The organism is Flavobacterium sp. (assembly GCF_031537875.1).
GTDB lineage: Bacteria > Bacteroidota > Bacteroidia > Flavobacteriales > Flavobacteriaceae > Flavobacterium.
This window is the reverse complement of record NZ_JAVKNB010000015.1, coordinates 1-50,582: the sequence shown is the minus strand read 5'-3', so window position 1 is coordinate 50,582 and position 50,582 is coordinate 1. Positions and strand designations below refer to the sequence as shown.

Here is a 50,582-nt window from a genome sequence, read left to right as displayed (position 1 = left end):
TAATGAACCATATCCTAGTGATCCCGCATAAGCCGGGTTTATCACCGATGGATTGTACATGTACTGTGTGTACTGTGGCTCCTGTTGGGCTGAAGCACTCAGCCCTAACAAAAGCATTAAACTATAAACTATTTTTTTCATGTTTTAATTCTTATTCCTCTCGGAAACGGATTACTGTTTAATATATAAATATCCCGAAAGGTTTTTCTCGATCCCTTTTGTATTTTTATAGGTCAATGTATAAAAATACGTTCCTTCTGGTAATTCTACATCCCTACTCACTGTTGAACGACCATCTGATAATCCTTTAAAGAAGTTGTCATTCTGACCGTAACTATTAACATGATATACCTCTACCCCCCAGCGATTGTAAATACTTAATGTGTTTTCTGGATAAAAATCGATATTACGAATTCTGAAAATATCATTATCTCCATCACTATTTGGTGAGATAGAATTATACACTTCAATATCATCCTCAATAACTACGCGTACATCCAATTGTTGAATTGGGCTAACACATCCATAAGAAGAGATGGACGTAACTCCAATAGTAGTAGATTTATTTCCAACCACCACATTAATATCTTTGGTTGTAGAACTACCCGTCCAATCGCTTGGTAAAATCCAGTTATAGCTTAAAGCACTTGCTGCATTTACTACACTATAGGTTTGCGAAGTTCCTGCACCCACAAAATCATCTCCAGAAATAACAGTGGGTTGTTCTGGTAGTGCATGTACTTCAATATTGATTTCAGTTCTTTCACTCTCTGCACCATTAATGGTCTGACTCACATAACAGGTTTTAACTCCAACAACAGTCGTATTAGGTGTTGGAGCTATTGATGAAGCATCTCCACCAGTTGCATTAGTATACCAATTAACAACCGCTCCAGATATAGCATCAACACTTAAACTTGATGTCGTTGCATCTTTGCAAAAATGATACGTATTCCCTTGTAGATTAGGCGTTCTTTTAGGTGCTGGTTTTTCAGTAGCAGACTGCATACACATCGGAACAAAGTTAGCCGTGTTTGAAAGATATTCTACTATTTGCCCAAATTCAATTGTAAATGTTTGCGAATTTCCTTTCCAAGAACTTGGATAATTAGAAACTGAATCCGTCATATTTGCATTATCATCTACAATAATAGAATAAGTCCCGTCAAATAAATCCGTATTAAAAGAAAAATAATAATACGCATCTGCATTTGTAGAGGTAACCTGTACTACTTCTTTATTACTATTTAATAATTTTAAGTATATCGTATTTCTTGGTAATCCATCCTGTGTATCATTCTCATCATTACAATTTTTATCTACATCATTATAAATAATACCATCTATTTGAGTAGTAACTGGTGCGCAACCTGTAAAGACCATCCCAACGGTAATGTCTAAATTTGAAGCTGACACACCTGCTATTGTTCCACCAACAACAATTCCTGAAGCTGTTCCGGTATAGTTAAATCCAATAATCTGGTGAGGTATTCCTGTAAAAATAGAAGTAAACTCTCCTGTAGTGTTTACTTGAACAAAATTCCCAGAAGTTAAATCCAAAAGTGCATATTGTTTTGCATTGGAAATAGTTTGACTAAAACTAGGTGCTGAGCTACAATCTTGAGACAGCACAGTTAATGAAAATGTAGCTGTAGTGCCGCAAAAAGGTTGTATTTGTGCTAATTTATTCCCAATTTCAATTCCTGTTGGAGTAGCAGTTGGTCCAAAAACCAAAGCATGAACGGTATAATCTCCAGCTAACACAGCTGTAAATTCAGGTTTAAGAGAATTAATTTGTTTTATTTTTCCATCTACATTATTAACTAAAACATAATTTACTATACTTGGTTCGGTAAAATTAATATGTTCCAAGGTAGTTATATCTGCAGGTGCATAATGAAGTAAATAAAAAGGGTTGTTTTCTTGAATAACACCAACATTAGCAGCACAACAAGGTGTAATCACAACTGCTACTTCTGAACCTTCAGCATTATAACACGATTCATCGCTAGTTTTACTCCATAAGTAAACATTTCCTGTTGTATTATAATTGGTAATGTTAGTAATTTGGGTTTCCCTGGTGGTGGTAGTCCCTGTCCACCATTCATAAATAACTCCGTTCGCTCCATTGGGTTGAACACTCATTAAATCAACTGTTTCTGAAGGACAATTGTTATCTAAACGCACTGATGTTGCAATCGGATTAGCAGTGCTATTTACAGTTGCGGTTACCGAGTCTGATGCTGTACATCCTGTCGCAGTTTTAGTAGCTATTATTGTATAAGTGGTGGTTACCGTAGGGTTAGCTATTGGATTAGACAATGCGGCATTAGATAATCCTGCCGACGGACTCCAAGAATAGGTAACTCCCGCAACAGCTGTAACCCCTATTTGTTTTCCTGTCGAATTAGTAGCACAGGTTTTTGTAAAGTCTGAACCTGCATCTGCAACTGGTAGGGTTTTATCTACAACCACCTCAACAGAATCTGTAGCCGTACAACCTGTTATACGATTTGTAGTAGTCAAAGTGTAAATTGTAGTAATAATTGGATTGGCAATTGGATTGGCAACTGTAGTATCTGACAATCCCAAAGCAGGAGACCAAGAATAACTTACTCCCGTTACCCCTACAACTCCTATTTCCTTACCAGATGTATTGTTGACACACGTTTTTGTAAAATCAGTACCTGCTTGAGCAATAGGCGTTGCTTTATTTACAGTAACTGTACAACTAGCCTCTGACCAACAACCTGATGCACTATTAGTTTTTCGTACTGTATAAGTAGTAGTAATTGTAGGGTTAGCCACTGGGTTAGCACTATTTGTATTTGACAAACCTGTTGACGGACTCCATACATAACTATAACCCGATTCTGGATTTTCCCCTATGGTTCTTCCTGATGTATTGCTAACGCAGGTAATAGTAAAATCAGAACCAGCACTCACTATTGGTACATTAGTATCTACTGTTGCTATTACCGAATCTGTTGTTGTACATCCCGTCGTAGTTTTAGTCGCTGTCAAAGTATAAGTTGTTGTCACTGATGGATTCGCTAATGGATTCGCTATTGATGTATTATCTAATCCTGTGCTTGGTGTCCAAGAATAGGTAACTCCGGAAATTGGACTCACCCCAATTTGTTTTCCAGTTGTATAAGTAGAACAATTTTTGGTGAAATCAGCTCCCGCATTGGCTACTGGAACTGATCTATCTACGATCACCTCTACAGTGTCTGTGGCTGTACAACCGTTTTCAGATTTAGTAGTAGTCAAAGTATAAGTTGTAGTAGCTGACGGATTAGCAATAGGATTAGACAATGATGCATCAGACAATCCTAAAGAAGGATTCCAAGAATAGGTGACTCCGGAAACGGCAGGAACACCAATTTCGTTACCCGATGTATAATTGATACAGGTTTTTGTAAAATCAGTTCCTGCTTGTGCATTGGGAGCCATTTTATTTACAGTAACTACTATGTTTGCTTCTGACCAACAACCTGTTGCGGTATTCGTTTTTCTGAGAATATAAGTTGTAGTAGCTGATGGATTAGCAATAGGATTAGCGATCGCAGCATTTGACAATCCTGTTGAAGGACTCCATGAGTAACTAAACCCAGATGCTGGATTTTCTCCAATGGTTCGTCCTGTTGTATTAGCAGTACAAGTAATAGTGAAATCAGATCCTGCATTTACGATTGGTAAAGGATTAATAGTCACACTCACACCACAAGAAGTAGCTGTTACACTTGAGTTATTTCGTTCAGTAACTTGAAGCGTGTAATCACCATCTTGAGAGGCACTATAATTTGCATTGTTACCCCCTGACACAATAGCTACACCATTACGTTTCCATTGGTATACAGGATCTGTAAAACTAGTTACATTAGAATTTAAAATAATTGGATTACCAGCACAAGTCTCTAAACTAGTGGGTTGGATAGTTGGTGGAGGAACTAATAATGTAGGTTGAGATGTTGCTACACACCCACTATTTTCAGTAACTGTTACCGAGTAAGAACCTGGAGTAGTAGCAGTGAAAATTCTTGCTGTTCCTTGTGGTGCAGCAAGTAAAACACCATCCAATGCCCACTGGTAACTAGCGCCTACCGACGCTGTAAGTGTTAAAGTATTGGTGCAATTTAAAAATTCGATTGCTACTCCATTGTTTATGGTAGCTACAGGATTGTTATTTACTTCTACTTGAATTCCTGCGCTAGCGGGACTAGAACAGCTGTGACTATTTGTAACAACTAACGTATAGGTTTCTGGAAGTGTGGTTCTATAAATTCTTGTTGTTCCATCTGGTATTGCACCTGACGAAGTAAACCATTGATAGGTGTATGTGTCACCTGTTGGAGCAATAGGGCCTTCTAAATCTACATAACCCCCTTCACAAAAAGTGGTAGCTCCATTCACTACTATTGAAGGAGTAGATGGGATTGGAGGTTGAGGATTAACAACCGCTGCAATAGCATTACTAACACATCCATTAGTCCCACTTTTTACTGTAATGTTGTAAGTATTTGGAAGTATATCAGTAAATATAGGACTTAATTGATAATCAACCCCATTAATGCTATAGCTATCTGTCGAAACACCTGTAGTATTTATTCTAATTGTTCCTTTATCAGTAAGACAACTAGGCTGATCTATTCCTTCTAATGTTAAACTCGAAGGAACTGTGGTATCTACCGTAACGACCACTGAATCAGTTGACGTACAGCCTGTGGCTGTTTTAGTAGTAGTCACCGTATAAGTAGTGGAATTCATTGGGCTGGCTGTTGGATTAGCCGTAGTTGCATTGGTTAATCCGGTAGTAGGGCTCCAAGAATAACTAGCACCTGAGACTGCTGTAGTACCAATAAGTTTACCACCTGCATTCGTAGAACAAGTTTTAGTAAAATCAGTCCCCGCATCTGAAAGTATTGTTGATTTATCAACAGTTACCATTACTTTATCTGTAAGAGTACATCCAGAAGCGTTATTCGTGGTTGTAAGCGTATACTCCGTTGTGACTAACGGATTGGCATTCGGATTAGAAATTGTATCATCACTTAAACCTGTTGTTGGGCTCCATGAATAACTAATTCCTGTTATTGGCGCAACTCCTATAGTAGCCCCAGTAGCGTTTGAAATACAGGTTTTTGTAAAATCAGTACCTGCATTTGCCGTTGGCACAGTGGTATTCACTGTTACCACAACAGCATCGGTAGTGGTACAACCTGTCGCTGTTTTGGTCGCTGTTACTGTATATGTAGTGGTTGCGGTTGGATTGGCGTTTGGATTGGCAGCTAAAGGATTAGACAGCCCTAAAGTAGGACTCCAAGAATAGGTTTGGCCAGCAATTGCAGTTGCTCCTATTGTTGAACCAGAAGGATTAGTTACACATGTTTTAGTAAAATCAGTCCCCGCATCTGCAGTAGGTCGAGATTTATCCACTGTAGCTATCACAGAATCTGTCGCAGAGCAGCCCGTATTCGTATAGGTTGCAACCAATGTATAGGTTGTTGTTTCACTTGGATTAACGGGTAAAGTGGCAGTAGTGGCTAAATTAGCATTGGTTGGAATGCTCCATTTATAAGTAGCTCCTGTAATCGTACTGCCTAGAGTTTTTCCGGATGGATTTGTGGTACAAGTAATACTAAAATCAGCTCCCAAATTAACTGTTGGCGCTGCTAAATTAACTGTAACACTAACCTTATCAGAGGCTTTACATCCATTGGCTCCTGTAACGGTCAATGTATATTCAGTGGGTGCAATTGGATTGGCATTTGGATTGGCAACTGTAGAACTGGATAATAAAGACAAACTAGCTGCTGGTACCGCTGTCCATGCATAAGTATTGCCTGCTTCAGCTTGCATTCCAATGTTTGTGCCATTTGGATTTTGCGCACAGGTTTTAGTAAAATCGGCCCCTGCATCAGCTGTTGGTGCAGCATTTACAATAATTTCTGCTGTATTTTGTAATAGTACTGGGGTACAATTCGTACTAGTAGCTCGAATAGTAAACACAGTAGAAGCTCCAAGTAATTGGTTAGCAGGCACCGTGAAAACCAAATTACCTCCTGTTCCTGTTTTCTTGAGCACTGGTGCTAAAGATGCATTGGAACGCAAAACTTCGTATTCTACTCCCGATTCTGACCCTGATATTGTAATAGTTCCGTCTATATTAGGGCAAACAGAACTTCCTGTAACAGTTAGATCAGCTCGTTTAGAACCCGCCACTATAGCAACTACTTTGTCTAAAGTTGCGGTACACGAAGCATTTGGATTCGTACTTGTAGGTTTGATCTTTAAATTAGTTCCAGGTGTCAATGAATATCCTGTTAAGTTAAAAACCAAGTCCGACCCTGTTCCTGATTTTTTAAGTACTGGAGTAAAGGAATTACCATTAGTGTCTACCACTTCATAGTTGAATCCTGTTGTCGAGTTTTTAACCGTAATAGATGGAGAAGTATTCCCACACAAATCTAGCTGAGTAGGGGTTACATCAATATTCAAGTTTAGAGGCAAAACAGTCACGGTTACATCTGATTCGTATTGAGTAGAACCGCAATTATATTCTGATTTTAACTGATAATGCGCAGTGTAGGTAGTCGTAACATTAGGTGTCACAATTATGGAAGACCCTGTTCCAACTGTTGTACTATCATTTTTTTTAGTCCAAGTAACAGTATATAAATCTTTAGTTGTAAAGATCGATAAAGTAGCCGGTGACCCCTGGCAAATCGTACTATTCTCTGTTTGGGCCGTAGGAACATTCCCTGAGGTAGAAACCGTTACATTACTGTCTACAGCATAGCATGGGGTAGAGGTTCTTACAAAATAATTCCCTTGGGGTCTGTTTTCAAAAGAAAATGAACGGATATTAACACTTGCATATTCTTCTCCTATCTCTACTCCATCTAATGGATTTTCAGCATTGACATCTGCCGCATCGTATAAAATAAAAAACAATGGATAGGAAACCGTTCCAGACGTAATTTCCACATTGATAATCCCACTATTCGGATCGTTTGAATTACAGAATACGGTAGATGTTTGGGTTTTTAAAGGGGTAAATTCTGGAATTGTTACCGATACACTATAATCCCAAGGTCCAAAAGCGGGTTTGTTGACTGAAGCTTCTGCTGGTGAGTACCCACCATAAATATTCTTGACTCTAACCAAATAATTTCCAGGAAATAAATTACTAAATGTACCCGATAATGAGGTGGTTCCATTTCCTAAATCACCTGCACTTCCAATATAAGCAATGGGCGCTCCTTGAGGAGTTGCTGTCCATAACTCTGTACTTCCAGAGGAGTTCGCATAGGCATTTTTACCCATGTTAAAAATAATTTTACTAGAGCCTAAACAGCCCAACTCTACTTTAACTGGAGTATCCTGAGTACTGTTATTCCCATCTAACATTGCATATTCTGCCCCTCTTGTAAGATTTATGGTTCTTATAACGGGAGTTGGTAATGCGGGACATCCACCACTACCATTGCTCATCTCAATATTGTATTCGCCTAAAGGCAAGTCAGAGATTGTATACGAACGCGCCACATTATCAGTAAACGTATATACTGCATTAATAGGGAAAGTAACATACTTTGTCCCGCCTAAACCTAGAGGGCCTGTTGCATTAATTTCTTTAAGCTCTGCCCCATCTTTTCTAGTTATCTTGATATTAATGGGTGACTTATAGGTAATGGTACCAAAACTTATATTTATAGCCGAAGTCCCTTGTAAGGTCGAAGCTCCTTCAGACACTGTAGCACCATATAATAACGGATTGGCTTGGTTAACATCAACTATTCGTTCTACTTCGTGACAATCGTCTTTGGCTACTATTCTATACCTTCCTGGTTGGTTTAAAATGTATTCGGCCCTACCCCAAGCTATCGCATTCTGGTTAGTATAACCCAAACTAAGTGGATTCGAATTGGCATTGGGCATTGGGGAAATTTCAGCGGATGTAACGTCTACATAATAGTCTGGATTTTCACTCACTCTTCTTTGAATTTTTAACGTATTGGGTTTGCAAAAATTAATCGACCGGAAATTAATATCATCCCAAAAAGTTTCCACCCTAAGTGCATATTTAGTGGTACAGGTAGCTGGATCGTTGAATGGAAGAGGATAAACATGTAAATAATTGTCTGACATATAAACTCTAGAATTAGCGGTTAAATCACCACAAATATCAACGAATGTAGCCGTAACCGACATGTTGTGTACTAGTATAGGCCCACCTGTTGCCACACGGTCGTATTTGTATTGCGCCGTTGCGCTTGATGAACTGTAGGCAGCCAAAGTAAGCGGATAGAAAACCCCGTTTAATTTAATTTTAGCGTTCATTGGGTTTTCATCCAATTTTGCTTTACGAGCTGGGGTAACATTAGATAAGTTAACAACTAAGTCAATAGTCCCACAACTGGATGTATTCGAACAATTTCTATAATAATTAAAAGCACGAACCCCGTCATTAAAAGCCAATCCTGCAAAAGTTTGATTGGCAGTTGTATAAGAAGGTCTAAAAACAGTTACTTCACATCCTGCCGCGCCGTTAATTTGATCTGTAATCGCCAAACTTACATTTTCGTTTCCTTTCAAACCAGTAAATGTGTAAGTTCTCGATGCTTGTGGCGTAGAAGTAAGCACTGTTCCATCTGCTCTAGTCAATTTATACACAAAAGGCCCTGTACCCTTCCCTGCGCCGATAGTAGCTGTTACAGTAGCATCAGAGGAGTTAGGACAACTAGGAGGAGCTGTAGAAAAGCTGTAAGTCATATCCACATAATTGGAAGTAATCGCTATGGGATTCCCAGAGTAGTTAATAGAGGTGGTTCCATTAGTTAGCCTCAAATCGTAATTACCGGGTCCTAAAGAATTGAAATCTATAGCACCCCCAGTAACAGGAAAATTTACTGAAGAAGAACCCCCTCCACCTTGTTTAACGAGTTCTGCTATCCAACCCGTACAATCAGTTGAGGTGGGTATGGTTACCGTTATTTTTCCGTTAGAACTACATGATGCATTGGTTTTAGCAACTGTAAAATTAGTGGTAGTACACTGCGCACCAACTAATTGAGAAATAAAGAGAAAAAAGATAGCTAGGGCTACATTTTTTCTAAGCATTCTATTCCATTTAAAAATCGTATTCTTCATATTTTGTTTTATCCTATCTCTTTTGGGGAGCAAAAGAGCATTTGTGTATAGATTGGGGAAATAGGGCAGATTGGGGATTGTTTTTGGGGACTCGTATTGAATTGAATTAATTATCAATTTAATTTGGAACAAAAGCTATATTACTATTTATCTTTCAATTCCGTCTTTTGAAACAAGTACTAACTAGATTGTATCATATTGTTGTCTTTTTACTGATTTATTTTTATTGAATCGTATTTAATTTAGCGTTATATCCTTGATAATTAAACTATAATAAATACCGTGTTAAATTAAAAAATGTTCGCAAAAATAAACTAGTCTTTTTATAAAAAAGTTGCAAAATCACAAGTTTTTAAAAAAAGATTACTTTTTTTAGATTTTTTTAACAAAAATTAATGCTTTTTGGTAGCAATAAGTTCCTAAAATATTCGTTTTGTGGGAGTTAAACTGTTGTAAAACAATAAAAAAACTAGTTCATTTTAGGATGCATCTTAGTAATCCTAGGAACAAGCCGAATAGGAACAAAATGAATGAAGTCCAATAAACAAAAATGCTGTAGAGTACTATTCTTTTGAATAGTCCTACAGCATCGAATTGTATAATGTGATTGATGACAACCTAATAGTACTTAAACAACAATAGTACACTAGGATATATTGACGATCATAGGGAAATAAAATATACCATGGTACTTTCTTGAATTACCATCAAAAAAATAAAAATTAATACGAAATAATCATCTTACCATCTCCGGTATTAGAGGCGGTATAAAACTTAATACTTGTTGTATTAGTTGGAAAAACATACGAAGAGCCACCGCCACCAGCTCCATAATATGTGCCGCCGCCAGCTCCACCGCCACCACCGTAGTAACCAGCGCCGCCACCGCCACCTGAATTATATGAACTCAATGTAATTGATCCTCCTCTTCCACCAAAACCTAATCCTCCTGCAGCTGGCGGAGTAAATTGCCCATCTAATTCACTTCCTCTTGCGCCACCGGCAGTTTGCGTGCCTCCTTTACCTCCTCTGGTGTCGTCAAAGGCCGCAACGCTACCCACTAGCCCTCCAGCGTGACCTCCAATCCTGCCAGTTGCTGCTCCACCGCCGCCCCCTGCAACTAACAACACATTAGCCATGTCAATCGAATTGCGAAATAAGGCTGTCATTCCTCCTCCTCCTGCTGACTGATTGCTAGTATCGGTTGTATTCGTTCCTGCATTCCCACCATTCCCATATACGGCCGAAATTCCTGAAGGCTTTCCGCCTACCATGATGCGAAGGGTATCGCCAGGAGTAACTTTAATAATGGCTTGCATTCTACCGCCAAAACCGCCCGCTGTAGTATTCTTGTCACCACCTTGAGCACCATAAGCATCTACTAAAATCTTAGTGACATTAGCAGGTACTATCCAAGATTGAGCTGCTCCTGTAAAAATTAAGGTGTCTTTGTGGGTATAATTTACTAGTTTTGGTTTCATCTGAATAAATGGAGAGTTCAACTGACCGTAACTCCAATTAAAAAACAAAACAACTAAAAGAGAAAGTAGTCTATTTTGATTCATCTTGTGTGTATTAAAATTCACTATCTCCTGAAATGTACCCTTCTGTACCCGATTCCATCAAAATTCCAATGGAACTGTATCGCGCTCTTGTTTTAGTACCATTAGCTGAATTAATAGTTACTCCTGAAGCTCCCGCAACTGTGACTTGTCCAGTTCCTTTTTGAATAACTTGGCAGAAAAATCCTTCTGATAAAGTAGTAGGAACTGTTACTGTAACATCCGCAGCGCTATCCATGATAATCACTCCTTTTGAATCATTGGCTGTTAAAGTATAATTTGCTGTTTGCCTATTTACCGGTGTTGATTGCCAAGTAGCATTTCCTGAAGCATCAGAAGTTAATACTTTTCCTGCTCCTGGAGTACCTGCTCCTGCAAATCGAACTGAACCTGTGGTATGTAATTGTGCAGTAGGTGGTGAAATTGTACTTGTTCCAATACCGACATTACCATTATTAGCAATTCTAACTTTTACTGTACCAACTGAAGATGCATCAGCTGTATAAAAAGAAAAACCTCCAGTTGTTGGTTTTGAATTTTTTAATAAAAAATCATTCGCATCCGATGAAAACTGACCAACATATTGACCTTGATACAACCAATCAATTCTTGGAGCGGCTGAATTTGTATTAAATTCCATAGCATAACCTCCAGTTGTATAACCTGCCGAAGGGGTGTTTTTCAAAATAAAACCTCCCACTACATCTAAATTAGTTGTTGGACTAGTGGTTCCAATTCCAACATAACCGTTGTGATCAATACGCATTCTCTCTAAGGCAGAGTTAGTAGTAGGATTAACATTAAAAGGCATTGTTCTGAATAATATCCCCCCACCATTATTGCTAGTTGACTGAGTTCCTACTGTATACCCGACAATATCTGTTCCGTTTGTAGGATACGATGATCCGTTAGAAGCGCTAAATACAATTCGACCCACAAATTCTCCGCTAGGTACAGCTGCATGTGTATTGGGGTCAGCATTCCACGTTTTTTGTAAAATTAAATTCGCTGGTGTTAGACTCGCTGTGCCTCCTCTTCTAATAACAGCAGTCAAACCATTAGTAGAGGCCACCTCAAATTGTCCGGTTGGTGCATTGGTTCCTACTCCTACACTACCATTACCCAACACATCAAATAAAGGTTTTGAGATTCCAGTTTGAGTCGTATTTTGTCCTACTTCAAAAGCATAGGTTTGGTTCGAATTATTGGCTACTTTTACTTGTAACCCATTTGAACCTACTACGTCATTTGCATTATATAAAGAAGTGTTGTATCCTGCTGTATTGGTTAACCAAGAAATGCCGGTTGTACTTTGTGTTGCACTGTTAGAACCTACAAAATTAGTTCCAGATGGCGCATTAGAAAAAAGTGAAATTGGAGATGTAGTACCAATACCTACTTTACCATCTGGCTGAATTCTCATTCTTTCTTTCCAATCATCAGTAGCAAAAGTAATAGGTTGTAAACCAGGTGTATTTAGCGATAGCTGGGTAACACCATCAACACCTGCTAAGTACATGGTTCCTGGAATTTGACTATTATATGTTGTTGATCCTGAGTATATCCCCATTCTGAATTTTCTTGACGAACTATTAATATCAAGAGATGGATTATTGGCGTCTAGTACAATGGAATTACTATTCGCAGAATTTCTGGATTTAATTTCCCCAACTGTTTCTAATTTAGTTGATGGGGAAGTAGTTCCAATACCAATATTACCATTATCAAAAATAGAACTATCAGCCAATGTATTACTAGGGCTTGTTCCAGAAAATTTAGGTATAAAGTTAGAAGTACCACTGCCTCCAATTTTAGTATCAACATACATTTTATTAGCTGCATCAGTAGCATTTGAAGGTACATCTGTTAAAATTATTTTTTTACCTGTTGGAACAGTTAAATCGCCTTCCATAGTATCTCCTGTTGTGTTAACATAACGGGGGTCTGTAGACACTAGATTAATAGCAACTTCCAACCATGTTGTTCCATTAAAAATAAATGTACGACCATTATTGGCGCTATCACTATTACCAACAACGATATAAATATCAGATTCTTTAGTATTGTTCAACAGATTCGTATCAGTATTAACATTAATTATAGAGTTAGCTTGCGTTGGGTCTACATTATCTCCTTGAAATACTCTACCTAATAAAACGGATACATTACCATCTACAGGTGCAACCCCATTTACTTTTCTAACTGCACCGTCAACATGTGCAACTGGAATAGAAGATACCGTTGTAAAATTAGCGCCATTAGTGTCTTGTTTTACATACCCTGCTCCCGCATTGCTCATATTGGATCCTGTACCACCTTTGTTTACCGAAACTATATCCCCAAGTTTAGCATTAGTTACTGCGTTATCCGCAATTTTAGTAGTGGTAACACTTCCGTTTTTTATTTTGGATTCTTCAACAGCATCATTTCCTAATTTTGTTGCTGTAATTGCTCCTGATGTAATTACTGGAGCGGCGGCTGTTGATCCTGTTCCTGCTAAATCTCCTCCTAACTGGATTTTACCTAAGTCCGAAGTCGTTGCCACAGGTGTGGCTGCGTTTGTAATAGCGGTGCTAACAAATGCAGTCGTTGCAACAGATGTGTCATTATCTCCTGTAGTTGCTGTTACTGCTTTTGCATCTCCAGTAAATGTTGGTGAAGCTAAATTGGCTTTCAAATTTAATGCCGCTTGCGTATCGTTTGAAACGGGTTTGTCAGCATCAGCAGTGTTACTTACATTGCCTAATCCAACGGCTGCTTTATCTAAGGTCTGGAAGGTTTTGTCACCTCTATAATATTGAGCTGTAGTTCCTGAAGCAATAGTGTTTTCTTTAGCATTTAACGCAGTTTGAGTAGCTGTTGAAACGGGTTTGTCAGCATCAGCAGTGTTACTTACATTACCTAATCCAACAGTCGTTTTGTCTAACGTTTGCCAAGTTTTATCCCCTCTATAATATTGAGCAGTAGTTCCTGTAGCGATAGTGTTTTCTTTAGCGCTTAATGCCGTTTGGGTTACTGTTGAAATAGGTTTGTCAGCATCAGCAGTGTTATTTACATTACCTAATCCAACTGCCGCTTTATCTAAAGTTTGCCACGTTTTATCGCCTCTATAATATTGAGCAGTAGTTCCTACAGCAATAGTGTTTTCTTTATTGGTTAGTCCTGGAACAGTTGGCGCATCAGCTGTACCGCTTAAATCGCCTGCCAACAGGATTTTACCTTTTACAGTTGCAGTTGCGTCCACTACACCCGCACTAATTTGATTGTCCACATAGGTTTTTACAGCCTTCTGTGTTGGAAACAAAACATCGCTAGTTCCTAATGCAGTATCAGCTGATTTATTAGCCGCTGCTTCTTTAGCTGCTAATGCGGTTTGGGTTGCTGTTGAAATGGGTTTGTCAGCGTCAGTAGTGTTATTTACATCGCCTAATCCAACTGCCGCTTTATCTAAGGTTTGCCAAGATTTATCGCCTCTATAATATTGAGCTGTAGTTCCTGCAGCAATAGTATTTTCTTTAGTATTTAATGCCGTTTGGGTTGCTGTTGAAACGGGTTTGTCAGCATCAGCAGTGTTACTTACATTACCTAACCCAACTGTTGCTTTATCTAAGGTTTGCCACGTTTTATCGCCTCTATAATATTGAGCTGTAGTTCCTGCAGCAATAGTATTTTCTTTAGCGTTTAATGCCGTTTGAGCAGCTGTTGAAACGGGTTTGTCAGCGTCAGTAGTGTTATTTACATCGCCTAATCCAACTGCCGCTTTATCTAAGGTTTGCCAAGATTTATCGCCTCTATAATATTGAGCAGTAGTTCCTGCAGCAATAGTGTTTTCTTTATTGGCTAGTCCAGGAACAGTTGGCGCATCGGCTGTCCCGCCTAAATCACCTGTTAATTTAATTTTCCCTTTTACAGTTGCAGTTGCGTCTGAGGTTGCAGCAGCAATTATTGCTGAGTTTACAAAGGCAGTATTGGCAATTTGAGTGGTATTAGTTCCAATAGTTGCGGTTGGAACAGTTGGCGTGCCTGTAAGCGCAGGCGAAGCCAAGGGCGCTTTATCATTTAGTGCGGCCTGTGTCGCAATTGAAATAGGCTTATTGGCGTCACTCGTATTATCTACATTATTTAATCCTAAGTTGGTTTTAGCACCCGCAACAGTAGATGCACCAGTACCCCCATTAGCAATAGCTACAATTCCAGATATATTTTCAGCAATTTTTGACGCGTAGGCAAAAGGCACTGCTGAAAAATCTTGGTCACTTACCTCAATAAAACCAGAACAAGTCGCAGTTACATCTATCTCTACCTGAAGTTTTTTATTGGAACTATTCCAAACTATCGCATTAAAGTTAGGGGCATAGCCTCCTACTTGACCACCAGACCCTACAACCAAGTTTACCATTCCAAACTCATCGGTTTTGACCTTTTGAGTTTCTTGATATTCTATATTTGAGGAAGCATCTTTGATACTAAAACGAAGACAAATATCCTTATTAGACAATACGGCATTGACATTATTATTCCCAGGTAAAATCTCAGCATTAGGATTATATATAACCGCTTGATACGTTATGCCTGAATTTTGAGCATAAAATAAGGTAGTGGTCAAAAAAACAAATAAAGTAATAATTTTTTTCATAAATTCTTAATATTAATACAATTCAAAAGAAACCCCAAATACAATTTGATTCGTTAAAAAGGATAACTTTTTATCCGAATTATTCGTTAGACCAATGCTTTTAGAATAGTTATAACCTAAACTCAAATAGCCATATTCTGATAAATTACATTTTGCTTGAAATCCTAACAACGGACTAATTATAATTCCATTAAAATCTTTTTGACTGGTTAAATCAAATCTAGAATTGTTTATTTTTTGATTCCCATAAAGTAGTGTTGCTATATTAACCCCTCCTTTTACGGCCAAATCAACATGATCTGTTTTAACAAATGAAAACACTAAAGCATTTTGAACACCAATGTACTCAGTTTTCCATTCGTAATTATTAGTTGCGTCTCCTGCCTCTGCATTGTATTGGTTTAAGGTCAAACCTACAGTATAATTCAAATTATTATCAAAGGCGAGTCGTTGTACTTTGATAGGGATAGCTAATCCAATTTCATAGCTGTCCCCTTCTCCTTTTTTCTCAAGAGGATTTATAGTCGCTTCTCCACTATATCTCAATTTATATTTGGAATAATTCTTCCCGTTCAAGAAATAAATTTCTTGTGAATAGGCTGTATTCACTAATAGAAGAAAGGCGATTAATTGCATTAATTTTTTCATTTGGACTTTATTATTTTAGTAGAAAATGTATAGATTGAGGAGGTAATTTTAGCAAAATAAACGCCCTCCGAAAGCGAAGAAACATTTACTGATAAAATATCTTGTATAAATTCATCCCGCTGACTAAAAACTAACCTACCTCTAGAGTCAAACAAATAAAGTGTAGTTGAGGTTCCTATAGGAGATGAGAATTTAAAATTAACAATTTCATAAACTGGATTGGGATAAACAATAACAGTAACTGATTTTTGTGTCGGCACAGAAGTAGAAGCAATTGCAAAACTTTGAATGTATCCTTGTCCTATAATTAGCTTGGGGTTTTTAAAGTTCCCGATTGAGCTATTCACTTGACCTATAGATTGCGAAACGAACATGCCGTTAGCTATTTTCAGGTTGGCACCTTGAGCTGAAATTACCTGATGATGAAGTTTTTGACTCCAACATGAACAACAGAAGAAAATGAATAAAATAGTCTTATGCATATTTAGCATACTTTAATTCTTTACAAAATTAGATTTTTTTAGTTAAAATCAAAAACAATTGAATTATTTTTAATAAAATAGGCAATATTGATAAAAAAAATGAATTATTTTCAATTTTAAAACTCGCGAAAAAGAAATTTTATAATCAAATCATAAAATTAGCCGCGATTTGCGGCTAATTTTAATCATGATTTGAAAAAGACTTGGAATCAAATTTTAGGGGCAACTGGATCGAATCATAAATATATTGTTAAATTTCAATTTTCTCAATATTATAGTTAGGATAGAGCTTAAACATAATTTTTTTTACATTCAAATTAGGATGTCTCTTTTTCATTTTTAATAACATTTTGTGAAATAGAATAATTTCATCTTGACAAATATTGGGCAAATTTGTTTTCCTTCTCGAAAAAAAACTTGTCATTGCCATAGTCAGTAGTGATCTTTAAATTATACGTTATTTATTTTTTCTATTTCTATGTGCCAAAAGTAAATACCTCATTTTTAAAAAAAGTTGTAAAATCACAACTTTTCGAAAAAACTTCATTTTTTTTCTATATTTGTTGTATTAATAGAGTCTATTATTCATAAATACCCAATAATGAAACAATAAATTCAACCCATTAACCCAAATCTTAAAAAATGAAATTACCCCCAAAAAAACAAGAACAGGAAGCTGTTTCAAAGAAAACAGACCATCCTATTATGAAACAATTTGCTTCTTATCTTTTTTTAAAAAAAATTAAGAAAAAGGAATTTCTCCTTAAAGCCGGAGAAATAAACGATAGTATTTTTTTTGTAAAAAAAGGATTATTGAGAGTATTTCTAGAATATGAAGGAAAAGAAATCAACACTTGGTTCGTTAAAGAAGATGATTTTATTAACTCCATCAATAGCTTTCATTTTAACACTCCAAGTCAAGAATTTATCCAAGCATTAGAAGATAGTGAAATCCTAATTATTAATAAAAACACCTACAATTTTCTTTTAAAAAACAGTCACAAACTAGCACTCTTTTCAATTAATGAACTTTACATTAAACTATGTGAATATCAGGATCAATGCCAGTCGCTCCGTTTTATGAATGCCGAAAAAAAATACGATTTTCTAATCTCAAAAATGCCTGAAATACACAGCCGATTAAGTCAAAAGCATATTGCCTCCTTCTTGGGGATTGAAACCACTTACTTGAGTAAAATTATTGCTAATTATAAAAATGAAAATTAAAAAATCCCTATGAATATTATTAAAAAAGTACTGACATCTGGGAGTTTTTTTGCAAATAAAGACTTGCCATTATTGGAACAATTAGCCAACTTTTTATTTGTCAAAAAAATTAAAAAAAAGGACATTTTATTAAAAGAGGGACAAATTAATAGTAAAATCTATTATGTACAAAAAGGATTGTTGCGTGTTTATAGAATACACGAAGGGAAAGAAATTAACACCTGGTTTGTCAAAGAAGGAGAATTCATCACCTCTGTCCCTAGTTTCTATTATGAAACCCCAAGCAGCGAATACATTGAAGCGATTGAAGAATGTGAAGTATTGGAAATAAAAAAAACCACTTACAATATGATGCTAAAAAACAATTTAAAATTAGCTTTATTTGTAATTGACCAACTATATGTCAATCTTTGCGAATACCATGACCAATGTCAATCGTTGCGATTCTTAACTGCTGAAAAAAAATATGAATTTTTAAAAACAAAAAAACCGTAAATTTTAGATCGACTAAGCCAAAAACACACTGCTTCATTTTTAGGAATTGAAACCACTTATTTAAGTAAAATAATTGCTAATTATAAAGAATAAAATACCCACACAAATACCACAATCATTATGAACATCATTGAGAAAGCACTTCAGGGAAATCGGTTTTTTGGCAAGAAAGACTTGTTTTTAGTAGAAAAATTAGCCTCTTTTCTTTTTACGAAAAAGATAAAAAAAAGAGAACTATTACTCAAAGAAGGAGAAATTAACGACCGAATGTTCTATGTCCAAAAAGGGCTGCTAAGAGTCTATTTCATTAATGATGATGGAAAAGAAATTAACACTTGGTTTGTTAAAGAGGGGGAATTTGTTTATGCTTGCCATAGTTTCCATTTTCAAATTCCATCAGAAGAGTATATAGAGGCAATGGAAGATTCAGAAATAATGTCGATAAAAAAAGAAACTTGGCTAATGTTATTGCGAAATAACCACAAATTAGCCTTGTTTACTGTACATGAATTAATGGCCAATATAGCCGAGTTTGCTACACAAGCCAGTGTTCTACGACTCATGACTGGAGAGAAAAAATACGAATACTTGAAAACTCATAAAAGCGATATTTTAGAACGTATTAGTCAAAAACACCTTGCCTCCTATTTAGGGGTAGACACCACCTATTTAAGTAAAATTATTAATAATTACAAAAACAACGAAGAGAACAAAAATATCCAAAAAGCCATTTAGCCCCACACTCCCAAATTAGCCCCAAAAACCATGAATATTATCGATAAAAGCCTTGAGTCAGGCTTGTTTTTTAAACAAAAAGACCGTCATGTTGTAGAGAAACTAGTTTCTCTTATGTTTACTAAAAAAATAAAGAAAAAAGAGACGCTTTTAAGACATGGTGAAATCTGCAAAGAAATTTTTTATGTTCAAAAAGGACTTCTTAGAGTTTATATTATCAACGAAGGAAAAGAAGTAAATACCTGGTTTGTTCAAGAAGGCGACTTCATTACCTCTATCAACAGCTATCACCGACAAAAACCAAGTGAACATTTCATCGAAGCATTAGAAGATTGTGAAATTATTTCGATAAAAAAAACAACCTTAGATTTTATCATGAAAAACAATCATAAAGCGGCCTTATTTGCCACAAATGAACTTTTTAATAAATTGTGTGATTATCAAGAGCAAGCTAGTGCATTGCGTTTTATGAATGCAGAGAGTCGCTATAGTTATCTATACGAAAAGCAAAGCGAAATTTTCAATAGACTAAGTCAAAAGCAATTGGCTTCTTTTTTAGGTGTAGACACTACGTATTTAAGTAAAATTATCAGTAAATACAAAAGCAAGTAATAAATTAACTTAATTGTAATTCTTCGGGTAAATGCCCTAAAGTATAAAACTGCTTATTCAAGTATTCACTAATAATGAATTCATCTTGATCTGATACTTTGAGATGCATAGAGGTGCTTTCTCCAAAACATTTCACAACAAACAAATTAGAATCCACATCATAATTTAATATCAAAAACCCTGCTGAAATACCTTTTTGCATAATTTCTCTATGCATAATTTTTTCACTAAAAATTACAGGAATTTTTTCTTCGTTAATAATGTATTTTAAAATGTTCATTGCTTTTGTAGGAATCTATTTAATAGCGACAAACGCTTTCTATTGTATGCTGTTTTAGAGTTAGAAAAAAATCAAAACCATACTGGCAAGAGGTTAGCCAGTATGATACTTGATTTCCTATAAAATTTAATAGCGATTGAAACTAAATCGATGCGCTAAAAAAAATTCAAGGAAAATGGTTAGAAAAACATTACATGATTTTGATAAAAATACATACTGTTATAAATGTCCCCACATCTCTTCTAACCATTATTTTTTTAAACTATCAATCTTTTTTTTTAAATCCAACATAAAACTGCATTAATCGCCGTTTGATTGTTTTGATTTTCTGATTCCAAAGTAAAAGCATCTGATTTTAAAAAAAGTTGTGATTTTACAACTTTTCAAAAAAATTTAATTTTTTTTACAAAAACTTCCTATTTAAATAGAATTTATAAATTTATAATTAGATTTAAACAATTGATTTTCAAATACATAGTTTCATTTTGGCAAATTGTAAATTCGGTAGCAAAAATTTAATTTTTGTTCATTTTTAGTTTAAAAAACGGCTGTTTTAACACTTACATGCCGAATTTAACGATCTGGAAAAACGTCATGAAATAGATTTTGAAACAAAAAAAGCCTCTTTTTTTAGCAAAATTTCATTCGGTTTTAATTCCTATCAAAAAATTCAAACGGAAATCATAGTACAAGATATCGTATATTTGCAGTGTAAAAGTGTCCCCACTCTTTTCAATATTATTTTTAAAAAATACTAAATTTCCGTTTTCATAATCTGAAAACGGATTTTTTGTTTTAAACCAGTCCGGCTGTATTTTATTTTTCAATGCTCGATGAAATACTAATTCCAAACCAATTATACTCAATAATAATACTATAAAAAATGCACTTTTGAAATTAAATAAAGAGGATTTTTGCAGAATAATCAGCTGTTTTTAAAAGACATTTATATAAATTGCACTCAGAATTTAGAGAGGAATATTATGCCAGAAAGAGACGCAGAACGATTACGATTACAATTACGAAACGACAATAAAGGCTGGAAAAAATGGGGTCCCTATCTTACAGAACGTCAATGGGGTACTGTTAGAGAAGACTACTCTAAAAATGGGGATGCATGGAATAGTATCACGCATGAAATGGCGCGCTCCAAAGCCTATCGTTGGGGAGAAGAAGGAATTGGTGGTATTTCAGATAACAAACAACACATTTGCTTTGCTTTTGCTTTTTGGAACCACAATGATCATATTCTAAAAGAACGTTTTTTTGGTTTAACTGGAAGTGAATCAAATCACGGAGAAGATGTAAAGGAGATCTACTACTACCAAGATTCCACTCCAACGCATTCCTACCAAAAAATGCTGTACAAATACCCACAGGGCGCCTTTCCTTATAACAAATTGGTTGAAGAAAGTAAAAAACGCTCTCGTTTAGAACCTGAATACGAATTACTTGATACTGGAATTTTCGATAACGATGCCTACTTTGACATTACCATGGAATATGCCAAAGCAGACGAACAAGATCTTTTAATCAAGGTTACTGTCGAAAATCGCTCTAAAACAGCAGCACCAATTACCGTTTTGCCTACGGTTTGGTTCAGAAATACATGGTGTTGGGGGTATGAAAACTACAAACACAAGCCAAGCCTAACCGGTATTGGAAAATCACACATTGAAGTCAACCACCAGGTCGTAGGCCGATTTAAATTATATGCGGAAGATGCTGACGAATTTGTTTTTTGTGATAATGAAACCAATTTCGAAAAACTATACCACTCACCTAACCTAAGTCATTATACTAAAGATGGTATCAACGACTATATTGTGAATAAAAAAACAGACGTTATCAATCCTAATAATATTGGTACCAAAGCTTCTGCAAAATACACACAAACTATTCCTGGCAATGGAAAGAAAGTGTTCAAATTGCGATTTACCAATCAAACACCAAAAGATGCTTTTGCTGATTTTGATACTATTTTTGAACAACGTCAAATAGAAGCCGATGCATTTTATGCTTCGCTCCAAAAAGGAATTGAAGACGAAAACTTAAAATCAATTCAGCGTCAATCTTATGCTGGTATGTTGTGGACTAAGCAATGGTACTATTTCAATGTTTTTGAATGGACCAAAGGCGACCCTGCTATGCCAAAACCAGATGCTGAACGAAAAAAAGGACGAAATAATGCCTGGAAACACCTCTATGCGGCTAACATTCTTTCAATGCCTGACAAATGGGAATACCCTTGGTTTGCCGCCTGGGATTTGGCCTTTCATACGCTACCTTTAGCTCGACTAGATCCTGATTTTGCCAAAAGACAATTATCCGTAATTCTGAGAGAATATTACATGCATCCTAACGGACAGATTCCTGCTTACGAATGGTCGTTTTCGGATGTAAACCCGCCTGTACATGCCTGGGCAACTTGGAAAGTCTATGAGATTGACAAGGAAATGAATGGTGGCAAAGGAGATACTGTTTTCCTAGAACGAATTTTCCATAAGTTATTGCTTAACTTCACTTGGTGGGTCAACTTGAAAGACGAAGGTGGGAATAATATCTTTGGTGGTGGGTTTCTTGGAATGGATAATATTGGGGTCTTTGATCGCTCTGCTGATTTACCAACTGGCGGGCATTTAGAACAAGCAGATGGTACGGGCTGGATGGCGATGTACAGTTTGAACATGTTGCGTATTGCTTGTGAAATCGCTATTGAAAATCCCGTATACCAAGATATGGCGTCCAAGTTTTTTGAACACTATTTACATATTGCAGGAGCCATGCAAGCCATTGGAGGAGACAAACTGAACCTTTGGGACGAAGACGATCAGTTTTATTACGATATGCTTCACAAAGAAAATGGCGATGCCGAATTGCTGAAAGTACGCTCAATGGTGGGATTGATTCCGCTATTTGCAGTAGAAGTTTTAACTCCTGAATTGTTAGAAAAATTACCCGAATTCAAACGTCGAGTAGAATGGGTATTGAACAACCGACCTGATTTAGCTAGCTTAGTTTCAAGTTGGGACAAAGCAGGAACAGGAGAAACCCGTTTGCTAGCCATTTTGAGAGGTCATCGAATGAAAATGATTATGAAACGAATGTTTGACGAAACCGAATTTTTATCGGACTATGGAATTCGTTCGCTTTCAAAATACCATAAAGAACATCCGTACCAATTTAATTATGAAGGCGGAACAGTACGGGTAGATTACACCCCTGCCGAGGCAACTGGAGATATGTTTGGTGGTAATTCCAATTGGAGAGGACCTATTTGGTTCCCTATGAACTATTTGATTCTAGACTCTTTGGAGAAATTTTCGAATTATTACGGTCCTGATTACGAAGTAGAGTACCCAACTAACTCTGGAAAAATGATGAATATCAAAGAAGCTGCAGAAGAAGTCTCTAAACGATTATTAGCGCTTTTTGTACCTGATGCGAATCAAAAAATTCCAATGTATGGTGAGTATGATAAATTTCAAAAAGATAATGAATTCAATAAAAATCATTTGTTTTTTGAATATTTTGATGGAGATACAGGAAAAGGACTTGGAGCTAATCATCAAACGGGTTGGACGGGACTAATCTCTGAAATTATCCGACATTTGTATGTTGCTAAAGAGTAATTAGATTTACGATGAGCAATTTTGAAACACAGGTTTTTGAAATTCAATAAATTAGAAAAATCAGCGAATCTTTGGTAAAAAAATTGGTGGCAATTCGTGTAATTCGTGTTTAAATTTATAGCAAAAGGTGAAATCTGTGTTTAAAAATTATTGGTCTCTCTTACTCTTACTTTTTGTATCCAATGCGCTATTGGCACAGGATGATTTTGACCATTTTAAAAAGGAACTGGATCAAACCCTTGCCAATGAATCTTTGTATTTAAGCCAAAAAAACAGTACGATTAATTCGATCAAAAGTAAACTTCGTAGAACTACCTCAAATGAAACTCGCTATTCCCTTTACGAAAAATTATACCAAGAGTACAAATCCTACCAGTCCGATTCTGCCTTAGTATATGCCAAACGAAGTTTGCAAATTGCTTACAAAAACCGAAATCAAACGCAGGTAAGTAAAGCCCAATTCAACCTAGCTTCTATTTTAGGAACGCTCGGCATGTACAATCAAGCTTTAGAAATTCTAACCGTAATGGAACCTCAACTCCCATCTGAATTGAAAGGAGAATTGTATTGGACCAAAAGAGTCATTTACGGAGGACTTTCGGGCTATGCCAATGATGATGAGGAAAAAAACAAATACAACCAACTTGGAGACCGTTATAGAGACAAAGCAATAACTAATTTGCCCAAAAATTCAACCGAATTAGTTGTCGCCTTATCTGGGCAATTTTTATCACAAAAAAAACACAATCAAGCCATTGAATTGTTACTACCCTATTTTGAAAAAACTCCCAAAACCGACCCTAATCGAGCCGTGATTGCCTATTTAATATCTGAGAATTATAAAGCAACTGAAAATAAGGAACAAGAGAAAAAATGGTTAGCTATTTCTGCTATTTCCGATTTGGAATTGGTTAAAAAAGAAAATATTTCCCTGAGAGAGCTCGCTTTTATTTTATATGAAGAGGGCGATATTGAATCGGCTTATGAGTACATTAAACGTTCGTTGGACGATGCTGTTTTCTGTAATTCTAAATTAAGAACCTACGAAATTTCGAAGATGTTGCCCATCATTAACGAAACGTATGAGGCCAAAAACAAGTCGGCAAAATCCCAATTGATTGTGTTTTTAATCAGCGCGAGTGTATTATCCTTGTTTCTTTTAGGAGTTTTGATTTTGCTTTTCAAGCAAATGAAAAAATTGGCGAAAGCCCAAAAAAATGTAGAATTGGCCAACAACCAACTCTCGGTATTGAATCAGCAATTACAAGGTTTTAACGACAAACTGAATCAAACCAATTTGGAATTAGCCGAAACGAGTTTGCTCAAAGAGATTTATATTGGGCGGTACATGGATCAATGTTCTATCTATATAGGAAAAATGGAGGAATATAGTCAGCGACTAAAGGTAATGGCGACCGCAGGAAAAGTCAATGACTTAGTAAGTACTGTGAAATCAAAAGCGTTTATTGACAAAGAATTAAAAGAATTTTACGCACAATTTGATGCTACTTTTATACAGCTTTTTCCAACATTTGTAGAAGAATTCAAAGCATTATTAACCGAGCCTGAAAGTATTCAAATTAAAAAAGGAGAATTGCTAAATCCAGAGTTACGCATTTTTGCACTTATTCGTCTTGGTATCAAAGACAGTGCAAAAATCGCCGATTTCTTACGCTACTCCGCCTCTACTATTTACAACTATCGTTCTCAAATCAAGAATAAGGCCACTGGGCCTAGAGAGGAGTTTGAAACTAAAGTACGAGAAATTGGAAGTTCTCATACTACTTAAAATTAATATTAACTCTTATGATTTATTCCTTCAAAATTCATTTTAGTTTTTTATCTTTTTGAAAAAAAATTCGAAACTCAACAGGAGTTTTTCCTTCTTGTTTTCGAAAGTATTTGATAAAATTAGTTGGTTCATCAAAACCCAATTCAAAACCAATTTCTTTGATTGAATAGTTCGTGTGAGCTAACATTCTTTTAGCTTCTAAAATAATTCGTTCATCAATTAATTCCTTTGCCGTTTTGCCTAAAACAGCTGTCAAGGCTTTATTTAGTTTTCTTTCAGAAATTGACATTACACTAGCATAGCCAGACACTGTCTTTATTGATCTAAACTTGTTTTCTAATGTGTTTCTAAACTCAATTGTTTTGTCTAAATCTATTCCTTTTTCTATTTGATTGAAGCCATTTTTTCTTCTTTCCCTCTCGGATAAGAGCAATAAATTGTGGAGCAAATTGTGTAAGATATGATACTGAACCTCATCATTACTCTTAGATAGTTCTATTTCAATATCCTGAAAGACAGAAATTATAGATGAATTCCCTTCTATGTTAAGAACCGGTTCTTCTAATAAATCATTAAACAGAATATTGTTTCTTAAATATTTGATGTCTTCAGGATATTTGTCAAAAAAAGCTTCAGTAAATAACAAAAATTTTCCGTCGTAATCTGCTGTTGAATCAAGGGTTTGAATTCTATTTTTATTAACAAATAAAAGCGAATTTTCTCTTATTTGAATGGGTTTAAAATCTATTAAATGGGTTGCCGAACCTTTTTGATACCAAAATATATTGTAATAATTATCTCTGTGGGGGAGTACAATATTATTACGATGCTTAGCAACAGTGTCAGCTATAGAAATTATTTCTATCTCATTAGACAATCCTTTTCTAAACGATATACTTTTTATTTGACTCGTCATGAGTACAAATATATACTATCTATTATTCTTTTATTATCCTAAGAATAATTTATTACAAGTTAGTTAGAGTTATTAAATTTATAGAAATAGTAAATTGAAATTTAAATAGAATTACACCCAAGGGATTAATTTGTAATCTATCGAATTGAAATTGGTATTTGGAGATGCTCCCATTTGATGACTAAATGGTTTTTATTTAATACAAACATTAGCGCTTCTTCAAAATCAGATGAGATAACTGGATTTACAGCTACTTCAATTACATCTTTTTCTGGATTATGAGTTGTTTCTCCTGATCTTTCAATACCCCATTGGCCTGTTTGTGAGCTAATGATTATCTTCCATTCTTTTTCACCTGGTATAGTATATAAAGTATATTTTCCCGCAACTAATTTTTTCCCTTCAACCATCAAATCTTTATCTGTTTCGATTTGTGTAGCCTCATTGGCACCTGTTCTCCAAATTTTATTATATGGGACTAACTCTCCCCAAATTTTTCGACCCTTAACGGAAGGGCTTCCATAAGTAATGGTAACATTTGTCTCATTTATTTTGCCAGTTACCACCATTTTGGGGCTTTGTCTAACACGTGATTTAGCATTTAAATTCAAAATTCCGAAAAAGGCAATTACTATTGTAAATAATACCGTTTTAATTGATTGATTTTTTATTTCCATTTGATTATAAAAAGATTAAAATGATTGTTAGAACAATTCCTGCTAATGTAAAATAAATTCCTTTTTTAAAAATAGTTGTTTTTGGTAAAAACATCCAAAAAGATGAAATCACAAAAAATAATAGTGAAAGCCCAAAAAACACATTTAAAAAAAACAATGGATTATGACTATCTGCTTTGTGTATTCTTGTAAGTTTCTCAATTAGAAGAGGAAATTCTATCGACTTATATTTTGCTAAACCTTTAGATTTACTATATGTTCCTTGTTTAAAAACTATTAAGTCTCCTTCTTCTTTTTCAACTTTAAAATCCCTTATTCGTAATTCTTTCCCTAAATTTTCCGCTTTTAAATTCGGTTTTATTTGTTTCTCTATTTGTTTTTCGCTTTTCAGAAAATCGGAATCTCTAAATATTAATGCTATTCCACTTATGGAGTATACTGCCATTATACCTGCTAAAAAAAATCCCAAGTATCTATGATAAATTCTCATTTTACTATTCATAACTATTTGTTTTTTAAATTTTTAAATAATCCAACCCCTATTTTTGAAGCTTCAGAACCAGCTATTGGATGTAAAAAATTCTTGCTTTCTTGGTTATAATCTAACTCAACTGGCTGATCTATTAGCTTGGTATTATTAAACTTTAACAAGATTGGTTCTATATCTTTAAAATTTAATTGAGGACCTCCACCTGTTCCGGTAATTTTTTTATTCCCTGCAAATAAACTATTGTTGACTTGGTAAAGAATTGGTTCTGATTTTTTAATTTCTACTGCTCCTAATTCTTGCTGACCTTGATCGCGATCTAACTGACTAATCCAAGCATATTGACTATTGGCAATTACATTGTTTTCAAAAACAAAATCATTTGCAATAGCAGATGTCCAAACTCCACAACCATATCCTCCATAAATTAAGGTATTTCGCATTACATGACCTGTACTTTTTCTAGACCAATACACAATTGCTTGTTTTAAATTGTAAAAAATACAATGATCGACTACAATCCCCGTTCCATTAGCGATGATGCCTAAATGATTTGGACTATTAACCTCGTCTCCCGCAAACAGACATTGGGTAATTTCTAAATCATCAAGAGCAGGATTAGTTCGAGTTATTGGATATACCCTTATAATTTTTCCCTTTTCAGGATGTTCAACAACGGGCGCACCTAAAATTTTCAGTCCTTGTAGGGTAACATGGCTCATTTCTATTTTAATCCCATACATACCCCCTCCAAAAGGATCTTTTACTCCCATCCAATCATCTGACAAAGGCATTGTGTGGATAAATGTAGGCATACTTCCTGTATTCCAATCTGGATCGTCTGGAAGAACTTCGGCACGAATCGTTAAACGAGCTGTTTTTGTAAAACTTCTTTTAGTTGGAAGGAATTTGGCAGATTCATTTACTGCATAAACTCCTGAAGACAAATAAATTGTTATAGCGTCATTCCCTTCGTTAGAATTAACCAACTTAGATGCTCCTGCTAATGATTTCAAAGGCAATTCTTTAGTTCCTGAATTTGAATCATTCCCTATAGCAGGGTTTACATATATTGAAATAGTATTTTGAGCTGATGATAAAATACTAATAGTAATTAAAAATAAATAAGTAAAAAATTTAGTTTGTAATCTCATTGTGTCAATTGTTAGTTGTTAAAATCGCAACAAAATTGCTGCAATAGAAAACAAAAACAATGATACAATTCTACAATTCAATGATACTTTTTACCCTTTGTGAAAAAATCTATAATCCCGTTGACTGTCCGATACATTTGTTTTATAAACTTTTGCCATTTTACTTTACTACTTTTTAATTTGCCCCTAATACATTTCTATCTTGCCAAACAAAATTAGAAACTCGTTTAGAAATGAACCACTGATTTCCTTTCTTAACAAAATCATCATTGTAGTATATCCCAAAAGTTGTTTTTATTTTTTGTTGGTTTTCATTTCCAATTAAAGTAACTAAACAATATGAAATCGCATGAGCAGTAGCACCATCAAATCTAATAGTTTGTTGCCCGTTAATATGATAAACAACATCAAATAGATTAAGGAAAGAGGCAAAAGCATCACCAATTTGTTTTCTTCCAGTTAATATTGTTGTTGGTTGGCCTTGGATTTTGGATTCTACAATGGCATCTTCGGTGAAAAGTAATGTTTGTTTTTGAGTTTCTTTTTGGTCTGCTAAAATAGAAAATGTGTCAACAATGTTTTTTATTGCCATTCTATCTTCCATTTCAGAACTAAATTGATTCGTGTTTTTCATTGTTTGCGTTTGTGAATAAGATGTTGTGTACACTAAGAATAATAGAAAAAGCGGAAGTAGGTTTTTTTTCATTTGATTTAGATTTTAATTTATTGACAAAATTAATTGTCGAAACACAATATAGGATAACACAAAATACTGATGTTTATACCAATTTTACTGAATTGACTGACTTCAAGATAATTAGTCTAAGAAAAACAATATTTTTGTACTCGTAAATCAAGAATAATGAACGAAATAGGAGTAATAAAAACCATTCATGATTATAATTCTATTATTGGACTAGAGACAACACATCCTCTGATTAGTTTTGTTGATTTTTCAAAAATCGAAGCTACCTCTAACAAAGAAGTTAAATCATTAAGTTTTGGGTTTTATTCTGTTTTTTTTAAAGAAGGGAAAAATTGTACGCTAAAGTACGGGCGAAATAACTATGATTACCAAGAGGGTTCTTTAATTTTTATAGCGCCAAATCAAGTTGTTAGTATAGAAGATGATGGTGCTAATTACAAACCAGACGGATTTGCACTATTATTTCATCCCGATCTTTTACTTCGAACATCCCTTATGCAAGGTATAAAAGAGTTCACTTTTTTCTCTTATAATGTTACTGAAGCACTCCATCTTTCAGAAAAAGAGAAAGAAATTGTGATGGATAGTTTTAGAAAAATTGATTATGAAATTGCGCATTCCATTGACAAACAAAGTAAGCAACTTATTGTGGCTAATATTGAATTGTTTCTGAAGTATTGCTTACGTTTTTATGACCGTCAATTCCTAACTCGTGATACTATTAGTAACAGAATAGTAGAAAAATTAAACCATTTACTTCGTGATTATTTAGAAGGTAATAAGCCACAAACCATAGGTACTCCGTCTGTGGCATATTGTGCAAGTCGGCTAAATTTATCTCCCAATTATTTCGGAGACCTGATTAAAAAAGAAACTGGAAAATCAGCACAAGAGTTTATTCACACCATCATTATTGAAAAAGCAAAAGAAAAAATAATTGACTTCGATAAATCAATAAGTCAAATTTCTAACGAGTTAGGATTCAAATATCCACATCACTTTACAAGACTTTTCAAACAAAAAGTTGGTATTACACCTTATGAATTTCGTTCGAAAAATTAAACAATCGTTTTCTTTACAATCCCGTTGACTGCTCCATGGCATCCGTATAGCGATTACCAATAATTTTAATTTGAGAAGATGCTTTTTCAATCGCTGTCAATTCATCTGAACTCAACTCAATAGATACCGCACCATTATTTTCCATTAATCGGTTAATTTTTGTAGTACCTGGAATAGGAACAATCCAAGGTTTTTGCGCCAAAACCCAAGCCAAAGCGATTTGAGCAGGTGTAGCATTTTTATCCTTGGCTACTGCCTGTAATAAATCAATCAAAGCTTGATTAGCTTGTATGGCTTCAGGTGTAAAACGAGGCAATACATTTCGAATGTCGTCTGCGCCAAAACTAGCTTTTTCGTTAATGGCACCAGTTAAAAATCCTTTCCCAAGCGGACTATAGGCTACTAAACCTATTCCTAATTCTTCAATAGTAGGAATAATTTCTTTTTCATGTTGGCGAGTCCATAACGAATATTCGCTTTGCAAAGCCGAAACTTTTTGAATACTATGTGCTTTTCGGATCGTATTAGCTCCCGCTTCAGACAAACCAAAATGCTTCACCTTACCCTCTTGGATCAAGTCTTTTACAGCTCCAGCCACTTCCTCAATGGGTACATTAGGATCTACCCGATGTTGATAGAACAAATCTAAAGCATCCACCTTTAATCGTGTAAGAGAGGCTTCAGCTACTTTTTTAATATTCTCAGGTCGGCTATCAATTCCCACATGCTTCATCAATTGAGGATCTATTTTAAATCCGAATTTAGTGGCAATAGTCACTTGTCCTTTGAATGGTGCCAAAGCTTCGCCAAGTAATTCTTCATTGGTAAATGGACCGTACACCTCGGCGGTATCAAAAAATGTAATTCCCTGCTCTACTGCTGCACGAATTACTTGAATCATTTCATTTTTATCTTTGGCTGGGCCATAACCAAAACTCATTCCCATACAACCCAATCCTAAAGCAGAAACTTCAAGACCACTTGTTCCTAATTGTCGTGTTTTCATCTTATCTTATTATTTAATAATCTATTTATCTAAAATAGTGGCTTTAATAGCTAGTGCTTTCCATGGAGAAGCGCCATCTTTTCTTGTAAAGACCTCGATATAATCCAAATGCAAATCCGCTTTGTTACCAGAAACAGTCACGGCAAATCTCCCTTTTCCAGTTACTACTGCTGTGTTTTCCGTTACTTTGGCTTTATTTTCTTCTACATTGATACTATTGTGAATAAAAGCGCCACTTTGTAACCGTTTGATATAATCCTTTTTAAACTGATTCATTCCATTAGAACTGAATACTACAAATTGTTCATGGAAAATAGTATCCAAAGCAGTAAAATTATTTTCTACTTCCCACTTAAATATATCAGCAGATAATTGAAGTACTTCTTTTTCAGAAGTAGTTTGTGAAAATGACTGTAATCCGGTCAAAAGTAAAACAGCAATAAGACACTTTTTTATCATAATTATGGTTTTTGATTGATTAATTTATTGTTACCAGCCTGAAGTAGTATGCAGATTCACTAACTTCCAATGGTTATTTTTATTTGTATAGACTTCGGTATAGACTAAATGATAAACACTACCTCCGTTGACTGTAAATTTCGCTTTCCCTACTAAAACCGCAGTGTTTCCATAGACTTTAGCAGATACTTCTTTAGGCTCTATTGTATTGTAAACAAAACTCTTACAACGCAGTTGCGAAATCCACTCTTTTTTAGTTGTAATGTGACCGGTGATATGAACAAAGACCAATTCATCATCAAATAGATTTTCAACTAAATCTATTTTACCTTCTGTTTTCCAACGGAATTTTTCTAGAGAGAAATCTATTATTTCTTGTTCGGTAGGATTTTGTGAGATGATAATCATGGTTTAATTTATAGATGATTCAAAATCACTCTTTTCTATATTTCAAAGGTGATGTCCCTAGTTGTTTTTTAAAAAAACTATTAAAATGTGTTGGCTCTTGAAATCCTAAAGCAAAGCCTATCTCGGCAACGTTCCAATGGCTGTGTTTGAGCAAAATTTTAGCCTCTTGAACGGTACGTTCTGCTATAAGTTGGGAAGTTGTTTTATGAGTTACCTCTTTCACTGCTCGATTCAAATGATTGACATGAATATTCAATTGGCCTGCAAAATCAGAAGCGGTACGGAATTGCATTCTTTGATGTGCATCATCAATTGGAAATTGACGTTCTAATAATTCTAAAAACAAGGCAGCTATTCGTTGCGAGGCATTCCAATTTTTGTTTTCCAAACTCGCTGACGATTCCGTTTTCATAGCAAAATGCAACAATTCAAAAACCAAATTACGCAACACATCGTATTTGTAAACGTAATCAGAATTGATTTCATCCAACATTCTTTGATAAATAGGCTCTATTAGTGCCACTTGTTCATCCGTCAATTCAAAAATATGCGTGCCATTGGGTTGAAATACCGAATATTGATTGAGGTTTCCAAATTGATGAAAAAAGTGCGTATTGAAAATACAAAAATATCCGGATCTATACTCTTCTAAATGTTCCCATTTGTAAGGAATCTGAGGATTAGAAAAACACAATGCCTGCTTTTTCACCTCCACCACTTGATCTGCAAAATAGACTTTACTATTTCCTTTGGCTAAACTAATTTTATAGAAATCACGTCGTTTATACGGAATAGGCTGGGCTTTTTCTCCTACAAAAGGTTCCAAAGGAAATACATTGAAATGCCCCATTTCATTTTTGAAATTATCCGGCATCCAATCGAATTTATTCTTGTAAAAATCAGCTAAAGATTCTGGTTTTTCCATATCGAATCCCTTGTATTAAAACCAATTAATAGTTGTACACTAAAGATACATTCCAAACAAAATCATCACCAGGTATCTCTGATTTAATAATTTTATTCATAATTGATGAAACGGCAAAAGGACAGTTTTTTGTAGTTAGTGTTAGTACAGAAGAAGCATAGTAACCCTCTCTACTGTCCATTTTTAAATAATAGGCTTGTGGTTGCCATTTCAAAAACGAACTTTCACTCAACTTAATATTTGAAATTGCCGTATTTAATTTAATAAAGTGGCTATTGGTTGTGGTTCCCGGATCAACGCCATGAGAATACAAATAGTATAAGCCTACGCTAAAGTTTTTGGAAAGTATAACATTAGGCACAAATTCTGCTGCTGCATAACGATATACATTCATAACTGTTTTTGAATCACCATTCAAGGCCAATACATTTTCTTCCTTAAACGAAAAAGCAGGATGCGCTCCAATCGTAAATTTGAATTTTTTATCATTTACTACCTTGTACCTTCCCCAAAAGATAAATGTCCAGGGCTTTCCTTGCATTGAAAATCGCAATTGAGGATCAAAACTCCATCGTTTTGAACCCATAGAAAAGTCAAAAATAGCCGCTGGTTTACCCAATGACAGATTAGGGAATGTAGATATCCCATTATTAGTAGCGGTAATTGCGCCTGAAAAAGTTCTGATTTTAGCGGTCTCTTGTGAAAAAACAGCGGTGGTAAAAAGAATCCCTACCACACTCAAAACAAAATGCTTTCTTAATTGTATAATTTGTGACATAAAACAAATAACTTGAATTTAATTTAAATTACAAAAATCCTTATTTTATGGGAATAAAAAAAATACAAATCAAAGAAATTATTATACAAATCAAACAATGTTGTTATTTTTGACAATAAAAAATAATACTTAATTTTTCATTTTTATGACAATGACTCCGCTAGACCCTCGCGAACCATAAATCGATGCGTCTGCATCTTTGAGTACTGTAATGCTTTTTACCTCACTAGGCACTATATAATCAATACTTGATACTACAGAACCATCAACTATAAATAGTGGCTCCGAATTATTTTTAATCGAATTAATCCCTCGAATAATAATAGTATTATCTGGTTGAACCACAACTCCGGCAATTTTTCCGCGAATCATATCATATATTGTTCTGTAGGTAATTGTGTTTTTATCTTTTTCAAGACTTAAAGATTGAGGATTACTAGCTCCTTTTTCATTTTTGGACTTATCGGTTTCCAAATACACAAAATCCATCTTAGTTTCCTTGTTGTAGGTACTACTTAGCCATCCGTATTTTTTAGAATGCACTTTGATGATTTTGACTTGTTCAGGTACAGTCAAACTAAACTCTCCGTCTTTATTAGTAACTACATTAGAATCAATAGTATCCAAATATATAGAAGCATTTGTTACTGGTTTCTTTTTATAATTCAATACTTTTCCTGAAAGTATGGTTTGGGCGTTAGCAAAACTAAACACTAAGAAGAAGAATACTATTTTATAGAACGATTTCATATTTGGTTTATTTAAATTAATAGCACTCTAAATGTACTGATTTTTTAAACATGTATTAAAAAAAGACCATCAATATGATGGTCTTTTTTTTATCTTGTTTGTACTACTAATCCGAGTCCGATTTGATTTCCAATTTGTGGATATACTAAGGCGGTAGTCTTTTTAGATTTCCCTAGATTGAAAGATTGAAAAGGATGCCAATACGATACCAATAATCCAACTGCAGTTCCTATTCCGGCTCCGGTCAATACATCTGAAGCGAAGTGTTTATTGTTTGCTATTCGCAACACGCCTGTAGCTGTTGCAAATAAAAATCCACTACTGGCATACCACAAATTACTGTCTTTATATTCATAAAACAATAAAGATGCATTAGTAAAAGCAGTGGCAGTATGTCCCGAAGGATAACTTAAATTATTAGAGCCATCTGGTCTTTCTTCTTTAAACGAATGTTTCATCACAGTAACCACCGTTCCCATAATAGCATTGGCCACTGCTATATTAATCGTTTGATGTACAAAATCATTTTTAGGCTTAAATCCTAAATATTTCCCCGCATAAATTTGAGCCACTGGAACCAACTGAATATAATTATCAACTGAAGTATGAAAATCAGTACCAAATTCTTTTCGAATATCCGATTGAATGTTTTGATTGGCTTGTGTGTTTAATAATAATGCCCCACTAGTTACTAAAACTGCCGGAACAACAAACTGCTTTAAGGCTATTTTATCGTGTTGCTTAGCTGTTGATAGGGTATCTATTACTTGTGCATTCCCTTTAAATACTAGCAATAATAGTACTAAGGCGGTTACTTTATTCATCATATTTAAAAAGTCAATTTTGCGCCAATCATATTGTACCCATAAGCGCGTGAGGCGTTGTAGTTTATTTTATATTTTTTATCTGTAAGATTTTGTTTGCTTTTGGTCATTTTACTATTAGCAATGTTTTTACCGATTATATATCCCATCACCATTGCTATTGGATAATCCGATGCCCAATGCACATTAGCCTGTACCATCTCAAACCCTAATACTCCAATCAAAGTATAGCCAACTGGTCTAATCCACTTTACTTCTGGATAATTCCCCATAATAACATACAAAGCCGATGTAGCGGTCATCATGTGACCTGAAGGGAAGGCATCATAATTAGGTGTATTTTTAGCAAAAGCCGAAAAACTTGGAAACGGATTCCAATCTCCTCCTGGATTGCCATCCATTAAAGCCGGCGCAGGACTTTGTCTTCCCGAAATACGTTTTACGGTTTGACTAAAAATACCCGAAACGGCTAAACTCTCTATCAAACCCGAAGCTGTATTCAGCGAACGATAATCATTTTTGATTAAACCATAAGTGGCAAACCCCATACTCAACAATATAGGTGTTGTTCCATTTCCAATTAAATAAATCCCCGAAGTTACATTGGGCGGTATGTTACTTAAGGGGCCAAAATTATTATATAGCGCTTCTGATTTTAACCCGATTTTTTCTCCAAAATCGCGTGAATGTTCTAAAATGGTTTGATCTGATTGAATTAAGACTACCGTAGCCAATGTACTTGCGCCTAACGCAATGAGGTTGTTTTTTTTGGTTACATCATGTATTGTACACATGAAGTCTTTAGGAACTTTAGTTATACAATCCGAAAATTTAGGCTTTTTGTAAGTATACATTTCACCATTAGGCAAGGTGTAAATTTGTGATCTTACATCGGCAATAATCGTGTCTTTTACTTGTGAACTTACGTGTATCGTAACCAATAATAAACTACAGAGAAGTACTAATTTTTTCAAAACATTCAATTTAGATTGAGGAAGGTACAAACGTATAAAAAAAATCAGCGTTTTGACTTAATTATGGCTTAAAAATAGCCTTGATCCAATAAAAAAGCCTCCGTTATTATGACGGAGGCTTTGCCAGTTTCAAACGATTTATTTCTTACCACTGTATTTTTCGGTTCTTGCGTCTTTGATGACTCCTTTCCAGTTCAGTCCAAAACCAAAATCATATACATTCCCGTTGGCATCTTGATATGGAATCATATCGTGAGGCACATCTTCTAATTGTTTTTCAACTGTGGTCATATCTTTTGGCATTTGCAATGGCAATAAACCTGAAGGCTCTACTTGTCCAGAAACAATATCTAATAAGGCTTCGGTTTGCACTCCAAATTCGCCTACAATAGCATCAACATCTTTTTCAAATTCACCAAAAACCATCGGATTAGAGACTGTAACAGCAACTAGTACCGGTTTTCCGTTCATGGTTTTTTTAGTGTCTAAAATCGTATTCAAATCTGGATACGAATTCGATTTTGATGTTTTATTCAAATACGAACGATTCGTAATTGTTGGGTCAACCACTGGGTCCCCTGCCGCAATACTTTGTGCTCTGGCATCCACTGCAGTGTAGTCTTTCAACTGCAAACTGATCGGCACATAGCCATTTCCACCTGCTTCTCTATCGGCTTTGCTGTATCCATTACTTACAGGACTTTTTATAAAAACCATAGCAAAATCAGCTTTAGCAGGATCATCTGTAACTGTATAGAATTTTTTAACTAATTCTAAATTAACTGGATAAAGCGTTTTTTCTGGTGTTGGAAATCCAAAAAAGTCCACCCCTGGAGGAGTCGTTCTTTTTGGAATATAAACAGTCTTACCTTTCGCAATAGGCAATGTGTTTTTTTGATTTTTGATTAAAACAATCGATTTTAATTGAGCATCGTATCCTGCTTTCATAAATTCAGGTTTTCCTACGATGGCTTTAGTTTGTTCTGGATCTAAGTAAGCATTTTCAAACAACCCTACTCTAAAAATATTCAACAACAAACGCACGGCAGATTTTTCAAAACGATTGCGCATGAAGGCTTCTCCGTGTTCTTTTACTCCCATTTGGTAGGCTTCCAAAACAGGTTTAATATCGTTGTTTCCTCCAAATTGATCTACTCCCGCCATCATTGCTTTATAATGTCTTTCGGCAATGGTCATTTTTTCTGTTCCCCATGATTTTCCAGCAAAAACATCTGGTGTTTTTCCTTCGTCTCCCGTAATTAGCCAATCGGTACATACCACACCATCATAGCCATATTTGTCTCGCAACAAATCGGTCACAATGTATTTGCTAAAACCGTTTCCTACGTTCTCTCCGTACTTTTTATCTTGGTTAAACGATATGGTATAATATGGCATCACGGCTGATGCTTTTTTAGTACCTCCTTTTAATTTAAACGCCCCATCAAGAAACGTTTTTAGGTGTGTTTCAAAATTATTTCCTGGATAAACGGCAAATTTTCCATACGCAAAATGTCCGTCACGACCACCTTCTTCCGGACCACCACTAGGCCAGTGTTTGATCATCGCATTGACACTTTGGTTACCCCAACCCTCATAGGCAGCTATTGCTTTTGGAGACGACTGAAAACCATCTACATAGGCTCTTGCCATATCCGTTGCTAATTTTGGGTCTTCGCCAAAAGTTCCTACAAAACGATTCCATCTTGGTTCTGTAGCTAAATCGATTTGAGGTGAAAGTGCCGTTGCAATTCCCAAAGCTCTATATTCTTTCGCAGCAATAGTTCCAAATTGTTCTGTAATCGCTGGGTCAAAAGTAGCTGCCAAACCTAATTCTTCAGGCCATTGTGAAATAGCACCTCCTGAACCTGCATTGTATTCTGAATCTTTATTGGCTCCATGTCTTGGATCTGAGCTATTGTTCGCTGGAATTCCCACGCCAATACTCTCTACTAATTCTTGTACATTGTTATTCCAAAGCGCTGATACCGTTGGGTTTTCTACCGATGTCATCAAAACGTGACGCAAATTATCCGTTGTTAAAAACGCTTTTTGTTGATCTGACAAATCAGTGGATTTAGCACCACTTTCTGGGAAAGGTTTTCCGTTATACGTTCCTGCAAAATACCCTCCTGCCGCAGCCGGAACAGATTGATGACGACTGTACAACATTAAACCTGCAATTTGATCCACAGACATTTTACTTGCCAAATCTTTTGCGCGTTCTGCTACGGGTTTTCTCCAATCTTCGTAACTGTCTAATTTCCCGTTTTTATTAAGGTCTTTAAACGCTAAGCCATCAACAGTCAAGATTTTTACGCCTGATTTTGGCGAATAGCCCAAAGTTTGTCCGCCTTTGTTCTCAACAAGATTGAAATTTCCTTTAGGAGTTTCAGTCCATTTTTTTTGCGCCTCCATTTGTGTTGCAAGGAACAGCAACAAAGCAGGTAATACAATTTGTCTTTTCATTATAAGTGGTTTTTTTGGTAGTTTAATAACTATAAAGTATTTCAAATATATAAAATATTGCGTCTGTTAAACACAATGGAGTTAACTATTTACAAATTATATCTAGCGCCTAGTGTCCAAGTAAATTTCCCGTCAGATAAGGTTTTATTAGCAAACCCTCTAAGGTCTATATTTTGGGTCATTTTATACGAAATGGTTTCTGAAATCCCAAACGTATGATCCAGGTCAAGAACGTATGCCTGAGACAAAAAACTAAAATTACCTTGAACTACGTTGGTGTTAAATGCCAAGAAATTAGCTTCAAAATCATTATTTTTTCCCTTTCCGTGTAAATAGAAAGCACCTACGGTAACGTTGCTAGAAACGGGGTAATTTGCAATAAATTCTTGTGCAAAAAAGGTGTCAACATTATAATCATCACTAATTTGAATAGCAGGTAAATGGATTCCAATAGTTGCTTTTAATTTTTTATCAATCAGTTTGTATCGAGAAATAAAAACAACACCTCTTGGGGTGAAATTACTCATTCTAACAGTAGAAAGTAAGTGAAATGAAAGTGGTTTAGCATCATTTGTTCCCGCATTAATTATGAAATGAGGAACTTCTGATGTGAAAGCAGGAATAAAAGAAAATCCGCCTGTACTAGCTTCAAAATTAGCATATTGAGCGTGGGCTAAGGTTCCGAAAAAGAACGTAATGATTAGTAGTAGTTTTTGGTTCATACAATGAGGTTTAAGTTAGTTTTCTATAAAAAGAGTGCAAATATATAATTATTGTGTCAATTATACACAATGAAAAATAAATTATTCAGAAAATCACTAGATTAGATTGTATTTTATAACCAATTCGTTTCCATTTGAATATAATTCAACCCGTTTTTTAAATAACACTCTCCTTTGGCTAGCATTCCAAATTTTTCGTAAAAGCCTTGTTTTTCGTAACGCGCGCTACAATAAACCGACTTGAAATTTTGCTGTTGCAAATACTGGAAAGAATACCGAAGAAGTTGGCTTCCAAATCCTTTGCCTTGATACGTTTGCAAAGTGGCAAACTTTCTAAATTCGGCTCGGTGATTTTCTTCTTCGAAAAGGGAAATACACGACACCCACTGTTGGTCTATAAAAACTCCAAAATGAATGCCTTGAGCATCTTTAGGTGTTTTTACAAATTCTAAGTCTTTGTCAGGCCAAAGTACTTTTTGACGTAATAACAGGACCTCAGCTATCGGTATTTCTTGAATGGTCATGAATGAATAAATAAAAGTAAATATACTAAAAAACAAAAAGCCCGACAGAACTGTCGGGCTTTTGAAAAAAGAATTCAAAATAAAGTTGTTGTTACTAATTCACTTATCTTGGCATAAGACCCAATTGTCTTAAAAATTCTAAATTGTCAAAGAAATCTCTTTCCTCAGTAATTTTACCGTTGACAATGGTTGCAATAGTACACCCTTCGACGTTAATCGTCTTTCCTGTTGCAGGAATTCCAAAAAAGTCTCCCGTGTGCTTTCCTTTAAATATCCAGTATTTAGTTAATTTATTGCCTTGAGCAAATGTTTCTTTTACAATAAATTCGCGGTTTGAAAATCCAGTTACATAATTGGCATAATACGCTTTGGCATTAGCTGCTCCTTTAATTTCAGGAACGGTATGCAACACTACATTAGGTGCATAAGCGGTGTCTAACACTGAAACTTTACCTTCATTTATAACTTCGTCCCAAACTTTTGAATAAAATTTGATGTTATCTTGCGCTATTTTTTCATTTTTATCTGCATCACTTTTACAGGCAAACAAAGACATGCTAATAGCAAGTACTATTATTATTTTTTTCATTGTTTAAACTATTATTTTAATAATTCTGTTAATGGAGCAGTGTCATACGTATCCCATTCCTCTTGGATTTTTCCGTCTTTGATGGCAAAATTCATATTAAGGATAACCGAAGCTTTTTTATCTCCTTTTGTAAACGTAACTTCATAATATGAAATAACATAATTAGTGATGCCGGTTTTTTCGTCTGGTTTATTGTTAACCACTTCCCAAACTAAAGGATCTTTAGGCAAAGTAATAGTAACTCCTTGAGATTGCAAAAAGATTAAATTTTTCATATTCTCCTCAATAGTCATCGTTTTCAAATTATCATGAATAACTGTTTTAGGAGCATATAATTTTTTAATGCTTTCGGTATCAAATTTACTTGCAAACTCATTCATTTGCTTAATCATATCGGTATTCTCCGAAGTAGTAAGATTGATTCCTCCTTCATTTGGATTTTTAGCTACCGCTTCAACAGCGGCTTCTTTTTTACAAGACACCAATAGTAAACTTGTAAGTGCGATAAGTGCAATTGTTTTTTTCATTTTTAATTGAGTTTTGAATTAATTATTATTTAAAAACGTCAAAAGCAGCAGAATCATAAACATTCCATTCTTCCACAATTTTTCCGTCTTTTATAGCATCAACTTGGAAAGTTACTACTTGAACGGATTTATCTCCTTTTGTCCAAGTATTGGTACAATACGCTAAAACGTAATTTTTAACTCCTTTTTCGTTAGCCTTATAATTTACCTCTTCCCAAATTACATCGTATTTGATTGTTGGTTTAATACCGCTTTTTAAAAATTCTGTATTAAAGGCTACGTTTTCAGCAAGGGTGGTTTGTTTATTGTTGTCGTGAAAAACAGCATCCTCTGCATAAAAGGATTTGTATCCGTCTACATTTCCTGCTTCCCAGGCGGCATTGCATTTTTTTTGCAAATCAATGTTTTCTGAAGTTGGAAGTGAATATCCATTGGCCGTTTTAGGAATTTCAGGCGAAGTCGTTTCTGGTGTTGCTTCTTTTTTGCAAGAAACAAACAACAAACCTGTTAGGGCGATAAGTGCGATTGTTTTTTTCATTTTTATTGTATTTTGAATTAATTATTTTACTCCTTGATAATACTGACTAATGGCATCAATTTTCATGTCTAAATTAAACATGAAGAATTCGTTTAGTTCTTTTTTCCAAACGGTTCCATCTTTGCTTACACGAGTTTCTGTTGCTACTACAAAAACTCCTGAAGAAGGGTCTGTATCTTTGATTCGGATTGGAACGATGGCATGTATCTCCCAATTTAACGATTTGTATTGTGCAAAATAAGCTTCCCAATCTTTTTGAGTCATTACCTCTTTATTTCCATCAAAATCGGTAAGATTTACTTTATTGGCTGATAAAGACGCGCAGGTAGCTACATCCATTTTATTGTAAGCTGCATTCAATTTTAGAATGGCTTCGGTTTCTCCTCTATTCGAAAAAACAAAAGGTCTATTGTTGTATTTTGAAGTCGCATCAAGGTATTTTCCAGCTTCTGTTTGCGCATTCATTTGTGTCATTGATACCGCCATAGCGATAATAAAAAGTACTTTTTTCATAATTTGTGGGGTTTTTGGTTTATTTAGTTGTTGCATCAACATACATTACTAGTTGATATACTGGAGATAATTCAAATCCATTAGGGGTGATCGTACTACTCATTTTAGAATCTTTAACAATCGATGCAAAACGCGATTGGCTTAACGGTCTGTATTGAACATGATCTAAAGCTTCTGACAACTTAGTAAATCCATCCCAAGTCAATGCAGAAAAATCCACATTGCTTCCTTGAGGATACACTACTGTTTGTAGCCCCCAGCCGTTTAATTTAAAACCCTTTTTTTGTTCATTTTCAAAAAACGGTTTCCATAAATTGGTGTTTTCTTCGACAAAGTCCTGAACACTTGTTGGTTTAGCATAATTAATTACAACGAATTTAGGCGCTCCCTCAATTTGTGCTTCCGTTTTCATGATGTAAGTAAATAGAACTTTAGAAATAGAATTGGTTTCCATAGCCGCCAACTTCATGTTAGGCAACACTTTTTCCGGATCAGCCCATCCGCTTTCCATAGTATCGAAATCAGTTACAGATTTAAAATCGTTAACAAACAAATAGTTGGGTCTGGTATCGGGATCGCCAATAACACCGACTTTTTTCCACAGACTCCAGGCTTGCATTTTACCTGATTTAATGTTGGCTTTGGCAATTTTTGACCAATATTCCGTTTCTCTTTTTACAAATTCAGCTTCGTTTTTTTCAGATACATTTCTGTATTGCAAAAATTTGTACTGTGCTTGTGCTTGTTGCATCCCTAATGCTAGGATAACACATAAAATTACTTTTTTCATACTGTGGGGTTTTTGGTTTGATTTCAAAAGTAGAACCCCAATCGTTTGTAAATGGTAAATCGTAAGTAAAATCTGTTCCGTTTTAGCATTAGGGAACACTTTGCGGTTTTTATTAATCATTAAAAAAAACAGAGCGGTTTTTAAAAAAGCCCTATATTCGCACTAACACAACCTATTTATCAGCGTTTTATGGAAATGCTTACGCCGTTTTTCGGATTATTTACTTCGTTTGTCCTTTTTTATTACCGAAAGGACTTTAATCGGTCAAATTTGTATTTAGCCTTGTTTTATTTGTGTAGTAACCTCATCGTTTTAGTATATTTTGGGTTGCATTTTACCAAAAATCCTTTTTGGGAGGGAGTATTTTTCGTCAACTTTATGCCGTTGTCCTTTGTCATTGGTCCGCTTTTATTTTATTATGTTAAATATGCGGTTGCAGAAAACAAAAATATTGTACCTAAAGATTACCTGCATTTAGTTCCCGCTTTAATTGTAGTCATCATTAGCCTACCCTATACCACACTGCCTTTTTCTAAAAAAGTAGCAATTGCACATCATATCCAAGCGGTCACTCAAGACTATGATTTTAAAATATCCATTTTTTCTTTGAAACAAATGATGTTTTTGCGTCCATTACATCTTTTTATTTATTGCGTAGCAAGCTTAGTATACTTTAAAAAAGCGACACAAAAAAGGCTAAATCAATTTGGAATTCTTCCTTCCAACCATATTACTATTCAACGATGGATTTATGCATTAGTTGGACTCCAATTATTTATTTCTACCTATTGTTTTTTAGATACATTTGCCGCCTTTATTCTAAAAAATGAATTGGGGATTTTCAGCTACCAAAACTATTTTAGAGCCGTTGGAGGTACTTTTTTTCTTCAAAATATAGTTTTGTTTTTATTTCCTAAAATATTATTTGATTCTATTTCTTATCCCGATCCTTCTTTAGCTAAAAATAGAGCTGCTCAATTGAAAAAAAACAACTCCCAAGAAATCAATCAAAATATTACAGTTCAATTAGAAACGTATCTTGGAAATACCCCTTTTTTAGTGCCTGGATTCAGCTTGTCTAAAATGGCATTGGATTTACAACTCTCTGAAAGAGTTTTGTCCAATTATTTTAATACTGAACTAGCTGTTTCGTTTAGCGAATGGAAAAACAATCAACGAATCGATTATGCGTGTAAATTGATTGACGAAGGGAAAGCAGACAAGCTTACCGTTGAAGGAATTTCGCTTAATGTTGGGTTCTCTTCAAGGTCAAAATTCATTGATGCCTTTAAAGAACGAAAAGGTGTTGTTCCTTCGTCGTATATCAAACAATCGAATTCAAACTAACCATCAAAATGGATATTAACAAAACAATACTACCTGTTATTCTATTACTTTCCACTATTGTTTTTGGTCAAAAACCTGAGCAAACAATTGCTAATTTAAACTCCAAAAAAGACTTTTATAGCAGCATCGCTCAAAAAATATGGGGGTATGCCGAAATGGGCTTTCAAGAAGAAAAAAGTGCTGCCGCATTACAAGAAACATTGCGCAATGAAGGTTTTACCATAACCAAAGGAGTAGCTGGAATCCCCACCGCTTTTATTGCCGAGTATGGGGAAGGGAAACCTGTTATTGCCATTTTAGGAGAATACGATGCGCTTCCTGGATTATCGCAAGAGGCTGTTCCAGAGAAGAAATCGGCAGGAAAAACAGCTGGTCACGCTTGTGGTCATCACCTATTTGGCACTGCATCTATGGCAGCGGCCATTGAGGTAAAAAATTGGTTGAAAACCAACAAGAAAAAAGGAACTATTCGTTTCTATGGTTGTCCCGCCGAAGAAGGGGGTTCAGGAAAAGTATATTTAGTACGCGAAGGTTTATTTAATGATGTGGACACCGCTTTACATTGGCATCCCACTGATGCTAATGATGCTAATCCGGGATCAGCTTTGGCTAATAAATCGGCTAAATTTAGGTTCTACGGAGTCGCTTCTCATGCAGGAATGGCTCCTGAAAAAGGTCGTTCAGCCTTAGACGGCGTAGAAGCTATGGACATGATGGTGAATATGATGCGCGAACACATTCCGTCTGATGCGCGTATTCATTATGTGATTACCAATGGAGGAAAAGCACCCAATGTTGTACCTGATTTTGCCGAAGTCTATTATTATGTGAGACACGGTAATCGAAAAACGGTGGTAGAAATTTTTGATCGCATTACTAAAGCAGCCGAAGGAGCTGCCTTAGGAACGGGTACTCGAATGGACTATGAACTTATTGGAGGTACGCACGAATTACTTCCCAATACAACACTTCAACAACTAATGTATACTAATTTGATTAAAGTGGGCGGTGTAAATTATACCGAAGAAGAAAAAATATTTGGAAAAGCCATTATAAAAAGCCTCGGCATTGAAAATGAAAATCTTGAAAAAGCGAGTATAATCCAACCTTATAAAACATTAGATCTTAGTTTTGGATCGACTGATGTAGGCGATGTGAGTTTTACTGTTCCAACTGCCGGTATGGGGAGTGCTACCTGGGTGCCAGGAACGCCCGCTCATAGCTGGCAAGCCGTTGCGGCTGGAGGCACTGATATTGGTAACAAAGGTATGATGGTGGCTGCAAAAACGATAGCGTTAACAGCTATTGATTTGTATTTGCATCCCAATATGATTTTGAAAGCTAAAGAAGAACTCAACCAAAAAAGAGGAAGTGATTTTAAATACATTCCTCTTCTTGGCGACAGAAAACCTGCCTTAGATTATAGAAAATAACTTCTAATTATTTTCTTTTTTTTCGGCAACAAATTCAGGATATAACTTTTTCATCACCGCTTCTAAATCAAAATTTGGGTGTCTTTGTTTGAATTTTTGAAGTGTCTTATAAAACATTCGAATGTCTTTTAAGTCCAAAGCTGCCTGAATTTTTTTTCTGTTGTATTTCATATTATGTACCATTTAACACTCTTAATCGTTATGTTTTTGGGGTGATAACCAAAAAATTCAACCCAAAATAAACAACGAAAATCAACTATTCTTTTTTATAAATACTAGATGCAACAATTACAAACGAACTCCTTCTATTTTGTTGATGTTGTACTTCAGTACACGGAACGGCATCGGCGCAGGGGTTTACTAATTGACTTTCGCCATACCCTTTAGCCGTTAACCGCTTCTGATCAATACCTTTGTTTACTATATAGGCCATTGTAGCTTCTGCTCTTCTTTGCGAAAGTAATTTATTGTACTTTCTGTGTTGGCGACTATCTGTATGTGATCCTATTTCTAATTTGATAGTTGGATATTCCTCTAAAACCTGAACAATTTTATCAAGTGATGCAATAGCGTCTTTTCGAATTGTGGATTGATCTAAATCAAAATAAATTTGATTGATTTGAAAAACTTTGGCTAAATCCAAACCTACCGAAATTTCATAGGTGTCTTTTTGCAGTTGAATGTCTTTATTGATTGTATCTCCGTACAATCTAGCTACTATTTCAATGGCCGCTGAGTTATATTTGGTTTTTGAAATTTGAATCGTATAAGCTGCATTTGAAGTTACATTTTCAAAACCAAAATTACCGTTCTCATCAGCAATAGTTTTAGATACTTCTTTATTGTCTTTATCTAATAAAACCACCTCAGATTGAGCTAAAGGATTGGAATTTGTAATGTCTACTACTTTTCCTTTAATATTAGTTACATACTCAAACACAAATGGTGTACCTACGTTTTGAAAACTATACAAGTCATCGTCTCCTTTACCTCCAGGGCGATTACTGCTAAAAACTCCTTGATTGGTGGTACGATCCCAATTGATGCCAAAATCGTCAAATGGACTGTTAATTGGCGATCCTAAATGAACGGGTATAGCGTTTGGAATAGTTAAGTCCACTGCATAAATATCAAAACCACCCATACCTAAACGACCATCTGAGGCAAAGAGTAAGATGTTGTCTTGTGTAACAAAGGGATAACTCTCTCTCGCTTCGGTATTGATTGTGCTGCCTAGATTCACCGGGTTACCAATAGTACCATCGGAGTGTAATTCTATTTTGTATAAATCAGACTGTCCATAACTTCCTTTGGCATCTGAGGCAAAATACAATGTTTTTTCGTCGGGAGATAAGGCTGGATGCGCTACCCTAATACTATCTAAGGCAAAGATGTCAAGCACACCTTGATTTACCCATTTCCCGTTTTCATTGACCGCTTTGTAGATTTTATTCAAACCATTGATTAGTTTTCTCTTATGGTTTTCTTTGACTTCATTTTGTGTGTAGTACATCGTCTTACCATCTTTAGTAAAAATAGGAGTGGCTTCGTGATAAACTGAAAATATTTTTTTAGAGAATAATTGAGGTTCTGAATAGTTATTAATGCTGTCTTTATTCCTTACACAATAGTACAAATTAGTAAAAACTTGTCCTGTTCGTTCATAAATTTGATTGGCTATAATTCTTGGCCTAGAGCTTGCAAACAGTAAGGTATCTCCTTTGAAAAAAGAACTAAAATCAGCGTATTTGGAATTGATATTCAAATTAACAACACTAAAACCATCCGATCCTTTTTTAATACTATTTTGAGCTCTAAGCGTAGGTATTTGATTTTGAACACGCAATTCTGTTGGTTTTTCTTTAGCATATTCTGTCATCACTTTTTGAGCTTGCTCTAGCATTCCTGCCGATTTAAGCGATTGGCTATAGCGGTATAAAAAACCTTCGGGGAATGGTGCGTTTAGAGCATAACGCTTTTCATACCATTTTTGAGCTTGGATATAATTCGCATTGAAGTAATTCGCATCGGCTAGTTTTTCATAGATCTCTGCTGTTCCTTTGCCTTTATTAGCTAAGTGCTCATAAATCTTAATGGCCGAAATGTAGGCTTCTTGTTCGAATTTCGCCTCGGCTCTACGCAAGGGTTGTTGAGCCAATGCGATTATGGGGAATAACAAAACTAGTATTAACTGTTTTTTCATGGTATGTTGTCTTCTCAGTTGCATTGTACTATGAATTAAAAGAAACGGGTAGATTCTACTTTTTGACCATTCTTCAATAAATCAAATTGCAAGAATAGTTCATGTGAGCCTGAATTGAAGTTGGCTAGCCTTGTTGTTTCTCTATCGTAGCCATAACCAATGAATAACCTATCACTTACTTTAAATCCTAATAAAGCGGATACTGCTGCTCCCCATCGATACGACATTCCCATTGTAAATCGCTCATTGTATAAAAAATTAGCCGACAGATCTACTTGCAAAGGTGCTCCTGAAACAATTTTACTTACAAAGGAAGGTTTAAATTTCAAATTGTATGTTAGGTCATATACCTTACCTCCTACAAAGTAAAAGTGTTGTTTTCGCTTGGTTTCTGAATAAATCAACACATCATAAAATTTAGTTTCTAAAAGCCTCGGTACTGATAATCCTAAATAACTATTCTCGTTATAATAGTACAACCCAACCCCTATATTAGGCGAAAATTGACTTTTGTAATTGGCTTCTAAAAAAGGGTCTTCTGGATTAAAATTATTTAATTTAGAATTGTCAATAGCAAACAATTCTCCTCCTCCCTTTATACCAAAAGCCAGCCTAGACTCATTTGAAAATGCAATTGTATAAGAAATGTCTATGCTAGCAAAAGTGGTGTTTGTAGGGCCAATTTTATCATGTAGAATATTCATACCTAGTCCCAAATGACTGTTCTCTAAAGGTTGGTGATATGTTAAATCCATAGTTTCTGGAGCCCCATCAAGGCCTATCCACTGTGCGCGATACATACTAAAAATAGAACCATATCCTGTAGAACCCGCATAAGCGGGATTAATTACAGTTGGGTTAAACATATACTGGGTGTATTGGGGCTCTTGTTGGCCCCAAACACTCATACTTAGTAATACTAATAAACTATATAGTTTTTTCATTTTATTCTATTTTGTAATATACAGATAACCTGAACGTTGCTTTTCAATTCCTTGTTTATTTACATAACGTAGAATGTAATAATACGTCCCTTTGGGTAATTCTGCAGACGCAGAAATGGTTTTGCGTCCTTCTGATAATCCTCTAAAGAATTTATTATCTTGAGCATAACCCTCTGCAGAATAAATTTCCACACCCCAACGATTGTAAATACTCAACGTATTGTCAGGATACTTTTCAATACCTCGAATGACAAAAACATCATTTAATTCATCTCCATTGTTGGTCATCGAATTATAAATTTCAAGATTGTCTTCACTATCTTGATGATTATTATATTCTATGTAATCAAACAACCCATCATCATCAGAATCCATTGGTTTTAAAGGATCATCCCCCAATTCATTTTCATTGGTTAAACCGTCTCCATCACAATCCCCGGATAAGAAAGCAACCGATAATCCTTGACTGATATTAGCGGGTATAGCGTCACAAGAATTAATTGGATCTGTTCCATCTAGGGCTTCCTGACCATCATCTACTCCGTCGCCATCCGTGTCTATTTTCAACGGATCAGTCGTAATTCCATTAGGATTAGCAGCTGTAGAAAGATCATCTAATCCTGTTTTCTCTTCTTGATTTGTTAAGCCGTCTCCATCACAATCGGCAACTTTCCATGCTGCAGTAGTAGGTTCTGTCTGACTTGTTAATTTAAATGAACAAGCGTTAGTTGGACTAGTCCCATCTATTCCTTCTTGTACATCAGTTACACCATCGCCATCCGAATCTATAACAAGTACTAGATTTGGTATGTCTCTATAATCAGGGATTCCATCTCCATCAGTATCTATAGGACGGTTTCCGTCAGGACCTTTTTCGATAGCATCCGATATTCCATCATTGTCTGAATCTAAGTCTCTATAATCTGGAACTCCATCGTTATCTGTATCTATTGGAGACGCTCCATTTCCTTTTTCAACTGCGTCTGGAATACCATCATTATCTGAGTCAGTATCTATATAATCCAATATTCCATCATTATCCGTATCCAAACTATTGGTACCTGTTCCTTTCTCAATTATATCTAAAATGCCATCATTATCAGCATCAGTATCTCTGTAATTTGGTGTTCCGTCTCCGTCTGAATCTAATAAAGTAACTCCTGTTCCTTTCTCAACTGTGTCTGGAATTCCGTCATTATCTGAGTCTGCATCTTGACAATCGGGTGTACCGTCACTATCGGTGTCTAAAATCCCTTCAACCTCATTGATCAAGCCGTCATTGTCACAGTCTGAAGTGTTCCAAGAAGCCGTTGGTACTAGTGTTTGATTTGCCAGTACAAAATCACAGGTGTTGGTTGGACTTGTATTGTCTGCGATTTCTGTCCCATCTTTAACTCCATCTCCATCTGAATCAGCACTTAATGGATTAGTACCTGCTGCTACTTCTTGACCATTAGTTACCCCATCACTATCACAGTCTGAAGTGTTCCATACACTACTCACGTTAGCTAGAACTTGACCACTTACTGTATAAATACATCCGTCTGTACTGCTTGTTCCATCTAGTGACTCTTGTGCATCACTTACTCCATCACCATCC

41 protein-coding genes are annotated in these 50,582 nt (G+C 35.4%); 9 read left to right on the top strand and 32 right to left on the bottom strand.

Going from position 1 to position 50,582, the window contains the following annotated elements; genetic code table 11:
* From RMR09_RS10180 to RMR09_RS10155, 6 genes are all read right to left on the bottom strand, one after another.
* Window positions 1–141: type IX secretion system membrane protein PorP/SprF (locus tag RMR09_RS10180; RefSeq protein ID WP_310595693.1), on the bottom strand; the 141-nt coding region annotated here is incomplete at its 3' end.
* A 30-nt stretch (window positions 142–171) separates the two neighbouring features.
* Window positions 172–9,126 carry a gliding motility-associated C-terminal domain-containing protein gene (locus RMR09_RS10175; RefSeq protein WP_310595692.1) on the bottom strand — a complete coding sequence of 2,985 codons (8,955 nt, stop codon included), beginning with the start codon at window positions 9,124–9,126 and terminating at the stop codon, window positions 172–174.
* Window positions 9,127–9,878: 752 nt separating this feature from the next.
* Complete coding sequence (locus RMR09_RS10170) at window positions 9,879–10,721, bottom strand: glycine rich domain-containing protein (protein WP_310595691.1); 843 nt, start codon at window positions 10,719–10,721, stop codon at window positions 9,879–9,881.
* A 10-nt stretch (window positions 10,722–10,731) separates the two neighbouring features.
* The gene (locus RMR09_RS10165; RefSeq protein WP_310595690.1) at window positions 10,732–15,354 is read right to left on the bottom strand and encodes a hypothetical protein; all 4,623 of its coding nucleotides are present in this window, start codon (window positions 15,352–15,354) and stop codon (window positions 10,732–10,734) included.
* 12 nt (window positions 15,355–15,366) lie between these two features.
* Entirely contained in the window at window positions 15,367–16,002 is a 636-nt protein-coding gene (locus RMR09_RS10160) for a hypothetical protein (RefSeq protein ID WP_310595689.1), read from the bottom strand.
* Window positions 15,999–16,484, bottom strand: coding sequence for a T9SS type A sorting domain-containing protein (locus RMR09_RS10155; protein WP_310595688.1), 486 nt, complete (start codon window positions 16,482–16,484; stop codon window positions 15,999–16,001). Before RMR09_RS10155 ends, RMR09_RS10160 begins: the two co-directional genes overlap by 4 nt.
* Before the next feature lie 642 nt (window positions 16,485–17,126).
* On the opposite strand from RMR09_RS10155, the gene RMR09_RS10150 reads away from it, so the two are divergent.
* The 4 genes from RMR09_RS10150 (at window position 17,127) to RMR09_RS10135 (ending at window position 19,553) form a co-directional block, all read left to right on the top strand.
* A complete protein-coding gene (locus RMR09_RS10150) occupies window positions 17,127–17,711 on the top strand; it encodes a Crp/Fnr family transcriptional regulator (protein WP_310595687.1) in 585 nt (194 codons plus the stop codon).
* 9 nt (window positions 17,712–17,720) lie between these two features.
* The gene (locus RMR09_RS10145) at window positions 17,721–18,206 is read left to right on the top strand and encodes a cyclic nucleotide-binding domain-containing protein (protein WP_310595686.1); all 486 of its coding nucleotides are present in this window, start codon (window positions 17,721–17,723) and stop codon (window positions 18,204–18,206) included.
* A 120-nt stretch (window positions 18,207–18,326) separates the two neighbouring features.
* Window positions 18,327–18,941: a Crp/Fnr family transcriptional regulator gene (locus tag RMR09_RS10140; protein WP_310595685.1), complete on the top strand. Its 615-nt coding sequence runs from the start codon at window positions 18,327–18,329 to the stop codon at window positions 18,939–18,941.
* Window positions 18,942–18,971: 30 nt separating this feature from the next.
* Window positions 18,972–19,553, top strand: a complete 582-nt coding sequence (locus RMR09_RS10135; RefSeq protein WP_310595684.1) for a Crp/Fnr family transcriptional regulator — start codon at window positions 18,972–18,974, stop codon at window positions 19,551–19,553.
* A gap of 4 nt (window positions 19,554–19,557) precedes the next feature.
* Here the strand turns inward: RMR09_RS10135 and RMR09_RS10130 are convergent, their stop codons facing one another.
* Complete coding sequence (locus tag RMR09_RS10130) at window positions 19,558–19,770, bottom strand: hypothetical protein (protein WP_310595683.1); 213 nt, start codon at window positions 19,768–19,770, stop codon at window positions 19,558–19,560.
* A 1,046-nt stretch (window positions 19,771–20,816) separates the two neighbouring features.
* Between RMR09_RS10130 and RMR09_RS10125 the strand changes: the two genes are divergently transcribed.
* Both RMR09_RS10125 and RMR09_RS10120 read left to right on the top strand, forming a co-directional pair.
* Complete coding sequence (locus tag RMR09_RS10125) at window positions 20,817–23,465, top strand: MGH1-like glycoside hydrolase domain-containing protein (RefSeq protein WP_310595682.1); 2,649 nt, start codon at window positions 20,817–20,819, stop codon at window positions 23,463–23,465.
* 136 nt (window positions 23,466–23,601) lie between these two features.
* Window positions 23,602–25,254 (top strand): DUF6377 domain-containing protein, encoded by a 1,653-nt coding sequence (locus RMR09_RS10120; RefSeq protein WP_310595681.1) that lies wholly within the window; start codon window positions 23,602–23,604, stop codon window positions 25,252–25,254.
* 37 nt (window positions 25,255–25,291) lie between these two features.
* Here the strand turns inward: RMR09_RS10120 and RMR09_RS10115 are convergent, their stop codons facing one another.
* The 5 genes from RMR09_RS10115 to RMR09_RS10095 all read right to left on the bottom strand — a co-directional run bounded on the left by RMR09_RS10115 (window position 25,292) and on the right by RMR09_RS10095 (window position 29,197).
* A complete protein-coding gene (locus tag RMR09_RS10115) occupies window positions 25,292–26,173 on the bottom strand; it encodes a helix-turn-helix domain-containing protein (protein WP_310595680.1) in 882 nt (293 codons plus the stop codon).
* A 137-nt stretch (window positions 26,174–26,310) separates the two neighbouring features.
* Window positions 26,311–26,850 (bottom strand): DUF2911 domain-containing protein, encoded by a 540-nt coding sequence (locus RMR09_RS10110; protein WP_310595679.1) that lies wholly within the window; start codon window positions 26,848–26,850, stop codon window positions 26,311–26,313.
* A 4-nt stretch (window positions 26,851–26,854) separates the two neighbouring features.
* The gene (locus RMR09_RS10105; RefSeq protein WP_310595678.1) at window positions 26,855–27,352 is read right to left on the bottom strand and encodes a hypothetical protein; all 498 of its coding nucleotides are present in this window, start codon (window positions 27,350–27,352) and stop codon (window positions 26,855–26,857) included.
* A gap of 2 nt (window positions 27,353–27,354) precedes the next feature.
* Window positions 27,355–28,491: a right-handed parallel beta-helix repeat-containing protein gene (locus RMR09_RS10100; RefSeq protein ID WP_310595677.1), complete on the bottom strand. Its 1,137-nt coding sequence runs from the start codon at window positions 28,489–28,491 to the stop codon at window positions 27,355–27,357.
* Between the two features lie 175 nt (window positions 28,492–28,666).
* Window positions 28,667–29,197, bottom strand: coding sequence for a nuclear transport factor 2 family protein (locus tag RMR09_RS10095; protein WP_310595676.1), 531 nt, complete (start codon window positions 29,195–29,197; stop codon window positions 28,667–28,669).
* A 156-nt stretch (window positions 29,198–29,353) separates the two neighbouring features.
* On the opposite strand from RMR09_RS10095, the gene RMR09_RS10090 reads away from it, so the two are divergent.
* Window positions 29,354–30,259: a helix-turn-helix transcriptional regulator gene (locus RMR09_RS10090; RefSeq protein WP_310595675.1), complete on the top strand. Its 906-nt coding sequence runs from the start codon at window positions 29,354–29,356 to the stop codon at window positions 30,257–30,259.
* A gap of 13 nt (window positions 30,260–30,272) precedes the next feature.
* Here the strand turns inward: RMR09_RS10090 and RMR09_RS10085 are convergent, their stop codons facing one another.
* The 16 genes from RMR09_RS10085 to RMR09_RS10010 all read right to left on the bottom strand — a co-directional run bounded on the left by RMR09_RS10085 (window position 30,273) and on the right by RMR09_RS10010 (window position 43,055).
* Window positions 30,273–31,265 (bottom strand): aldo/keto reductase, encoded by a 993-nt coding sequence (locus RMR09_RS10085; RefSeq protein ID WP_310595674.1) that lies wholly within the window; start codon window positions 31,263–31,265, stop codon window positions 30,273–30,275.
* Between the two features lie 21 nt (window positions 31,266–31,286).
* Entirely contained in the window at window positions 31,287–31,724 is a 438-nt protein-coding gene (locus RMR09_RS10080; RefSeq protein WP_310595673.1) for a nuclear transport factor 2 family protein, read from the bottom strand.
* 30 nt (window positions 31,725–31,754) lie between these two features.
* Complete coding sequence (locus RMR09_RS10075; RefSeq protein WP_310595672.1) at window positions 31,755–32,132, bottom strand: nuclear transport factor 2 family protein; 378 nt, start codon at window positions 32,130–32,132, stop codon at window positions 31,755–31,757.
* 25 nt (window positions 32,133–32,157) lie between these two features.
* Window positions 32,158–33,057, bottom strand: a complete 900-nt coding sequence (locus RMR09_RS10070; protein WP_310595671.1) for a helix-turn-helix transcriptional regulator — start codon at window positions 33,055–33,057, stop codon at window positions 32,158–32,160.
* 25 nt (window positions 33,058–33,082) lie between these two features.
* The gene (locus RMR09_RS10065; protein WP_310595670.1) at window positions 33,083–33,835 is read right to left on the bottom strand and encodes a hypothetical protein; all 753 of its coding nucleotides are present in this window, start codon (window positions 33,833–33,835) and stop codon (window positions 33,083–33,085) included.
* 129 nt (window positions 33,836–33,964) lie between these two features.
* Entirely contained in the window at window positions 33,965–34,585 is a 621-nt protein-coding gene (locus tag RMR09_RS10060) for a TonB-dependent receptor plug domain-containing protein (protein WP_310595669.1), read from the bottom strand.
* Between the two features lie 89 nt (window positions 34,586–34,674).
* Window positions 34,675–35,412, bottom strand: a complete 738-nt coding sequence (locus tag RMR09_RS10055) for a phosphatase PAP2 family protein (protein WP_310595668.1) — start codon at window positions 35,410–35,412, stop codon at window positions 34,675–34,677.
* Window positions 35,413–35,414: 2 nt separating this feature from the next.
* The gene (locus RMR09_RS10050) at window positions 35,415–36,383 is read right to left on the bottom strand and encodes a phosphatase PAP2 family protein (protein ID WP_310595667.1); all 969 of its coding nucleotides are present in this window, start codon (window positions 36,381–36,383) and stop codon (window positions 35,415–35,417) included.
* Between the two features lie 138 nt (window positions 36,384–36,521).
* Window positions 36,522–38,852: a glycoside hydrolase family 3 N-terminal domain-containing protein gene (locus RMR09_RS10045; protein ID WP_310595666.1), complete on the bottom strand. Its 2,331-nt coding sequence runs from the start codon at window positions 38,850–38,852 to the stop codon at window positions 36,522–36,524.
* Window positions 38,853–38,941: 89 nt separating this feature from the next.
* The gene (locus RMR09_RS10040) at window positions 38,942–39,574 is read right to left on the bottom strand and encodes a hypothetical protein (protein WP_310595665.1); all 633 of its coding nucleotides are present in this window, start codon (window positions 39,572–39,574) and stop codon (window positions 38,942–38,944) included.
* A gap of 113 nt (window positions 39,575–39,687) precedes the next feature.
* Window positions 39,688–40,098, bottom strand: a complete 411-nt coding sequence (locus tag RMR09_RS10035; protein WP_310595664.1) for a GNAT family N-acetyltransferase — start codon at window positions 40,096–40,098, stop codon at window positions 39,688–39,690.
* A gap of 103 nt (window positions 40,099–40,201) precedes the next feature.
* Window positions 40,202–40,687 carry an ester cyclase gene (locus RMR09_RS10030; RefSeq protein ID WP_310595663.1) on the bottom strand — a complete coding sequence of 162 codons (486 nt, stop codon included), beginning with the start codon at window positions 40,685–40,687 and terminating at the stop codon, window positions 40,202–40,204.
* 11 nt (window positions 40,688–40,698) lie between these two features.
* The gene (locus tag RMR09_RS10025; RefSeq protein ID WP_310595662.1) at window positions 40,699–41,214 is read right to left on the bottom strand and encodes a hypothetical protein; all 516 of its coding nucleotides are present in this window, start codon (window positions 41,212–41,214) and stop codon (window positions 40,699–40,701) included.
* 25 nt (window positions 41,215–41,239) lie between these two features.
* Complete coding sequence (locus RMR09_RS10020) at window positions 41,240–41,752, bottom strand: nuclear transport factor 2 family protein (protein ID WP_310595661.1); 513 nt, start codon at window positions 41,750–41,752, stop codon at window positions 41,240–41,242.
* Window positions 41,753–41,773: 21 nt separating this feature from the next.
* Entirely contained in the window at window positions 41,774–42,265 is a 492-nt protein-coding gene (locus RMR09_RS10015) for a hypothetical protein (RefSeq protein ID WP_310595660.1), read from the bottom strand.
* A gap of 19 nt (window positions 42,266–42,284) precedes the next feature.
* Window positions 42,285–43,055 (bottom strand): hypothetical protein, encoded by a 771-nt coding sequence (locus tag RMR09_RS10010; RefSeq protein ID WP_310595659.1) that lies wholly within the window; start codon window positions 43,053–43,055, stop codon window positions 42,285–42,287.
* 378 nt (window positions 43,056–43,433) lie between these two features.
* On the opposite strand from RMR09_RS10010, the gene RMR09_RS10005 reads away from it, so the two are divergent.
* Window positions 43,434–44,402, top strand: coding sequence for an AraC family transcriptional regulator (locus tag RMR09_RS10005; protein ID WP_310595658.1), 969 nt, complete (start codon window positions 43,434–43,436; stop codon window positions 44,400–44,402).
* A gap of 8 nt (window positions 44,403–44,410) precedes the next feature.
* Window positions 44,411–45,835 (top strand): amidohydrolase, encoded by a 1,425-nt coding sequence (locus RMR09_RS10000; RefSeq protein ID WP_310595657.1) that lies wholly within the window; start codon window positions 44,411–44,413, stop codon window positions 45,833–45,835.
* Window positions 45,836–45,838: 3 nt separating this feature from the next.
* On the opposite strand, the gene RMR09_RS09995 is transcribed toward RMR09_RS10000, so the two are convergent.
* From RMR09_RS09995 to RMR09_RS09980, 4 genes are all read right to left on the bottom strand, one after another.
* Window positions 45,839–46,006, bottom strand: a complete 168-nt coding sequence (locus tag RMR09_RS09995) for a hypothetical protein (RefSeq protein ID WP_310595656.1) — start codon at window positions 46,004–46,006, stop codon at window positions 45,839–45,841.
* Window positions 46,007–46,091: 85 nt separating this feature from the next.
* Window positions 46,092–48,062, bottom strand: coding sequence for an OmpA family protein (locus tag RMR09_RS09990; RefSeq protein ID WP_310595655.1), 1,971 nt, complete (start codon window positions 48,060–48,062; stop codon window positions 46,092–46,094).
* An 11-nt stretch (window positions 48,063–48,073) separates the two neighbouring features.
* Window positions 48,074–48,982 (bottom strand): type IX secretion system membrane protein PorP/SprF, encoded by a 909-nt coding sequence (locus RMR09_RS09985; protein ID WP_310595654.1) that lies wholly within the window; start codon window positions 48,980–48,982, stop codon window positions 48,074–48,076.
* 6 nt (window positions 48,983–48,988) lie between these two features.
* On the bottom strand, window positions 48,989–50,582 hold a 1,594-nt coding region (locus RMR09_RS09980), incomplete at its 5' end, for a gliding motility-associated C-terminal domain-containing protein (RefSeq protein ID WP_310595653.1).

Bases quoted from the DNA above. Each gene is read 5' to 3' on its own strand.
- RMR09_RS10175 (WP_310595692.1), bottom strand. From the start codon at position 9,126: ATGCTTAGAAAAAATGTAGCCCTAGCTATCTTTTTTCTCTTTATTTCT.
- RMR09_RS10170 (WP_310595691.1), bottom strand. From the start codon at position 10,721: ATGAATCAAAATAGACTACTTTCTCTTTTAGTTGTTTTGTTTTTTAAT.
- RMR09_RS10165 (WP_310595690.1), bottom strand. From the start codon at position 15,354: ATGAAAAAAATTATTACTTTATTTGTTTTTTTGACCACTACCTTATTT.
- RMR09_RS10160 (WP_310595689.1), bottom strand. From the start codon at position 16,002: ATGAAAAAATTAATGCAATTAATCGCCTTTCTTCTATTAGTGAATACA.
- RMR09_RS10155 (WP_310595688.1), bottom strand. From the start codon at position 16,484: ATGCATAAGACTATTTTATTCATTTTCTTCTGTTGTTCATGTTGGAGT.
- RMR09_RS10150 (WP_310595687.1), top strand. From the start codon at position 17,127: ATGAAATTACCCCCAAAAAAACAAGAACAGGAAGCTGTTTCAAAGAAA.
- RMR09_RS10145 (WP_310595686.1), top strand. From the start codon at position 17,721: ATGAATATTATTAAAAAAGTACTGACATCTGGGAGTTTTTTTGCAAAT.
- RMR09_RS10140 (WP_310595685.1), top strand. From the start codon at position 18,327: ATGAACATCATTGAGAAAGCACTTCAGGGAAATCGGTTTTTTGGCAAG.
- RMR09_RS10135 (WP_310595684.1), top strand. From the start codon at position 18,972: ATGAATATTATCGATAAAAGCCTTGAGTCAGGCTTGTTTTTTAAACAA.
- RMR09_RS10130 (WP_310595683.1), bottom strand. From the start codon at position 19,770: ATGCATAGAGAAATTATGCAAAAAGGTATTTCAGCAGGGTTTTTGATA.
- RMR09_RS10125 (WP_310595682.1), top strand. From the start codon at position 20,817: ATGCCAGAAAGAGACGCAGAACGATTACGATTACAATTACGAAACGAC.
- RMR09_RS10115 (WP_310595680.1), bottom strand. From the start codon at position 26,173: ATGACGAGTCAAATAAAAAGTATATCGTTTAGAAAAGGATTGTCTAAT.
- RMR09_RS10110 (WP_310595679.1), bottom strand. From the start codon at position 26,850: ATGGAAATAAAAAATCAATCAATTAAAACGGTATTATTTACAATAGTA.
- RMR09_RS10105 (WP_310595678.1), bottom strand. From the start codon at position 27,352: ATGAATAGTAAAATGAGAATTTATCATAGATACTTGGGATTTTTTTTA.
- RMR09_RS10100 (WP_310595677.1), bottom strand. From the start codon at position 28,491: ATGAGATTACAAACTAAATTTTTTACTTATTTATTTTTAATTACTATT.
- RMR09_RS10095 (WP_310595676.1), bottom strand. From the start codon at position 29,197: ATGAAAAAAAACCTACTTCCGCTTTTTCTATTATTCTTAGTGTACACA.
- RMR09_RS10090 (WP_310595675.1), top strand. From the start codon at position 29,354: ATGAACGAAATAGGAGTAATAAAAACCATTCATGATTATAATTCTATT.
- RMR09_RS10085 (WP_310595674.1), bottom strand. From the start codon at position 31,265: ATGAAAACACGACAATTAGGAACAAGTGGTCTTGAAGTTTCTGCTTTA.
- RMR09_RS10080 (WP_310595673.1), bottom strand. From the start codon at position 31,724: ATGATAAAAAAGTGTCTTATTGCTGTTTTACTTTTGACCGGATTACAG.
- RMR09_RS10075 (WP_310595672.1), bottom strand. From the start codon at position 32,132: ATGATTATCATCTCACAAAATCCTACCGAACAAGAAATAATAGATTTC.
- RMR09_RS10070 (WP_310595671.1), bottom strand. From the start codon at position 33,057: ATGGAAAAACCAGAATCTTTAGCTGATTTTTACAAGAATAAATTCGAT.
- RMR09_RS10065 (WP_310595670.1), bottom strand. From the start codon at position 33,835: ATGTCACAAATTATACAATTAAGAAAGCATTTTGTTTTGAGTGTGGTA.
- RMR09_RS10060 (WP_310595669.1), bottom strand. From the start codon at position 34,585: ATGAAATCGTTCTATAAAATAGTATTCTTCTTCTTAGTGTTTAGTTTT.
- RMR09_RS10055 (WP_310595668.1), bottom strand. From the start codon at position 35,412: ATGATGAATAAAGTAACCGCCTTAGTACTATTATTGCTAGTATTTAAA.
- RMR09_RS10045 (WP_310595666.1), bottom strand. From the start codon at position 38,852: ATGAAAAGACAAATTGTATTACCTGCTTTGTTGCTGTTCCTTGCAACA.
- RMR09_RS10040 (WP_310595665.1), bottom strand. From the start codon at position 39,574: ATGAACCAAAAACTACTACTAATCATTACGTTCTTTTTCGGAACCTTA.
- RMR09_RS10035 (WP_310595664.1), bottom strand. From the start codon at position 40,098: ATGACCATTCAAGAAATACCGATAGCTGAGGTCCTGTTATTACGTCAA.
- RMR09_RS10030 (WP_310595663.1), bottom strand. From the start codon at position 40,687: ATGAAAAAAATAATAATAGTACTTGCTATTAGCATGTCTTTGTTTGCC.
- RMR09_RS10025 (WP_310595662.1), bottom strand. From the start codon at position 41,214: ATGAAAAAAACAATTGCACTTATCGCACTTACAAGTTTACTATTGGTG.
- RMR09_RS10020 (WP_310595661.1), bottom strand. From the start codon at position 41,752: ATGAAAAAAACAATCGCACTTATCGCCCTAACAGGTTTGTTGTTTGTT.
- RMR09_RS10015 (WP_310595660.1), bottom strand. From the start codon at position 42,265: ATGAAAAAAGTACTTTTTATTATCGCTATGGCGGTATCAATGACACAA.
- RMR09_RS10010 (WP_310595659.1), bottom strand. From the start codon at position 43,055: ATGAAAAAAGTAATTTTATGTGTTATCCTAGCATTAGGGATGCAACAA.
- RMR09_RS10005 (WP_310595658.1), top strand. From the start codon at position 43,434: ATGCCGTTGTCCTTTGTCATTGGTCCGCTTTTATTTTATTATGTTAAA.
- RMR09_RS10000 (WP_310595657.1), top strand. From the start codon at position 44,411: ATGGATATTAACAAAACAATACTACCTGTTATTCTATTACTTTCCACT.
- RMR09_RS09995 (WP_310595656.1), bottom strand. From the start codon at position 46,006: ATGAAATACAACAGAAAAAAAATTCAGGCAGCTTTGGACTTAAAAGAC.
- RMR09_RS09990 (WP_310595655.1), bottom strand. From the start codon at position 48,062: ATGCAACTGAGAAGACAACATACCATGAAAAAACAGTTAATACTAGTT.
- RMR09_RS09985 (WP_310595654.1), bottom strand. From the start codon at position 48,982: ATGAAAAAACTATATAGTTTATTAGTATTACTAAGTATGAGTGTTTGG.